Source organism: Microbacterium alcoholitolerans (assembly GCF_050408615.1).
GTDB lineage: Bacteria > Actinomycetota > Actinomycetes > Actinomycetales > Microbacteriaceae > Microbacterium.
In genome coordinates this window covers 2,815,044-2,869,889 of record NZ_JBNTKD010000001.1, presented here as the reverse complement: position 1 = coordinate 2,869,889, position 54,846 = coordinate 2,815,044, and the positions used below count along the sequence as shown (strand labels likewise).

The window sequence follows — 54,846 nt, the reverse complement described above, 5'->3', positions numbered from 1 at the left end:
GCGGCATCCCGGTGCACGGTGACCGACGCCGCTGGCGGCTGGGCGAGATCACCGTCCCCTGGGCGACGGTCGCCCCGCTGTCCTGACGCCGTGCCGCGGAGGCGCTCAGGCGCCGGCGTTGCGGGGATCGTCGCCGAGCGGGCGACGCGACAGACGCGTCAGGCGCGGCACGTCCGCGGTGGCGCCGGCATCCGCCGGCACGATGACCTGCTGGGCGGCGGCGACGTCGATGCCGTCCTCGGAGCGCACGAGCAGCTCGCCGACCGGAGCGCGTCTGGACAGGATCGCCAGGGCGATCGGCCCGTCCTCGTAGTGCAGTGCGGAGGAGGTCACGTGCCCGACCTCGCTCTCGCCGGCGAGGACCACGGCGCCGGGTGCGGGAAGGATCACATCGCTGCCGTCGAGCAGCAGCGCGGCAAGACGGCGCGGCGGATGCCCGAGGTTGTGCACCTTGGCGACCGTCTCCTGCCCGCGGTAGCACCCCTTGCTCAGGTGCACCGCGCTGCGGATCCAATCGGACTCGTGCGGGATCGCACGGTCATCGACCTCGTGCGCCCATCGGGGCCGCCATGCCGCGATGCGCAGCGCTTCGGCGGCCAGTGCACCGGCGAACGGCTCGGACAGTGCGCGGGCGTCGTCGACGAGCGCGACGCTCCACGCGTAGTCGGAACCGGGGTGGTGCTCGACATCCGCGTACTGATGCCCGCCCGGCTGCACGTGCTGCCACGGATCACGCCATACGAGAGGTGTGCCGTGCGGCGCAGCCGCCACGATCCGAGCCTCGGCGGAACCGCCGGCGAAGAAGCCGACGAGGGCGATCTCGGGGCGCAGTGTGACGGTGACGCGCGAGCGGAAGACCATGCGCTGCAGCCAGACTGCGAGCTTCTCGGCATCCGCCGCATCGGCGATCAGCCAGACCGACGTGCCGTCCTCGAGAACGCCCGCGGCGTGCTCGACGCGTCCCTGCGGGTCGAGCACGAGCAGTTCGGTGCTCTCACCGGCGCGCAGCCGCGCGACCGACTGCGATGTGATCGAGTCGAGCCAGGTGAGGCGGTCCTCCCCCGTGACCTCGATCACGGTGCGATCCCCCAGCGGCGCGAGCGCGTCACCAGCGGCGAGTCTGCGCTGCTCGATGAGCGGATTGCCGAAGTGCGCGATCGTGTCGCCGTCGCGCACAGCCCCTGCGAGCGAGTCGAACATCGCCATCGTCAGACCTTCGCCAGTCGGGCAGAGGCGTGCGACTTCAGCGTCTGCCCCATCGCCGCGATGTCCCACGCCCACAGCAGGTGGCCGTCGACCAGGCCGTACATGCGGCTGGCCGCCGTGTACTCCTTCGCCCCGGCGGGACGGACGACGGCATCCGTCGCGATGTCGATGCGGGGGCCGGAGATCCGGCCGAGGTACAGCTCGAGCGTTCCGTCGGAGTGGGCGACGGACACCTCGATCGGGAAGCCGTCGTCGGTGCGCAGCGCCTCGACATCGTGGACGGTCCGCTCCTCGCCGGCCTCGGCAGGCGGCAGCAGGGCGGGGCCCGGGTCAGCCGCCGTGCGGGGTCGCGCCAGACGCCAGAACCCCGTCTCGGCGAGCAGCGCGATCGGCTCATCCTCGCCCTCGACACCGCGGAAGGATGCCGTGGCGGCGTAGTTCAGGAACGGTCCGCCGTCATGGCTGAAGCTCACGCGGTGCGAGAACTCGCCCTGGAAGCGCTTCTCACCGGCGGTGTACTCGATGACGCCGGTGCCCTCCCAGACACCCAGCAGCCACGAGAGCGGCGCCAGATCTGCCGGAAGGTCCGTGGGCAGGTCGATCACGACGACAGTCGGCTCAGCGCTGACCGCGGAACAGGTTGACGAGCACGACGCCGGAGACGAAGGCGATCGCGAGGCTCGCAAGGCCCAGCAGGCCGAGGAAGAAGAATTCGAGCGCGACGAGGTCCATGCCCGACAGTCTAGTCCCCGTCAGAGTGCGGTGACCAGCGCCGAGATGCCGAACGCCGCGGACACGAGCCCCATCAGCACGAGCGAGCCCATCAGGCTCGCAGAGACCCGCACGATGAACCCTTGCGGTCTTGCGTAGGAGAGCTGCACGGCGAAGGACAGCAGCACCATCGCCCCGAACGCGATCATCAGCCAGCCGATGCGCACATCCTCCGGCAGCGCGAATCCGAGCACGAGCGCCGCGACCAGCGACACCGCCCATACCGCGATGACGCCGTGGAAGGCGTTGCGCGGAGCGAGTGCGACTTCTGCCATGACGCCCATCGTACTTGTCTCACAGCGAAGCGGGCTGATGGCCGCCACCAACGGTGATCGCCGCCACTAACATTGTCCCGTGGTCCTGCTGCTGGCACTCACCGCGGCTCCCGATGCGGAGCCGGTGCTGCCCGCGCTCGAGCTTCTGCCGCACACCGTCCGCGCTCACCCGCTCGACAGCAGTCATCTGCTCTCGCTGCCGGAGTCCGATGTGATCGTCCTCGATGCGCGCACGGATCTCGTCGCCGCACGCGCCGCCTGTCGCCTGCTGCGCACCACGGGCGTCGAGACACCAGTGCTGCTGGCTGTCACCGAGGGCGGCATGAGCGCCGTCTCAGGGGAATGGGGCTTCACCGACGTGCTGCTCGTCGGTGCCGGGCCCGCAGAGGTCGACGCCCGCATCCGGCTGGCGATGTCGCGTGGCGACGCGCGCGAACCGGCACGCGTGCAGGCATCCGGCATCACGATCGACGAGCAGTCGTACTCGGCGAAGCTGCACGGCCGCCCCCTGGATCTCACCTACAAGGAGTTCCAGCTGCTGCACTTCCTGGCCACGCATCCGTCCCGCGTGTTCACCCGCGAGCAGCTGCTGAGCGATGTGTGGGGATACGACTACTTCGGCGGCACCCGCACCGTCGACGTGCATGTGCGGCGCCTGCGGGCGAAGCTCGGCGACACCGAGCAGATCATCGGCACGGTGCGCAACGTCGGCTACCGCTTCAACCTGCACGAAGAGACGTCGCAGGACGAGGGTTGAGTTCTCCGATTCGTCACCGACGGATGCAAGGATGTACCCCATGATCGAACCCGTACTTGTCGATGCCGGACTCGGAGACGCCGAAGACGATGACTTCGATGCGCATGAGGCGCCGGATGCGATCCTGCCCGACCACCGCTACCACGACCGCGAGCTGAGCTGGCTCGCATTCAACCAGCGTGTGCTCGAGCTCGCCGAAGACGCTTCGCTCCCCGAGCTCGAGCGGGCGAACTTCCTCGCCATCTTCGCCAGCAACCTCGACGAGTTCTTCATGGTGCGCGTCGCGGGCCTCAAGCGTCGCATCCTCACCGGTCTCGCGGTGCCCACGAACGTGGGCCGCTCTCCCAGCGACGTGCTGGGCGACATCTCCGCCGAAGCGCACGCACTGCAGCTGCGCCACGCGGCGGTGTGGAGCGAGCAGGTCCGTCCCGCACTCGCGGATGCCGGCATCGAGATCGCCGACTGGGACGAACTCACAGCTGCCGAGCGCAGCGCGCTGAGCGAGTACTTCCAGGCGCAGGTGTTCCCTGTGCTGATGCCGCTGGCCGTCGACCCGGCGCACCCGTTCCCCTACATCTCGGGGCTCTCGCTGAACCTCGCGATCCGCATCCGCAACGCCCGCACGGGCCGGCAGGAATTCGCGCGACTGAAGGTGCCGCCGATGCTGCCCAGGTTCATCGCGGTTCCGGGCGGCGGTGAGATCGTGCGCTTCATCCGCCTCGAGGAGCTCATCGCCAACCACCTGATCGACCTCTTCCCCGGCATGGAGGTGCTCGATCACCATGCGTTCCGCCTGACCCGCAACGAGGATGTGGAGATCGAGGAGGACGAGAGCGAGAACCTGATCCAGGCGCTGGAGGCCGAGCTGCTCAGGCGACGCTTCGGCCCGCCGATCCGCCTGGAGATCACCGACGACATGGACGACGTGACCCTCGAGCTGCTCATCAAGGAGCTCGACATCACCGACCAGGAGGTGTACCGCCTGCCGGGACCGCTCGACCTGCGCGGCCTGTTCGACCTGTCGCGGGTCGACCGCCCGGATCTGCGCTATCCCCCGCACGTGCCCACCACCGCCGTGGCGTTCCAGCCCGGCGACAGCAACGAGCGTCCGGACGTCTTCCGAGCCATCAGCAAGGCCGACGTGCTGGTGCATCACCCGTACGAGTCGTTCGCGACGAGCGTCCAGGCCTTCCTGGAGCAGGCCGCGCGCGACCCCCAGGTGCTCGCCATCAAGCAGACGCTCTACCGCACGTCCGGCGACAGCCCCGTGGTGCAGGCGCTCATCGACGCCGCCGAGGCCGGCAAATCGGTGCTCGCGCTCGTCGAGGTGAAGGCGCGCTTCGATGAAGCCGCCAACATCGTCTGGGCCCGCAAGCTCGAGAAGGCCGGGGTGCATGTCGTCTACGGCCTGGTCGGCCTGAAGACGCACTGCAAGCTCGCCCTGGTGATCCGCGAGGAGGACGGCGTGCTGCGCCACTACTCGCACGTCGGCACCGGCAACTACAACCCGAAGACCAGCCGGATCTACGAGGACTTCGGCCTGTTCACCGCCGACCCTCAGGTCGGCAAGGACCTCACCCGCCTGTTCAACGAGCTGTCCGGGTACGCCATCGAGAAGAAGTTCAAGCGTCTGCTGGTCGCCCCACTGCACCTGCGCAAGGGACTGCTGCGCCACATCAACAACGAGCGCAAGAACGCCGAGCAGGGAAAGCCCGCGCGCATCCGCATCAAGGTCAACTCGATGGTCGACGAGCAGATCGTCGACGCGCTGTACCGCGCCAGCGTCGCGGGGGTCATCGTCGAGGTGTGGGTGCGCGGCATCTGCAGCCTCCGGGTGGATCTGCCCGGCGTCAGCGACAACATCACCGTGCGCAGCATCCTGGGTCGCTACCTCGAGCATTCGCGGCTGTTCATGTTCGACAACGACGGCGACCCGATCGTCTACATCGGCAGCGCCGACATGATGCACCGCAACCTCGATCGCAGGGTCGAGGCACTGGTGCGCCTCACCGAACCCGCCCACCTCCAGGAGCTGCACGACCTGTTCGACCTGGCGATGGATCCGCACACCAGCTCATGGCATCTCGGGGCCGGCGGCGTATGGACCCGCTCGGCCGGCACGGAGGACGCTCCGCTGGTCGACCTGCAGGATCGGACGATGGCGAGCGTGCAGGGACGGCGTCGGCGCAAGCGAACGGTCCGATGAGCGACACCGCCGTCTACGCCGCGGGGGCCGTGGTGTGGCGATTGATCGACGGCAAGCTGCGCGTGCTGCTGATCCACCGGACCAAATACCGCGACGTGACTCTGCCGAAGGGCAAGGTCGATCCTGGCGAGATGCTCGCCGAGACGGCGGTCCGCGAGGTGCGCGAGGAGACGGGCATCCGGGTCGCGCTCGGCGTGCCGGTCGGCGTCAGCAAGTACTGGATGCGCCCCAAACGGCAGAAGGTCGTGCACTACTGGGCCGCCGAGGCCACCGATGACGCCATCCGCGCGTCGTCGTTCGTACCCAATCACGAGATCGCCGCGATCGAGTGGGTGAGCGTGAAGAAGGCCCGGGGGCGCCTGAGCTACCCGGTCGACGTCGAGATCCTCGAGAACTTCGCCCGGCTCGTCGACGACGGCGTGCTGCACACGTTCCCGCTGATCGCGCTTCGTCACGCCAAGGCCGTCTCCCGTTCCGACTGGGACGGGGCGGATGCTGAGCGCCCGCTCACCGAGAAGGGCCTGCGCCACGCGAAGGCGATCGTGGCGCCGCTGCGCGCCTTCGGAGTCCGCCGCATCGTCACCAGCGATGCCGAGCGGTGCCGGCAGACGGTCGCGCCGCTCGAGAAGAAGCTCGGCCGGGTCGCGCGTGTGACCGCGAAGATCAGTCAGGATGCCTGGGAGGACGGCACCGCCGACGTCCGCTTCGTGGTCGGCAAGCGCGTCCGCTCCCGCAAGCCCGCCGTGCTGTGCAGCCACGGACCGGTGCTCCCGGGCATCCTCTCGGAGATGGCGCTCGCCACCGGCACCATGCACGGCTCGTACGTCAGCAGCGCGAGCGCGCTGAACGTCGCCGCCTTCTCGGTCGTTCACCTCTCTGTCACCAACCCCGGCTCCGGGATCATCTCGATCGAGACGCACGAGCCCAAGCTCTGACGGCGTCTTCCGTCCGCCCGCATCCGTTCACCTTCCGTTCACCAAAGTGGGAGATTGTCGTTAACCGTCGCTCGTAGCGTCACTGTGTGCCCTGCACCGGGCATCCAACAGTCCCCGATCGAACGGATCCACAGTGAAGATCTCCCGCATCGCTCGTATCAGCGCCATCGGCGCGGTCGCCGCCCTAGCACTCGCAGGCTGCGCCGCCAATGAGGCTCCGGCCGCCGAGGGAACCGATCAGCCCGGCGACGCGTCCACGCTGGAAGGCACCCTGAACGCGACCGGCGCATCGTCGCAGGGCGCCGCACAAGAAGCGTGGGTCGCCGCCTTCCAGACCGCCAACACGGGCGTCACCATCAACTACGAGCCCACCGGCTCCGGCACCGGACGCGAGAACTTCCTCGCCGGCGCCAGCGACTTCATCGGCTCGGACCGGGCCTTCAAGCTCGACGAGTTCACCGCCGGCGGCTTCCAGATGTGCGCATCGGATGCCATCGTCGAGGTTCCGCTGTACATCTCGCCCGTCGCGGTCGCGTTCAACCTCGAGGGCATCGACTCGCTGAACCTCGACGCGAAGACGATCGCCGGCATCTTCGCCGGCACGATCACGAACTGGAACGACGCGGCCATCGCCGAGCAGAACGAGGGCGTCGCGCTGCCCGACCTCGTGATCTCGCCGGTCCACCGCTCGGACGACTCGGGCACCACCGAGACGTTCACCACGTACCTCTCGGCCACTGCCGCCGACGTCTGGACTCACGAGCCCGATGGCGAGTGGCCGATCCAGAGCGGTGAGGCCGCCCAGGGCACCTCCGGTGTCGTCCAGGCGATCAAGGCCGGAAACGGGGCGATCGGCTACGCCGACGCGTCGCAGACCTCGGACCTCGGCCAGGTGCACGTGGGCGTCGGCGACGAGTACGTCGCCTACTCGGCCGACGCCGCCGCAGCGCTCGTCGAGAGCTCGCCGCTGGAAGAAGGTCGCGGCGCCGGTGACCTGGTCTTCGAGGTCGACCCGGCAGCAGCGCCGGCCGGCTCGTACCCGATCGCCCTGGTGAGCTACCTCATCGCGTGCGAGCAGTACGAGGACGCGAACACGGCAGCGCTCGTGAAGTCGTACTTCGAGTACATGGCCGGCGAAGAGGGCCAGCAGGCCGCTGCGGACAACGCGGGCAGCGCCCCGATCTCGGCGGGTCTGCGCGACAAGGTCCTCGCTGCGATCGACACGATCAAGGTCGACTGATACACACGATGATCAACGGCTGATCCGATGCCCTCGCGTCCATCCGGACGCGAGGGCATCGGAGAGTCCGCGCGAAGCCCGAAACGCGCATCATCCCGAAACCCGATTCCATCCCGAAGAGCAGGAGATCATGAGCACGACGACCGGCCAGGCGCACCACGCGCCGCCTGCGCCCATCAAGGCCAAGCAGCGCCTGGGTGACCGCGTCTTCTCCGGCACCGCCCTCGGCGCCGGCATCATCATCCTCGTCGTGCTCGCGGCCGTCGCCGCGTTCCTGATCATCCAGAGCCTGCCGGCCTTCGCGCCGGACACGACGGACAACCACATCCTCGAAGGCGAATCGTTCTGGAGCTACGTCGGTCCGCTCGCATTCGGCACGGTCTGGGTGTCGTTCATCGCGCTGCTGATCGCCGCGCCGATCTCGATCGGCATCGCCCTGTTCATCTCGCACTACGCACCGCGCAGACTCGCCGGGCTGCTCGGCTACATCATCGATCTGCTCGCGGCCGTGCCGTCGGTTGTCTTCGGCCTGTGGGGTGGTCTGGTGCTCGCCCCGATGCTGCAGCCGATCTACGCCTGGCTGAACGAGTACGCGAGCTGGGTGCCGTTCTTCGGCGGCCAGGTGTCAGCCACGGGCAAGACGATCATGACGGCCGCCCTCGTGCTCGCCGTGATGGTCATCCCGATCATGACCGCCATCTGCCGGGAAGTGTTCCTGCAGACGCCGAAGCTGCACGAAGAGGCCGCTCTGGCCCTCGGCGCCACGCGCTGGGAGATGGTGCGCATGGCCGTGCTGCCCTTCGCCCGAGGTGGAATGGTCTCCGCCACGATGCTCGCGCTCGGCCGAGCGCTCGGCGAGACGATGGCCGTGACGATGGTGCTCTCCCCCGCCGCGGTGTACAGCTTCCTGGTGCTGACAGCGACGAACCCGACGCCCATCCCGGCGAACATCGCACTCGCCTTCCCCGAAGCGCACGACACCGGCGTGAACACCCTGATCGCCACGGGCCTGGTGCTGTTCATCGTGACGTTCGCGGTCAACGCGGTGGCACGCTGGATCGTCTCGCGCCGCGCCGAGTTCTCTGGAGCGAACTGACATGACCACGCTCACCGAAGCCCCCACCACCGCTCCCGCCTCCACCGCCCTCACCGCGGGAAGACTGGCCCGCTGGGCGCCGTGGGCTCTGCTCGGGGCATCCCTCGCGGTCTCCTTCGCCGTCTTCGGCGTCGCATCGTTCGGCGAGGACCTCGCCGACTTCAACGTCGCCGGCGCCGTCATCATCGGCGTCCTGCTGTACATGGTGCTGATCACCGTGGTGTCCTCCATCGCAGAGAGCCGCCGCAAGGCCGTCGACCGGCTGATGACCGCACTGGTCGCCACCGCGTTCACGATCGCGCTGCTGCCCTTGATCTCTCTGCTGTGGACCGTCATCGTCAACGGCATCGCACGCTTCGACGCCGAGTTCTTCACGTTCTCGATGCGCAACGTGGTGGGCGACGGCGGCGGAATCGTGCACGCCATCTGGGGCACCGTGCTGATCACCATGATGGCCGCGCTGATCGCCGTCCCGGTCGGGCTCATGACCTCCATCTACCTCGTCGAGTACGGTCGCGGGCGGATCGCCAAGGGCATCACCTTCTTCGTGGACGTGATGACGGGCATCCCGTCGATCGTCGCGGGTCTGTTCATCTACTCGGTGTTCGCGATGTTCGTCCGCCCCGGCATCTCGATGGGCTTCATGGGCTCGCTCGCGCTGGCTGTGCTGATGGTCCCCGTCGTGGTGCGCGGCAGCGAGGAGCTGCTGCGGATCGTCCCCAACGAGCTCCGCGAGGCGGCCTATGCCCTCGGCGTCCCGAAGTGGCTGACGATCCTCAAGGTCGTGCTTCCGACCTCGATCGCCGGAATCACGACCTCGGTCATGCTCGCGATCGCACGCGTCATCGGCGAGACCGCACCGCTGCTGCTGACAGCAGGGTTCACCGCCAGCCTGAACACCAATCTGTTCAGCGGCCAGATGATGACTCTGCCCGTGTTCGCCTACAACTCCTACATGAATCAGGGCACCAACGCGGACGCATCCATCGCGCGCGCGTGGGCCGCCGCGCTCACCCTGATCCTCATCGTCATGCTGCTGAACCTGCTCGCGCGCCTGATCGCCAAGTGGTTCGCACCGAAGACCGCCGGCCGCTGAGCCGCATCCGACCCGAAGGAACCCGACATGTCCAAGAGCATCGAAGTCAACGACCTCAACGTCTACTACAGTGACTTCCTCGCCGTCGAAGGCGTCTCACTCGAGATCCAGCCGCGCAGCGTCACCGCATTCATCGGCCCGTCCGGCTGCGGCAAGTCCACCTTCCTGCGCACACTGAACCGCATGCACGAGGTCATCCCCGGTGCGCGTGTCGAGGGTGAAGTGCTGCTGGACGGCAAGGACCTCTATGCGCCGGGCGTCGACCCGGTGCTCGTGCGCCGCCAGGTCGGCATGGTGTTCCAGCGCCCCAACCCGTTCCCCACGATGTCCATCAAGGAGAACGTGCTCGCGGGCGTGAAGCTGAACAACGGCAAGATGTCGAAGAGTGACCAGGATGCCCTGGTCGAGAGCTCGCTGCGCGGCGCCAACCTCTGGAACGAGGTCAAGGACCGCCTCGACAAGCCGGGTTCGGGCCTGTCCGGCGGGCAGCAGCAGCGTCTGTGCATCGCCCGTGCGATCGCCGTGGAGCCCGAGGTGATCCTGATGGATGAGCCCTGCTCGGCCCTGGACCCGATATCGACGTATGCGATCGAGGAGCTGATCGGCGAGCTGAAGAACGACTACACGGTCGTCATCGTCACGCACAACATGCAGCAGGCGAGCCGCGTTTCCGACAAGACCGCGTTCTTCAACATCGCGGGCACCGGCAAGCCAGGCAAGCTCATCGAATTCGACGAGACCTCGACGATCTTCACCACCCCGAGCGTGCAGGCCACCGAGGACTACGTCTCCGGCCGCTTCGGCTGAGCCCCATCCGGCGCCCCGGCGCGCCGCGTGGCCGTCTCGTGCCGCCGCCGTCTCGTGCCGCCGCCGTCTCGTGCCGGATTACTGACGTCCCTCGCCCCGCACGGCGTGTCGCCTGTCCGACGCGCCGCAAGAGCAGCAGCTCATCAGTGATCCGGCACGGCGACATGTCCTGCACAATTCGGGATCGAGCCGAGTTGTCCACCGTCACCGGCATCGTACGCTTCCACGGGCGCTCAGTGTCGGATGCTCGGTCGGATGACATTCCTGCTCGCCTCGACAGCACTCGCCCAGATCGGTCCGATCGCCCGTGCGGGCGATCTGCGTGCGCGCGGTGTGACGCGTCGCGAGATCGCCCGTGCGGCGGAGGTCGGTGAGATCCGCAGGGTGCGTCGCGGCGTGTACGCCTCGATTCATGCCGACGATTCGTGGGTCCACGCCGCTGAGCACGGCGGCGTCCCGTGCTGCGTCACCGCAGGTCGGATGCTGGGACTGTGGATCCTCGAAGACGTCGACGATCCGCATCTCTGGTTCGGGCACGCCGGCAATCCGCGACCCTGTGAACGCCCGGAGTGCGAACAGCGCCTGCACTGGGATGACGGTGAGAGCGCACTCGGTGAGCTGCCGCCGGTTCGAAACGTGCTCCTTCAGATCGCGATGTGCGCCGAGGAGGAGACCTTCTTCTGCGCGCTGGAATCCGCGCTGCGCACGTCCAAGCTGCGATTCGGTGACGTGCACTGGCTGGCAGCGCGCGTGCCAGGCCCGCTGCGATGGCTCCTCGGCTTCGCGCGCAGCGACGCCGACAGCGGCCTGGAGTCGCTGATCCGGCTCCGACTGCACAAGCTGGGGATCCACGTGCGCACGCAGGTGTTGATCGACGGCGTCGGGGAGGTCGACATGGTCATCGGCAAGTTCCTGATCATCGAAGCGGACGGCAAGCAGAACCACGACGACCAGGAAGTCGATCCATCGAGGCCGCAGATGTCCAAGCGTCACAAGGATCTGGTGCGAGAGGCACGGGCCGCCGCTCTCGGGTACGAGACGCTGCGCTTCGACTACGCGATGATCGTGCACGACTGGCCCACGGTGGTGGCTGCGATCCTGCGGAGGTCGGCCGTGCACCGATCCTTCGTGCCGGATCACTGACGTGCGCAGGCGCTCACGGCGTGGCGCCGCCCCGACACGCGGCGCTGACGACTCTTGGTCAGTAATCCGGCACACGACCGGCTCCGCACACGACCCGAGCACATGACCCGAGGCAGGAGAAGGCCCCGGCCAGCCGAAACGGACCGGGGCCGGGGTGGATGTCACATACCGGGCATCTCGTCGGTGATCTGGTCGGCGGGCGGAGCCTCGACCGTCACGGCCTCGCCCCACTTGCTGAACTCCATCGTCACCGCGCTGCCGGCGACGTCCATGACCATGCGGCGCGGCAGGTCGTCGGAGCCGACGAAGATCACGTAATCGAGGGTGTCGCCGATGCCGGCGTCGGCCGGGATCTCGGTGCCCTGCTCTGCGAAGAGCGTCTCGGTGTCGAGCGTCAGGGTGTACTTGGTCGTCTCGACGCCGTCGATCGTCTCGGCGCCCTCCTCGGACTTGAAGTCCTTCAGCGCGGCCTTGAACGTCTCGAGCTGCTTGCCCAGGTTCGCCTGCTCGAGCGACGAGTTCAGCTGCTCGGCGATCGGGTTGCCGTCCTCACTCGAGGGCTGGAAGAACTTGTTGCCGGTCAGCTCTCCCATGTTCAGGTACATCTCGCCGTCGACGAGACGCAGCTCCATGCCCCCGGTCATCGCCATCGACATGCGGACCTTGGAGGGGTCCTCGTCCATGACCATGTCGCCGGTCGACTCCATCTTCTGCCCGGCTGCCTCGACGGTCTGCACGAAGTGCGCGGAGCCGGCCTCGAACTGCGCGTCGTTGATGCGCTGCGCGAAGTCGTCTGCCGTCATGACGCCCGAGGTCTCGGGCACAGTCTCGGTCTGGCTCTGCGAGCCGCTGCCCTTCGGCTCGGTCGTGCTGTTCTCGGTTCCCCCCGCGCCGCAGGCCGTGAGGCCCATGCCCGCGACGAGAGCGATGGTCGTGGTCGCGATGGCGCGTCTCCAGAATGTGCTCATGACTCGATCCTATGAGCCGGCCATGCCCGCTCCCGACCACGCGGATGGGGAGAAATGCCCACTCAGCGTGGCGAGAGCAGGAAGGTGTTCAACTCGGCGGTGAAGTCGGGGTCGGATGCCAGTGGCGCGCCGTCCACGGCCGTGATCGCCACGGCGAGCCGGATGCTCGAGACCAGCCACGCGGCATCCGCCTTCACCAGGTCGGTCGCCGAGAGCGTCGCGTATCCCGTGCGCAGGCCGCGAGACTCCAGGTGCTCGAAGACGCTCAGCTGGGTCGTGCCGTGCAGGATTCCAGCGGATGGCGCAGTCGTCAGGAATTCGTCACCCGACCGGATGATCAAAGACGCGGTCGGCGCCTCGAGCACATAGCCGTCACGCGTGATGAACACCGCGTCATCCGCGCCGCGCCGGCGAGCCTCGCGGAGGGCCGCCATGTTCACCGCGTACGACAGCGTCTTGGCACCGAGCAGCAGCCACGGCGCCCGCTCCCCCGCACCGAGATCGTACCCGCGGTCGAGGGTCACCACGCGCACGCCGTCATGCCGCACAGCCGAGTAGTCCGGGGCGGTGGATGCGGTCGCCCAGGCAGTCGGGGTCGGACCGTGTTCGACCCCACGGCTGAGAATCAGCTTGATGACCGACTCGCCCTGCGGGGCATGCGCAGCCGCGGCAGCCACCGCCTGCCGCCACTGCTCGAGATTCGGCGCCGGAAGGTCGCACAGCCGCGCGGAATGGGCCAGCCGCTGCACGTGCGCCTCCACCTCGTTCGGATGACCGTCGATGACGCCGATCGACTCGAAGACGCCATCGCCGCGCTGCGTGCTGAGCTCGCCGACGCTGAGCGCAGGAGCGGTGACATCGATCGGCGTGAACGACTCCGAGAAGTCGTCGCGGGCATCCGCCGCATCAGCGGGAGCGATCATCAGGGCGAAGCGCTGGGGCATGTCCACAGCATAGAGCGGCCGGGAATACCTCCGGCGGTGACGCGTTACACTTGAATGGCCGGGCCGCATAACCCCGGGCTCCAATATTTGCCGCTCCGAGCGGCCCTCCGCCGAGAGGCGTTCTTGCGGTCCGGCTTTTTTCATGCCCGAGAGATTTCTCGTGCCCTGAGATCGGGGGTCACACGAGGTTGCCGCGGCGCCACGCTCCGGCGGCGGCGGTCAGATCCTCCGCGTACGTCGTCAGGCGCAGTGCGCGCCGCGTGAGCTCGCTGGCCCGGTCGGTCTCGCTGCGCTCGTAGTCATCGGCCAGGTGCGTGGCACCGGATGCCTGCACCCGGCAGTACGCTGCGGCGCGCTCCAGCGCGATGGCGAAATCACCGCGGAACACGCCGCGCAGGATCGCATCCACCAACTGCACGAGTTCGTCCGGGTTCGCAGGCGCCGGGGCGCCTGCGACCACGGCATCCGCCGATCGAAGCTCGACGCGACCGCGCTCGTAGAGCAGTGCGGTCAGCGCGGCATCCGACCGTATCGCGACCTGCAGCAGATACAGCCGCCACAGCGCCCCCGGCAGCGATCGTGCCGGTGCGTGCGACCACAGCTCGGCGATCTCGTCGATGCCGTGCTCGGCGGCGAAGCCGATCAGTCGCTCGGTCACCGCGCCCGACTCGTCGGTGCGGGCGCGCTCGAGCAGAGCGGATGCCGTCGCGTGCGCCACCCTGGACTGCTCGGCGGGGTCCGCACGGGCGACCAGGTTGTCGAAGGCGGACGGGGGCCGGCGGACGGGGCGGTGGAACTGCTCGGGCATCCCTCCAGGCTACGCCGCACCGGCGCCACCGGGGTCACGCCGTGGGAATCACCAGAATCGGGTCGCTCGTGGGCGCACCCGACGGGGATCCGCCGGCCTGCTCGACCGTCACGGCGATCGCGTCGCCAGGGCGCATCGGCTCCGCGAGCAGGGCAGTGGCCTCGCCGTCCGCGGGGTCGAAGACACCGGCGGCGATGGGCACTTCGCCGCGCACCAGCCACAGCTCATAGGTCTCGCCCTGGCCCGGGTCGTCGAGGCCGGTGGTCACGAGAACGGCCTTTCCGAGCTCATCCGACCAGTGCGCGGTGACCGTGCCGCCGGATGCCAGTTCGACGCTCTGCTGGCGCGCGTCGCCCGCGTCCTGGATCTGCTCCAGCGCGACGACGGACTGCGGGCGCTGCAGCTGCGAGACGACCACGGCCGTCCCGATCCCGGCTCCCACCAGCAGCACCAGGCATGCGGCGAGCGCGAACAGCATCCGACTCCACCGGCGGCCACCGGCGGCTGCGTCTGCAGCGACAGCGCCACCACTCGGTGAGCCGACCGCGTCGGTCGTCTGCAGGGCAGCATCCTGCGCCGATGGCACGCCCTGCGACGCAGCAGCGATCTGCGCCAGCAGCGCATCGCGCAGGCCGGCGGGCGGCGCGACCGGCGGCACGGAATCGGCGAGCGCCGCTGCCGTCTGCTCGTCGGCGTCCACGAGGTGCTGCCACTCGGGGTGGGCGACCAGAGCCGCCTGGAACCTCTGTTCGTCAGCATCCGACAGCGCGTGCAGGGCGTGCCCGGCAGCGAGTTCGGAGAACTCCTGCTCGTTCATGTCGACACCCCCAGTTCGCCACGCAGCCGTGACATCCCATCCCTCATTCTCGTCTTGACCGTCCCCAGCGGGACGCCGATCAGTGCGGAGATCTCGCTCTGACTGTAACCGCCGTAGTACGCGAGGATCAGCGCTTCCTGCTGAGCCTCCGGCAGCCCTGCCAGCGCGGTGACGACCCGTTCCCCGTCGAGTCGCGATTCGACTGTCTCCGACACCACATCCCGCGCGGCTGCGCTGTCCCGGATCCCCACCCGCACGTCGCGGTCACTGCTGGACTGCGTCGCCCGCACTCGGTCGACGGCCCGGCGGTGTGCGATCGTCAGGATCCACGACCTGCCATGCCCTTTGTTCGGAGCGAACCGCTGAGCGGATTGCCAGACCTCGAGGAAGACCTCCTGAAGCACCTCTTCGCTCAGCGAGCGGTTGGTGACCACTCTCAGGATCAGCGCGAAGACCCGCGACGACAGCAGGTCGTACAGTTCGGCGAACGCCGTCTGGTCACCGTCCGCGACGCGCAGGAGCAGCGCGGTGGCGCGGTCGCCGGCGGGACCGTCCTCCCGCACATACTCACCGTCGATGACCATCTCGACAAGCATGCCGCATTCCTTCCCGTCGCCCCCGGACGCCACTCCGTCACCCGAAGGTGAACGAATACGCGCGGACTCCCGGTGTGAGTTCGAGCGTCAGGGTGCCGTCGTGGGCGGCGTCCTCGACGAGCGGGTGCGAGCGCGGCGTGCCGTCCACTCGGATCGTCGTGCTCGTGCCGTCATCGAGACGGGCGACGATCTCGCCGGATCCGGCGAGCACGACCCGCACCTCGGATGCCCGATAGGACAGTCGGATGCCGGCGCTCTCGTCACCCGCCGGGGTGACGTACTGTGTCTCGACCTTCCATCGGCCATCCAGCGCGAACGAGCCTTCCGGCATCGGCTCGGGGAACTCGAATTCCTCGCGGCCCGCTCCGTAGTCGCCCGCTCCCCCGTAGTTGACCTCCTTCGACCAGCCGAGGAACGTCTCGCGCGTCGTCGAGCCTGCCTCCGGCGTCGTGTCGGTCACCTCGGTGGCGTCAGGCAGCGACACGCCGGGATCGGCGTCCTGCAGCAGCTCTCGGATCATCTTCTCGGTCGCCGCGTAATTGCCCTCGCCGAAACTGATGTGCCGGACCGTGCCGTTCGCATCGATCAGGTAGTGCGCGGGCCAGTACCGGTTCCGATACGCCGTCCAGGTGGAGAGGCTGTTGTCGAGGGCCACCGGGTACTCGATGCCGAAGTCCTCGGCTCCCGCGCGGACGTTGCCGACCTCCTTCTCGAAGGAGTACTCCGGCGAGTGGATGCCGATGACGCACAGCCCCGCATCGCGATACGTGTCGTCCCAAGCGACGACGTGCGGAATGGAGCGCTGGCAGTTGATGCACGAGTACGCCCAGAAGTCGATCAGCACGACCTCGCCGCGCAGCTCGTCCAGATCGACGGCCGCACCGCCGGGAGTGTTCAGCCACGCCTCGATGCCGCGGATGGCCGGGGCGGTTCCGCATTCCTCCAGCACGGTGGCCCCGTTCGTGCAGTTGCCCAGCTCACGGTTCTCGTCCGTGACGAGTCCGCCCAGATCGAGCGCGTCTCCCTGACGCTCCGCGAGATCCTGCTGAAGGCCGGCGGTGTAGTCCGGCAGCAGTCGCTGCAGCATCTGCGGAACGTTGAACACCAGTCCGACGGCGAGCGCGATCATCGCGACGCCAGCGGTGATGCGCAGCGCGCGTTCCCTCGTGCGGAAGGCGCGGATGCGCTCGACGAGGCCTCGCCCGGCGAGGGCGAAGAAGAGCAGCGGCACAGCGACCCCGATGGCGAACGACACGGTGAGCAGCACGGTGTCGATGCCGATCCGACCGGTGGATCCCGCGACGATGATCGCCGCCAGGACCGGGCCGGCGCACGGCACGAAGACGGCGCCGAGCGCGAGCCCGACGCCGAAGCCTCCACCGCGGTTGGCCACCTCTTTGCGCGGGATCCACTGGAACGGCTTCTCGAGGAGCTGCTCCAGGCGAGGGATGATGAGCGCGATGCCGAGCAGCACGAGCACCGCGATGCCGACCCAGCGGATCACGTCCTGCGGCAGGTTGAGCAGCCCGAGGATCAGCGACCCGACGAGGGTGACCAGGCTGAAGCTGAGCATGAGTCCCGCGATCACCAGGTAGGGGCGGCTGCGACGAGCCGGAGTGACCTCGTCGTCGTATCTCGCGGACTGCGCTCCACCCGTCAAGAAGATGACGGGGAGCACCGGCAGGATGCACGGTGAGATGCCTGTGATGAGACCGCCGAGCAGCCCGATGATGATCAGATCCATGATCCGCCTTCCGTCCCTCGTTCTTCGGATCTGGCCCCGGATCGGATTGGGGGTCGGCGGCTCTGGAACTTTCTTGCGCTCCGATCCCATCCGATTCCGAGGCGCCTCCGAACAACCTCCAACGCCGCGGGATCACCGCGGCACCGAATCCCCGGAGGTTGAAATGCTCAGCACCAAGAAGAAGTTCACCGCAGCTGTCTCGCTCGGCTTCGCCGGCGTACTCGTTCTGGCCGGATGTTCGATGGGCGGCGGTGAGACCCAGGAGCCGTCGAGCGAGCCGAAGCCCGTCGAGAGCTCGGAGGCGGCCCCCGAGATGATGGATCCGGCCGCGAACCTCGTCGGTCCCGGATGCGAGGCCTATGCCGAGCAGGTGCCGGACGGCGACGGCTCGATCCAGGGCATGTCGCAGGACCCCGTCGCCGTCGCAGCATCCAACAACCCGCTGCTCACGACGCTCGTGTCCGCCGTCAGCGGCCAGCTGAACCCCGATGTGAACCTCGTCGACACGCTCAACGGCGATGAGTTCACCGTGTTCGCCCCCGTCGACGACGCCTTCGCGAAGATCGACCCCGCAACCATCGAGGCGCTGAAGACGGACGCCGACACGCTGAGCTCGATCCTCACGTACCACGTGGTCCCCGGTCAGATCGCTCCCGCCGACATCGAAGGCATGCACACCACGGTGCAGGGCGCTGACGTCGAGGTGACCGGCTCTGGCGAGGAGTGGATGGTCAACGATGCGAACGTCATCTGCGGTGGCGTGCAGACCGCCAACGCGACGGTCTACCTGATCGACTCGGTGCTGATGCCCCCGGCCGAGTGAGTGACCGGCCGTGCGGCGTGGGGACGCCGCACGGGCCAGTGAACGGGGCGAGCGGGAGGGGAGCCTCGTTTCCCGGGGAGCGTGCCCGTCGATTCGTCGGCGGGCACGTTCTCGTGCTGAGGATCAGAAGTGCCCCCGGGGAATTCCGACATCCCGACCCACGGATTAAAAGTCCGTTGCTCTGCCTCTGAGCTACGGGGGCAGATGCCGGCGCGTGTGTCGCCGGCACCGCGTCCGAGTCTAAACCACAGCCTCCAGCGCTTGACTCGGATGCACGGCCGACTCGCGCCACGACGTGGGAGGATCGAGTGCATGAGTGCTCTCGACGACGTACTGACCCGCATCGAGGACTGGCCGGCAGAGAACGCCGCGGCCGCCGTGATCGCCGCCGACGGCAGGGTGCTCGCCTCGCACGGCGATCTCGAGCAGCCGTATCGGCTCGCTTCGGTGACGAAGCCGCTGACAGCCTACGCCGCGCTCATCGCCGTCGAGGAGGGCGTCTTCGACCTCGATGATCCGGCAGGGCCCGAGGGTTCGACGGTGCGGCACCTGCTCGCCCACACGTCCGGGCTGGACTTCTCCGAAGACAAGGTGCGCGCCGCGCCCGGCACGCGGCGGATCTACTCGAACCGCGGGTTCGATGTGCTCGCCGACACCCTCGCCGCCCGTGCCGAGATCCCGTTCGGAACCTACCTCTCCGAGGCGGTGTTCGCGCCGCTCGGCATGACGGACTCCCGGCTGGACGGCTCGGCGGGTGCCGGTGCAGTGGCATCCGTCGGCGATCTCTCCCGCTTCGCTGCGGAACTGCAGCGACCGACGCTGCTCGCCGCACAGACGCTCACCGAGGCGACGACGGTCGCGTTCCCCGGTCTGGACGGGGTGCTTCCGGGCTACGGCACGCAGCGTCCGAACGACTGGGGGCTCGGCTTCGAGCTGCGCGACGGCAAGAGCCCGCACTGGACGGGCAGCGCCAACTCCCCGGCGACCTTCGGGCATTTCGGGCAGTCAGGGACGTTCCTGTGGGTGGACCCACAGGCCGGCGTCGCCTGCGTCGCGGTCGCCGACCGCGACTTCGGGCCGTGGGCCGTCGAGGCCTGGCCACCGTTCTCGGATGCTGTGCTCGCGGCCCTGCACGGCTGAGCAGACCGCGCGTCAGGACGGCCGGGAGCCAGATGTCGGTTCTCAGGGCTCAAAACCGACATTCGGCTCCCCGCCACGCGCTCGGTGCCTCCGCACCGCATCGCGGTTGGAGCAGCGCACCGAGCAGTAGCGCTGGCGACCGTTGCGCGTCACATCCACGAACACCTTCGCGCAGGGTGAGGCAGCGCAACGTCCGAGCCGGTGCATCCCCCGCTCGGTCAGATGAAGTGCAGTGCCGACACTGAAGACCGCCTCGAGCACCTCCGGAAGCGAACGGCCTGCGTCGCGGTAGTGCAGATGCCACCCCTCCCCGTCGTGATCCGTCAACTGCGGGTAGGCGGCCGCTGCCGCCATCTGCGCGTTCAGCGCAGCGGCCCGCGCGGCGTCGTCGGCGGCATCCACGACCGCCAGCCAGCCATCAAGGACGGCACGGGTGCGGGCATGGTCGTCGGATGCCGAGTCGAACGTCATGGTCATGCCGAAATCGCGGGTGCGCTGCTCGATGCCATCACGGTCTTGCGGCCAGTCATTGGCGAGGGAAGCCGCCAGCAGAACAGCGTACTCGCCGTAAGGGTTGAGATGCATAAGGCCATTACATCATCGTGGAGGCATGACCGCATCACACACCTTGCCCATCAGGATCCCGAACCGCGTGCCGCTGCACGAGCACGGCTGGGTCACCGAGTCCTCGCATCGCACGTCCGCGGGCGTCGTCGTGTACGTCCACTGCGCGGCCTGCGGCACCCGGCGGGTCGACCTTCACGACAGCACGAGCCTGCCTCCGGTGCCCCAGAGCACGGAAGTCGCAGGACGCTCGAACAGGCGACGCGCTCGCCCGGCAGGCTCCGGCGGGTGATGCCGACCGCTGCTTCCTCAGCGCGGCACGTCGATGACGCGCTCGGTGCCGCTGCGCGCCAGCGCCACGGCGCCGCCCGACGCCGCGGCGACCTCGGCGGCGAGTGCAGGCAGCGCCGAGGCCGGTGCCCATACCTCGAACGTCGCATCCGCCGCGTACGAAGCGTCCCCCAGCACCGCGCCATGATCGGCCACCCAGGCGCGCAGCAGGTTGCCGAAGCGGCCGGCCTCGGCGTGCGAGACGGCGACGGTCGCCTGCGCCAGTGGCATCCGATCCACCAGCGCCGCTCGGTCGAGGGCATCCGACACTGCCGACGAGTACGCGCGCACGAGCCCGCCGGCGCCGAGCTTGATGCCGCCGAAGTAGCGGGTGACGACCGCCACGACGTCGGTGAGGTTCCTGCGCCGCAGCACCTCGAGCATCGGCATCCCCGCGGTGCCGGAAGGCTCGCCGTCATCCGATGAGCGAGCGCGGTCGCCGTGCAGCCCGGTCACCTGGGCACTGCAGTTGTGCCTGGCATCCCAGAACCGCTTCTTGATCTCGGCGATGACCTCGTCGGCGTGCTCCGGCGAGGTGACCGGCGCCACGTGCGTGATGAACCGCGACTTCCTGATCACCAGCTCGTCGTCGACGGGCACCGCGATGCTCGCAGGCAGCGACAGCGAGCGATCGGACACCGCTCCAGGCTATGGCTTCAGTTGCGCTTCAGCATCCAGCCGACAGACTGTGAGGATGCGGATACTGCTGGTCGATGACGAGGTGCGGCTCGCCGACGGCATCCGACGCGGGCTCGAGGCGGAGGGCATGGTCGTCGAGGTGGCGCACGACGGCCTCGCGGGCCTGGACCTGGCACGCGACGGCGACTACGACGCGATCGTGCTGGATGTGATGATGCCCGGCATGAGCGGCTACCGCGTGTGCCAGGCGCTGCGCGCCGAGGGCGATTGGACGCCGGTGCTGTTCCTCACCGCGAAGGACGGCGAATGGGACGAGGTCGAGGGTCTCGACACCGGCGGTGACGACTGGCTCACCAAGCCGTTCTCGTACCCTGTGCTCGTGGCGCGGCTGCGCGCCCTGGTGCGCCGCGGCGCCCGCGAGCGCCCCGCCGTGCTCGAGGCAGGAGACCTGCGCCTCGATCCGGCGGCGCGACGCGTGTTCCGCGGCGACGAGGAGATATCGCTGACCGCACGCGAGATCACCGTGCTCGACTTCCTGCTGCGCCGCCGCGGCGAGGTGGTCACCAAGCCCGAGATCATCGCGAACGTGTGGGGTGCCGATTTCGAAGGCGACGCCAACATCGTCGAGGTCTACATCGGGCATCTGCGCTCGAAGATCGACCGCCCGTTCGGTCGCGAGGCGATTCAGACGGTGCGCGGCGCCGGCTACCGGCTCTCCGGCACGGGCGGATGATGATGGCATCCCCGCTGCGATCGATCCGCGCCCGGCTCACGCTGGGCGCGCTGGTCGTCGTGACGATCGCACTCATTCTCGGCGCGATCGTCGCCGTCCAGCTCGTGAGGGTGTCGCTCACCGACGCGGTCGCAGGGGCGCTGCAGCAGGATCTCGACACGATATCCGCGCAGCTCGATGACGACGACCTGAACCTGGACGCCATCGACGACGATCTGCTGGTGCGCGTGCACGGGGGTGGCGACGCGGATGATGACGACGACGACGTCCGTGAAGGCGTCAATGATTCGGATGCCAGGGCACTGCCGGCCGTTCCGGAGGACACGACGGCCCACATCGACATCGACGGCGAAGCGCATCTGGCGGCGAGCACCGACAGCGACCGCGGCACCGTGACCGTCGCGCGCTCGCTGGCCGGAGTTGACGAGGCCGTCGGCGCGACGGGCGTCGTTCTCGCGATCGCCGTTCCGCTCGTGCTCGCCCTCGTCGGCATCGTGCTCTGGGTCGTCTCCAGCCGTGCCCTCGCTCCCGTCGAGCGGTTGCGCAGGCAGGTCGACGCGATCGACGCCACGGGCCTCGATCGACGCGTGGATGCCGAGCGCGAAGACGAGCTCGGCGCGCTCGCGCGGACGATGAATCGGATGCTGGATCGCATCGAGCAGTCCCAGACGACCCAGCGGCGCTTCGTCAGCGACGCCTCGCACGAGCTGCGCTCTCCCCTGGCCACCATCCGGCAGCACGCTGAGCTCGCGCACGCCCACCCGGAGGCGAGTTCGCTCGACGGGCTCAGCAGGGTGGTGCTCGACGAGGGCGCGCGGATGCAGGATCTCGTGGAGGGGCTGCTGGTGCTCGCGCGGCTGGACGAGGGTCGTGCTGGCGCCATGGCTCCCACGGACCTCGATGACCTGGCCCTGGCTGAGGCGCAGCGCCTGCGCGGGATGGGTGTGCAGACGGACGGCCGCGGCATCGGCCCCGGACGGGTTCTCGGCAGCGAGCAGCTGCTGTCGCGCGCGCTGCGCAATCTCGTGGACAACGCGGCGCGCCATGCGCGCAGCCTGGTGACGATCAGGGTGTTCGAGCGCCAAGGCCGGGTGCTCCTGCAGGTCGAGGACGACGGCCCGGGCATCCCCGCCGAGCAGCGCGAGCACGTCTTCGATCGCTTCGCCCGGCTCGATGAGGCGCGAGCGCGCGATGCCGGCGGCAGCGGTCTCGGTCTGGCGATCGCCCGCGAGATCGCGCTGGCCCATGGCGGCACGCTCGTGGTCGGCGAAGGCGCCGCCGGCGGTGCGATGTTCACTCTGACGCTGCCGGCGACGAGCGCGCAGTGATCGCATCCTGAAGAGGCGTTCAGGACTCTTCAGGAGGGCTTCACCGCCCTCGTCGCAGAGTGGAAGCATGAACACCGACGAGAACACCCAGCCCCTGCCAGAAGACACCGCGGCGAGCGCTCCTATCGACGCGAAGTCCCCCCGACCGCGACACCGACGCAATCTGCTGATCGGCCTCGGTGCCGCAGTCGCGCTGGTCGCGATGGGCGGCGGCGCCTATGCCATCGCCTCGGCCGCCGACGATGACGACGATCGCGCCGCCAGCAGCGCGGTCTCGGGTGCGGTTGCCGGCTCGACGGATGACGACAGCACGTCCGACGATGACCGACCCGAGGACGATGACCGACGCGGCGACGACGATCGCGCCGTGGCGACCACGGGCTCCGCATTCGCCGCCTCGGACGCGTCGGCCATGCGCGATGCCGCCGAGCAGGCGATCGCACATGTCGATGGCACCGGCGTGACCTCCATCGAGGTCGAGCGCGGCGGCTACGACATCGACGTGCTCCTCGCCGACGGCACCGAGTACGACGTCTTCGTCGGCGTGGACGGCACGATCCGAGAGCACCGCGATGACGACGACGACAGCAGCGATCCCGCGCTCGATCTGACGAAGCTCGGCGACATCATCGCCGCCGCCCAGTCCGCGGCGACCGCCGAGGCCGGCGATGCCGGTGTCGTCGACTCCGTCTCGACGGATGACGACTCGTCGAAGGCTTACGAGGTCGAGCTCCGTCTGAACGACCGCCGTGACGTCGAGATCGAGCTGAACGCCGACCTGACCGTGGTCACGATCGACATCGACGACTGAGCGTCCACCGTCGTCACGCCGACGCGGTCAGCTCGACGAGTCTGCGGAGCGTATTGAGGTTCCGCGCCGTGCCGGCCGTGCCGAGCGCGCGATCGAGAGCGCTCTTGGTGAGCTTCGTCGACGCCACCCCTCCGTCGCCGTAATCGATCCAGAGATCGCACCCGATCAGCTCGACCCGCTCCCCCGGAAGCAGCCGCGGGGTCAGCTGCTCGATCGCCGTCGGCACGGCCTCACTCTCGAGGAACATCACGTGCACCATCTTGTCCAGCGGTGCGTCCGGGAACGGATTCGCATCCAGCGCCGCGACGAGCTCATCGTGCGTGCGCAGGATGACCGGGGTGTCGACGTCGAACCGCTCGGCGATCAGCCCGCGGACCTCGGCGCACACGGCCTCACGGTCCTCGCCCGGTTCGCAGATGATGTTGCCGCTGGCGATGTACGTCGACACCGAGCGCAACGCCGTGCGCTCGCTGAGCAGCTCGCGCAGCTCCGCCATCGGCACCCGGTTCGCGCCGGACACGTTGACCGCCCGAAGCAGCAGCGCGCAGCGCCGGCTCATCCCCTGACTGACGTCGCGCCGGCTCACGCCGAGTCGCCGTCCGTGGCATCCGCGCTCACGGCGAGCACCGCGCCGGCGTGTGCGAGCTCGGCCAGTGCCGCCTCGCTGGATTCGACGCCGACGCCGGCCGTCAGGTCGGTGAGCACGCGCACATGGACGCCGTGTTCGATGGCATCCAGTGCCGAAGCCCGCACGCAGTGGTCCGTCGCGATGCCGACGATGTCGGCATCCGTCACCCCGTGCGCCGCCAGCACCTCGGCGACACTCGCGCCGTCCTCGGCGACGCCCTCGAACATCGAGTAGGCGGGGACGCCCTGCCCCTTCCGGACGTGGTGGGTGACGGCATCCGTCACCAGCAGCGGGTCGTAGTCCGCGCCCGCCGTGTCCGCTACGCAGTGCGCCGGCCACGAGTCGACGTAGTCGGGCGCGTCGGCGAAGTGCCCGCCGTTGTCGCCCTCCGCGTCGTGCCAGTCCCGCGACGCGATGATGACGGCGTAGTCATCGGCGCGCGATGCCAGCAGGTCGGAGACGGCGGATGCCACGGCATCCCCGCCCTCGACGGCGAGCGCGCCGCCCTCGGTGAAATCGTTCTGCACGTCGACGATCAGCAATGCCCTGGTCATGCTTCGAGGGTACGCCGAGACCGCGCGCATTTGACTTGCCCGCCCGGCTTGCTACGTTGGAGAGGCGGGCCGGATACGCTCGCTGCGCTGCCGCCGTTCGCGAGCGCCCGCCCGTTCGGGGCATCAGATGCCCCACTTGCAGGCGCGCCACGACTGCGCCTCGTCGTGAGCAGCGCCGTGTTCCTTCCGGCTTCCGCACGGACGGCTGCGCCGTTCGCGCATGCGCGAATCACCTCGCTGGGCGAGGGGTGATGCCGCGCGCGTGCTCACCGACGATAGGAACTGTATGCCGGCCTGCGCAACACCTGCCCTCGCCTCTGACCCCACGCTCATCTCCGGCCCGCTCAAGGCCACTCTCCCCTCCCGTTAGCACTCTCTCGTCCCCGTGCTCCGGCCTCACTGCCGGCCCCTTCGACAAGAGAGAAAAACGTGGAAAACCTGCAATCGCTTTCCGGACCGATCGTGGTCCTGCTCATGCTGCTGTTCTTCGGCGGCAGCCTGTACATGTCGCTGCGCATCCGCAAGCGCACCGAGAACGCCGACGGCTACATGACCGGCGGCGGCAAGATCGGGTTCGGCATCTCGGCGGCATCCATGACCGCCACCTGGATCTGGGCGTCATCGATGTACGCCTCCGCCACCTCCGGCTACACCTACGGCATCTCCGGCCCGATCCACTACGGGCTGTGGGGCGCGCTGATGATCCTGCTCATCTACCCCTTCGGCAAGCGGATCCGCAAGGTCGCGCCGAAGGCGCACACCATCGCCGAGGTGATGTTCGCCCGGCACGGTCGATCCAGCCAGCTGATGCTCGCCGGATCCAACGTGCTCGGCAGCATCATCAGCCTCACCTCGAACCTCATCGCCGGTGGCGCGCTGATCTCGATGCTCTCTCCGTTCACGTTCAGCCAGGGCATCCTCGCCATCGGCGCGGGCGTGCTGCTGTACACGCTGTGGTCCGGCTTCCGCGCCTCGGTGCTCACCGACTTCGCGCAGGTGTGCGCGATGCTCGGTGCGGTGATCGTGATCATCCCCGTGGTGTTCTTCGCCGCGGGCGGCCCGAGCCTGTTCGAGACCGGTGCGTCGAACCTCACCCCGCAGCAGGGCGACTTCTTCTCATCAGACGCGTTCTTCAACCAGGGCGCGCCGTACATCGCCGCCGTGCTGGCCTACGCGATCGGAAACCAGACCATCGCGCAGCGCCTGTTCGCCGTGCGAGAGGACCTGATCAAGAAGACGTTCATCACCGCCACCTTCGGGTACGGCGCGACGATCATCGGCATCGGGATGCTGGGAGTCATCGCCCTCTATGCGGGGATCACCCCGACCGGCGGCGATGTGAACAACCTGATCCCGCAGATGGCCGCGACGTACCTGTCGCCGCTGCTGCTGTGCGTGTTCTTCGTCATGATCATCGGCTCGCTGTCGTCGACGGCGGATGCCGATCTGACCGCCCTGTCCTCGATCGTGATGGCCGACATCTACGGTCAGAACATCGCCGGCAAGAAGAACGCGAACCCGCGCACGATGGTGCTGATCGGCCGCATCACGATGGTCGTCGCAATGGTCGCGGGCCTGTTCTTCGCAGGATCGCAGTTCAACATCCTCGATCTGCTGGTGTTCGTCGGCGCCCTGTGGGGTGCGCTGGTGTTCCCAGTGATCGCGAGCTTCTACTGGAACCGTGTCACCAACCTCGCCTTCTCGGTGTCGGTTGTCGTCGCGCTGGCTGCGTTCCTGCCGGTGCGCTTCGAGTGGATCGACCTGAGCGGACCGGTCGGGATCGTTTCGGATGTGCTGTCGACGATCGGCATCGGCGTGGTGCTGGGATTGATGGCGTTCGGCTTCTTCGGCAAGCGCGTGGCGCTCATCGTGGGAGCGGTGGCGACCCTGGCATCCGCTCCGTTCGCGATCGGCTTCCTGCACACCTACCCGGTGCTGTCGGGCTCGCTCATCGCCTACGCGGTGTCGACGATCGTCTGCGTCGCCCTCACACTGCCCAGCAAGAAGGCCGACTTCGACTTCGATGTGATCAAGCAGCGCACCGGCGACTTCGACTCGGTCGACACCGGCGAGCTGAACGCCGAGCTGGTGCAGCTCACCGAAGCCGAGAAGCCGCTGTCCGCTGAGAACGAGAGGAACTGACATGGAGATGTCGACCATCGCACTGACCGCCTACGTGCTCGTGTGGCCGGTGATCGTCGCGGGTACGCTCACGGTCATCGTCCGCGCGTTCGTCAAGGAGGCGAAGAAGGCCAAGGCCGAGGGGCGCTCGATCATCTGATCGCGGCCTCCCGCAGAGACGGAGAAGGGGCCGGGATGCTGTGCATCCCGGCCCCTGTTCGAGCCACCTGTCAGGATCGAACTGACGGCCTTCCCATTACGAGTGGGATGCTCTACCACTGAGCTAAGGTGGCGTGCGCGGTGAACCGCGGCACGATCATCGATCCTACTATGCCGAAGCCGCTGCCGCGAAACCGAGGCCTCACCCGAGGTCGGATGCGGTGCCGGTCTCCGGATCGGATGCTGTCTCGGATGCCGGCTGCGCGCCGACCGCGCGCAGGCAGAACCTCGTGATCGCGGCGATGACGGCAGCCGGATCGTCGTCCTCCAGTGTGAGCGGGACGAGCGGGCCGATGAGGGCCACGCTGATCGCGCCGACGATTCCAGCGGCGGTTATCCGGGGATCCTGCGGGGCGAACTCGCCGTCGCGCACACCGTCCACCACGATCTCGGCGAGTATGTCCACGTACCCTTGCCGATACGCCTGGCGCTCCACTTCGATCTCGCGGCTGACCGGCTCGGCGAGCAGAGCCCACGCCAGCCGACCCGCGCGCAGCGCGCGGGTGGCGAAGGTGTCGATCATCGCGATCAGCCGGCCGGTGGCATCCGAGGATCGGGTTCCGGCGATCGCTCGATCGACGGCTGCCATCTCGACCCCGGCGCAGCGACGGAACACCTCCGCAAGCAGTTCGTCGAGATTCGCGGCATAGGCCGACATCGCCGCGGTGCTCATACCGGCGCGGCCGGCCACCGCCTTCGCCGAGGCGGCCCCGAACCCGGAATCGCGGACGATCGCCATCGCGGCCTGCACGAGGTCCTCGCGGCGCCCGGTGCCCCTTCTCTGTGTCATGCGTGTCTCCTCATCGAGCTCGTCTGACTCATTGCATGTGCGCCTGAGGGTGCACCGCAGTCTGCGACGCACCGCTCACGTACTCACTCGCAGCGCAGCCCGTCCTCCGGCACGGTGCCGTCGATGAGGAAGCCCTCCACCGCGTCGTCCACGCAGGAGTTGCCCTTGTTGTATCCGGTGTGGCCCTCGCCGACGCGGGTGACGAGCACGCCGTTCTCGAGCTGCTCGGCGAGCGACTCCGACCAGGCGTACGGGGTGGCCGGATCGTTCGTCGTGCCGATGACGACGATCGGACCGGAGCCGGACGCCGCGATCTCATCGCGCGTGCCGACCGGCGGATAAGGCCAGGTCTCGCAGGGATCCGGTCCGTCCCAGTACGGGGCGAACGTCGGAGCCACGTCCTCGACGATCTTCATCGACGCTTCCTCGGCGGCGGGGTCGTCCTCCACCGGGTAGTCCATGCAGTTGTACGCGCGGAACGCCTCAGCCGAGTTGTCGATGTACTCGCCGTCGGGCCCGCGACTGTTGTAGCTGTCGGCCAGCGCGAACATCACCGATGGATCGCCCTGCAGCACGGCGGTGATCCCCTGGGTGAGGTACGGCCAGCTGTCCGCGCTGTACAGCGCGGTGATCGTGCCGGTGACCGCTGTGTCGACGGTCAGCATCCGACCGTCGCCGTTCGGAACGGGCGAGCGCGCGATGCTCGCCAACAGCGCCTGGAAGTCCGTGAGCGCTTCGTCGAGCGATCCGCTGAACGGGCATTCGGCGGTGCCGAGGCAGTCCTCCAGATACGCGCGCAGGGCGGACTCGAACCCGCCTGCCTGCGTCGCGCCGACCTCCAGGCCGGGCACCGACGGGTCGATGGCGCCGTCGAGCACGAGGCGCTGCGCGCGCTCGGGGTACAGCCTGGCGTAGGTGGCGCCGAGGAAGGTGCCGTAGGAGTAGCCGAGGTAGTTCAGCACCTCATCCCCCAGCACGGCGCGGATCAGATCCATGTCGCGTGCGGAGTTGACGGTGGTGATGAAGGGCAGGATGCCACCGCTGTTCGCCTCGCACGCCTCGGAGTACTCCTGGTTGCGCGCGTTGAGCGCGTCCTCCCACTCTGCGCTGCCGCGTTCGCCCTCTACGACGCCGTAGTTGTACTCGTCCATCGCAGCGCCGTCGAGACACTCGACCGCAGTGGAGCGTCCGACGCCGCGCGGGTCGAAGCCGATCACGTCGAAGCGCTCGATGATGTCTGCGCCCACGGCGTAGTCGAGTGAGTCGGCGACGAAGTCGTAGCCGCTGCCGCCGGGACCGCCCGGGTTGATCAGCAGCGAGCCCTGGAACTCGCCGGTCGCCTGATGGCGCACGAGCGCCAGCGAGATCTCGCCGTCGCCGGGGTTGTCCCAGTCGAGCGGGGCCGTGACCTCGGTGCAGTCGAAGCGCACGCCGCAGGGCTGCCAGTCGACCTCCTGCGAGTAGTACGGCAGCAGCTCGGGAGCGACACCCGCAGTGTCCGGCGTGCGGGTCGTCGAGGTCCGCTCTTCGGGTATCTGCGAGTACAGGCATCCGGACAGTGCGACGGATGCCACCGCGAGGCCGGCGACCATGCTGATCAGCCGGCGCAGGCGCGGTGCTCGCCAGCGGGGTTCGGTTCGGTGGTTCACGGTGTCCTTCCGCTGGAGATGGTCACGAGCAGGCTCTCGATGGCGAGCAGCGGAGCGACGTTGCGCTCGAGCGACTCGCGGGTGTCGGCGATGGCGTCGAGCACGAGGATCGTGCGCTGCACGGGCCACGCGTCGGCGAGAGCGGCGAGCTCATCCCGCAGCTCGGTGTTGATGAGGTGGTCACCGCGGCCGTACTGCAGCATGACGACGTCGCGGTACATCGACTGCAGATCCGTGAGCACCCGATCGATGCCGTCGCGCAGACTCCGCGTCGCCCGCTTCTTCTGGTCGTCTTCGAGCGCCGAGACCTGGGAGCGCACGGCGGGCGGCACGGCCTGCCCCTCTGCGATGCCGACGGTGCGCAGCAGGGCTGCGCGCTCGGCCGCATCGCGCTCCGCAGTCAGAGCCTTCGCGTCGTCCGTGGCGGCTTGGATGATGAGGCCAGCGACCTCGACTGCGGTGCCGACCCCGCGAACCCCCAGCACGGCGCGCAGGCTCTGCTCGCGGCGGCTGCGGGCCTGCTCGTCGACGGCGAGGCGCTGCGCCATGCCGATGTGACGCTGTGCGTGCCTGGCGGCCTGCTCGGCGGTGGCCTCGTCGACGCCGCTGCGCAGCGAGATGAGTCTCGCGACATCGGCCACGTCGGGTTCGCGCAGTCGCAGGGCGCGCACCCGGGAGCGGATCGTGGGCAGCAGGTCTGCCTCGCTCGGCGCGCACAGCAGCCAGACCGTCTTCTCGGGCGGCTCTTCGAGGGCTTTGAGGAGCACGTTGGAGGTGCGCTCGACCATGCGATCGGCGTCCTCGACGACGATCACGCGGTAGCGGCCGGCCGAGGGGGCGAAATACGAGCGCTCCACGAGCGCGCGCGCCTCTTTGATCGTGATGATGACCTTGTCGGTGCGCAGCGCCGTGACATCCGGATGCGTGCCGGCGAGCACCTGGCGCATGGTCGCCTCGTCATCCGGGCCGTCGGCGATCAGGGCCGCAGCGAACGCGTACGCCAGAGTCGAGCGACCTGATCCCGGAGGACCGGTGATCAGCCAGGCGTGCGACATCGACGCCGGGTCGGCGGAGGCCTGGCGCAGCGTCTGCACCGCGGCTTCCTGACCCCAGACATCCGACCACGGGAACGGGGCGGCCTGGACGGAGGTCATGGCATCAACCCTATCCGCGGCATCCGACAAGCACCTGCGAGGTGACGGCCGCTCGCGCCGGCGCTGTGCGCTGTGAGCGTCGCCGGGTGAACGGTCATCGCACGGGTCAGACAAGCAGGGATACGCGCGCGCGGATCAGCACGGCGATGTCTTCGGGGTCCGTCGAGGCGTCGACGACGAGGAAGCGCTGGGGCTCGGCCATGGCGAGAGCGAGGAACGCCTCGCGCACGCGCGCGTGGAACTCCTCCTTCTCGGCCTCGAGCCTGTCGAAGGGCTTGTCGTCGGCATCCAGCCGATGTCTGGCTGTCACGGGATCGATGTCGAGCAGCACCGTCAGATGCGGAAGGGCCCCGCCTGTCGCCCACAGCGACAGATCGCGCACCTCGTCGGCATCCAGCACCCGCCCCGCACCCTGGTAGGCGACGGAGGAGTCGAGGTAGCGATCCTGGATGACGACCTCGCCGCGCTCGAGCGCCGGCCGGACGACCGTCGCGACGTGATGCGCGCGGTCAGCGGCGTACAGGAGCGCCTCTGCACGCGGAGCGATGTCGCCGCGGTGGTGCAGCACGATGTCGCGGATGAGCACGCCCACGTCCGACCCGCCCGGCTCGCGGGTGCGCAGCACTGTGCGGCCACGGTCGCTGATCCACTCCGCCAGCAGCGCGGCCTGGGTCGACTTGCCTGACCCGTCACCGCCTTCGAACGTGATCCAGAGACCGTCGGGTCGGGTCACGAACTCGCCTTCGCCTTGGCGGCCGCGTTCGCGGCACGGGTAGCCGCTGCCTTCTTCGCAGCGGCGGAGCGTGCCGCGGCCTTCTCGGCGTCGGTCACTTCGTCTCGCTGCGCTCGCTCAGTGCGCCGTTTGGCGGATGCTTTCGCCGGTGCCTTTTTCGCGGGCGCCTTCTTCGCGGGCGCCTTCTTGCCGCGCTTGGTGGCCGGTCCCTTGGCGCGCTTGTCGGCGAGCATCTGCACGGCGATCTCGAAGGTGATCTCGTCGGGTGTCTGGCCGCGCGGGATGGTCACGTTCGTCTCGCCGTCAGTCACGTACGGACCGAAGCGGCCGTCGCGCACGCGGATCGGCTTTCCGCTGACCGGGTCGGCGTCGAACTCCTTCAGGGCGCTGGAGGCCTTGCGTGCGCCGTACTTCGGCTGGGCGTACAGCTCGAGCGCCTGCTCGAGCGTGATGTCGAAGATCTGATCCTCGCTCTCCAGCGAGCGCGAGTCGGTGCCCTTCTTCAGGTACGGGCCGAACCTGCCGTTCTGGGCGGTGATCTCCTCACCGGATTCCGGATCGGCCCCCACGATGCGGGGCAGGCTGAGCAGCTTCAGCGCGGTGGCGAGGTCGATGGTCTCGACCGACATCGAGCGCAGCAGCGACGCCGTGCGGGGCTTCGGCGCGGCATCCTTCTTCGCGGACTTCTTCTTGGGCTTGTCGACGACCTCGCCGGTGGCGGTGTCGACGGAGTCGTCCTCGGAGACCGGGTCGTTCTCCTGCACGTACGGACCGAACCGGCCGTCCTTGACGACGACGATCTTGCGGTTCTCGGGGTTCTCGCCCAGCACGCGGTCGCCGGCGACGGGGGCGTCGACGAGTTCCTGGGCCTTCTCGGCGGTGAGCTCGTCCGGCGCCAGATCCTCCGGCACGTTGACGATTCGAGGTTTGGCTTCCGGGTTCGCCGGGTCGGCGACCTCGAGGTAGGGGCCGTACTTGCCGAATCGCAGCGTGGCGGTATCGGTGATGCGCGTGGAGTTCAGTGCGCGCGCGTCGATCTCACCGAGGTTGTCGACCACCTGACGAAGTCCCACCTGCGACTCCGAGCCGTAGTAGAACGAACGCAGCCACTCCACCCGGTTCTGCTCGCCGCGGGCGATCGCGTCGAGGTCGTCCTCGAGGGCAGCAGTGAAGTCGTAGTCGATCAGGTCGGCGAAGTGCTGCTCGAGCAGGCGCACCACGCTGAAGGCGAGCCACGTCGGCACCAGAGCCTGGCCGCGCTTGGTGGCGTAGCCGCGGTCGATGACCGTGCCGATGGTGCTGGCGAAGGTCGACGGGCGGCCGATGCCGTGCTCTTCGAGCGCCTTCACCAGCGACGCCTCGGTGTAGCGGGGCTTCGGAGTGGTGCGGTGCCCCTTGGCGACGGCATCCGACATCCCCACCTCGTCGCCGACGGCGACGGCGGGCAGCGACTGGTCGTCGGCCTTGTCCTGCGAGTTGCGCTTCTCGTCGCGCCCCTCTTCGTACGCCTCGAGGAATCCTCGGAACGTGTAGACGGTGCCGGATGCGGTGAACTCGGCCTTCTGGCCGGCAGCATCCGCTTCGAGGGTCACGGTGGTGGTCTCGTACTTGGCATCCGACATCTGGCTGGCGACGGTGCGCTTCCAGATCAGGTCGTAGAGCCGCTGCTCATCGCGGTCGAGCCCCGAGGCCACCGCCGACGGCGTGCGGAACGTGTCGCCCGACGGCCGGATGGCCTCGTGCGCCTCCTGCGCGTTCTTGCTCTTGGACTTGTAGACGCGCGGCTTCAGCGGCACGGCGGAGTCGCCGTACAGCGCGACCGCCTGGCTGCGGGCCGCCTGGATCGCCTGCGTGCTCAGCGCGACCGAGTCGGTGCGCATATAGGTGATGTAGCCCTTCTCGTACAGGCGCTGGGCCACGCCCATGGCGTGCTTGGCGCTCATCGAGAGCTTGCGACCGGCCTCCTGCTGCATGGTGGAGGTGGTGAACGGTGCGTACGGGCTGCGGGTGCCGGGCTTCGCCTCGACCTTGCTGACGGTGGCGGAGCCGGCGGCGTCGACCGCGGCGGCGAGCGCCTCTGCCTGCTGCTCGGTGAGCACGACGACGGCCTTCTTGAGCTTTCCGGTGTCGTCGAAGTCGGTGCCGCGGGCCAGCTGGCCGCCGTCGACGCGCACGAGGCGCGTGCTGAACGACTGCCCGGTTGCTGATGCGTTCGCCTCGACGTCCCAGTACTCGGCCGACACGAAGGCCATGCGCTCGCGTTCGCGCTCGACGATCATTCGGGTGGCGGCGGACTGCACGCGCCCGGCGGAAAGACCGGACTTGACCTTGTACCAGAGCACCGGCGACACATCCCAGCCGTACAGACGGTCGAGGATTCGACGGGTCTCCTGTGCGTCGACCAGTGCGAGATCGAGTTCGCGGGTGTTGCCGACCGCCGACTGGATGGCGTCCTTGGTGATCTCGTGGAAGACCATGCGCTTGACGGGCACCTTGGGCTTGAGCGTCTCGAGCAGGTGCCAGGCGATGGCCTCGCCCTCGCGATCCTCATCTGTGGCGAGCAGGACTTCGTCGGCGCTCTTCAGTGCACGGCGCAGCTCGGCGACCGTCTTCGTCTTGCGATCGGAGACGACGTAGTAGGGGTCGAAGTCGTTCTCGACATCGATCGAGTACTTCCCGTATGCCTTCTTGTCGTCGGCGGGGATGTCCTTCTTGTCGGCGAGGTCGCGGATGTGGCCGACCGAGCTCAGCACCTCGTAGCCGTCGCCGAGGTACCCCTGGATCGATCGCATCTTCGTCGGCGACTCGACGATGACGAGCTTCTTGCCTTCAGCCACGGGTGCGTCCTTTCTTCGAAGCACACCATACACACCGCTTTCCCGGTGTGAGCCGAGAGTACCGAGGACGGGGATCGTCGGAAAGCAGCGATGGGATGTGAGGGGGTTCACCGTCATGATTGCTCCGGCGGACCCGCTCGGGCCCGGGATGCGGCGACGAGACCAGCGTACGCGGATTTGACCTCCACTGTCGCCGCGAGTCCGTCGATCCGGCAGTGCGAGAGCGTCGCATCGGATGCCGCGGCGACCCGCGCTGCGAGAGCGCAGGGGTCGGTCTCGGTGGCGACCGCACCCGAGACGGCATCGGCCGCGGCGAGGGCTGCGGCGTCGGCCGCTCCCGCGGTGCGCTGCGCGGTGACCGCTGCGCCGCCGACGACCGCGAGCCCGAGTGACAGCGTCGCCGCGACCGTCAGCACACCGGCTGCGAGTGCTGTTCCGGCCATGGCGGCCTCCTCTCTGTTGGGTTCAGGTCTGTCTGGGGGCTGCTCGGCCGACGCCGTTCACAGCCCACCGGCGAGCGCGCAGCTCGAGGCGCTCAGCGGCACCGAGATCACCCGGCCGATGCGCATCTCGATCGATGCCGTGACGCACACGAGGTCGCCGTCCGTGCGCGAGGCGGAGCGCGCGCCGTCGACGGACGCCGACACGACGCCGGCCGCGCGGTCCGCGCTCTCACCGCGGCCCAGCAGTCTCGCCGCATCGGCAGCGGCATCCTGGAGAGACACCTGCGTCGCGGCGGCGCTCAGCGCACCGACGCCGAGCAGCAGTGCCAGCAGCACCGCCGGCAGCGCGACGGCGAGCTCAGCCGCGACGGATCCGCGCTCCTCACGGGCCGCACGGCTGAACCCGCCGCCGCAGTGCCATCGGGGCAGCCGCATCACGACACCGTGAGTGCCCGCCGCACGAGATCGGTCAGGATGCCGCGCACCTCATCTGAGCGCATGATCACAACGAGCAGCCCGGCGAAGGCGACAGCCGCCGCTGTGGAGCCAAACGGGCATAGAATCCCGATATGGCTAAGAAGGCACTGCGAGCGGCGATCTACGTGCGTCAGAGCGTACGCGAGGACCAAGGCATCTCCCAGCAGATCGCAGAGTGCAAGCGCCGGGTTAAGGGCGAGGGCTGGAAGCTCGTTGAGACGTACAACGACAACGCCACGTCTGCAACCAAGGAGCGCGGCGAGGGCACCGAGTGGGCGCGGATGCTTGTCGACATCGACGCGGGCAAGCTCGATGTGATCGTGTCCGTTACAGCCGCTCGGCTTCTTCGTCGCATGGTCGATGTGTACGAACTCACCAAGCCGAAGCGGGATGTGCGGATCGTCACCCTTCGCGATGGCATCGACACGTCTACTCTCGGCGGTCGGATGATGCTCACCATGCTTGTTCTGTTCGCGGAAGCTGAGATCGAGGAGAAGGAAGCACGCGCCATCCCCTACCGTGCCGCACGGCGTGAGGCAGGGCATCCCGCGCCCGGTCTGGTGCCGTACGGGTACAGGTGGATTCCGAAGCTTGAGCGGGATGAGAAGGGCACTCGGTACGCCGTCGTACCGGCAGAGGCTGAGGTCATCCGCTACATGTCGCGGGAGCTTCTAGGCGGTGCCAAGCTCGGTGAGATCGTCCGCGCTCTCAACGATCAGGGCAAGGTCACCCGTAAGGGCGCTAGGTGGACGGCGAGCACTGTTCGGCGGCTTCTCATCTCGCCGTTCCAAGCCGGGATGCTTCCGCCGCCGATGCCTGAGGACACACGCCCGGATGCCAAGCGTCCCCGGATGCCGTACAACCCTGAGGCGTTCACTTGGTCTGAGTGTGTCCCCGGCGCATGGGAACCGATCTTGAGTGAGGATGCCGTGATCGTTGCGCGCGGGATTCTGCTCGATGAGAGCCGCCGAACGCACGACGGCAACACCAAGGCGAAGCACCTTCTTAGCGGTGTCGGGCGTTGTGGGAAGTGCCACGGCCCCATGCGTGCGACCCTCACCAAGACCACGAATCCCGTGCGCGGCTACAGGTGTACAGCGGGCTGTTTCCAGCGACCGGCGAGCATCATCGAGGGCTTCATAGCCGAAGCTGTGATTAAGGTTCTGAGCGCCCCCGGATTGCTCAAGTGGGTAGACGACGACGGGCAGGATATCGACGCTCTGAGGGCCGCTAGAGAGGCGCTGAAGGCGCGTAGAGCAGAGGCCGAAGGGCTGTACCGTACGGGCAAGCTCAGCGGCTCTACGTTCTCGCTCATGGTGGATGAGATCGACGCCGAAGCGGAGCGGATCGACCATGAGCTAGCCGAAGCTATCCGGGTGAATCCGCTTGCCGAGTTCGTCAGCGTCGATGACGTGCGCGGGCTGTGGGAGAGCTTGAGCACCGGACGGAAGCGGGCCATCCTCTCGGCTCTCGTCTACTCCGCCGATGTCCTGCCTGTGGGTAAGGGCGTGAGGGTCAAGACGGTAGAAGAGGCAGAGGGAACCATCGTGCTCAAGTGGCGTCGAGCAGAGCACCGCGTTAGCTGGGACACCGGCGAGACTACCCATATCGGGAAGGTGCCTACAGAGGCTCAGGCGGCGATCTCAGCCGCTCTCAACTGAGCCGGGATGTGCCACAGCTCGGGCACTCCCAGCGCTCGCCGCGTGGCGTTGCGCGGGCATCCATCGGCACTAGGCACCGCTCACAGTTAGGCGCGGCCCCGTCGAAATCATCCCCGTCTGACATGGGGATGTCGGGATCGATGGGCGGCAGGATCATGGATGACACGGTACCCGTTGGGCCTCCGTGCAATCGATGAATTGTGCATAGCCTGTGGATAACTACACCAATGTAGTTCCTGTTACCGGATCGTTATGCTTGGGTTGTGATCCGCGTGATTCCGCACCACGGGAACCGCTGGGAACCGCTGGGAACCGCTGGGAACCGTCTAGCGGATCGGACATCTCCGACATTTCGCCCTTGAGTCATCCCGTCAGCACCCGACCCCCAACACAAGGTGCTTATTCACACATAGAATCGTAGACAGCGAGAAACCCCCTCACTTTCACGGGTTCGGGGGCTTCTCGTCAACATAGGTGTCACTGCCTCTACAGTGACTGGCGACCTCTGCCTAAGCGGCGGGGCCAAGAGCCGTCCGTAGCTACCAACTGCGGGCGGCTCTTTACAGTCTACGTCACCTATTAGGTTAGGTGAGCGCCAATCTTGAAGTTACGTGTGAACTTTCGCGACAACTTTCATGAGTCTGCTTACGCAAGTTCTTACGTTCCTACTTGAGCGTGCGCGCTGTCTCGCTAGTGACCATGGCCCTGATAGTGCTCGCGTAGAATTTTCCGCCCTTGGCTGTCGGCACTCCCTCATCATTCAGGGTGCGGGCAATCGCGTTCATGCTGATCCCCTGCCGGTGCATGTCCAGCACCCGCCTGTAGGTCGGCAAGAACCCCGGATCGACCACGCGGCCAAAGACAGCACCCTGACGCTTCTTTTCTGCCATGCCTTCTTTGGTGCGCACAGAGATGATGTCCCGTTCACGCTCTGCCAAGGCGGCATCGAGGTACGTCCGGAACTTGCCGTCTGCCGTTGTGTCGAGCTTGTCACCCGAGAGGATGATTCCCCATCCCCGCTTCTTGGATCGCGCCATGAGAGAGGCGACATCCCCAACGTTGCGTGAGAGGCGATCCATGCGGACGGCCATGAGCACATCGGCCTTGTGCTTGTCGAGGAGGTCGAGGGCTTCAGCGAGCTTGTCGCGGCCCTCAAGACTCTTTCCGCTCTTACCTTCCTCGCGTACTACTTCGAACTCGTAGCCGCGCCGCATAGCTTCAAGGGCAAGTGCTTGTTCCTGAGCTTCGAGCGACACGCCGTTCTCCACCTGGTCATCGGTGGACACCCGGCAGTAGAGGAGAGCTTTCGTCATGACCCTAGTGTACATAAAGGGAACCCCTTATGTACAGCGATGCCCTCTCCGCGACCTGGATGAAGAGGACGGAACGGAGAGGGCATCGTGTTCCCAGCGCCTAGGGCATACCGGCGCGCTGGGGAGATTCCTCCCGGAAGGAGTCCAATCGAACCGGAAGGAGGTCAAAGTCAGCGGTGCCGCTGTCGTTCGTTGTGCTCGCTAACTAGCCGGTCGATGCGCTCGCGTTCGGTGCCGTGCTGTCGCTCGATGAGTTCGGCTTCCTGCTCGGGTGTCCATTCGGCGGGGCGGTACTGCCGTTCGGCCTCTAGTGCGGCATCGCGCACCGGATCGCTACGGCGTGCATCGTTGATGATGGCTCGGGTTCGTTCGTTGTTGTCAGTCATCGTCATCTTCTTCCCAAGAAATCCAAGATCGGATGTGTTTCAAAACTTGCTCGTAGCTTGCGCGCATGTCGCGTGTGGCCCAATATCTCTGATCGATCATCGAGAAGGCTTCACTCAGTAGGGCTTCTAAGCGGATAAGGTCGGCTCTCTGTCGTGGCGTCGCCATCAGTACGCCCTACTTGTCTGAAAACTCTTGTTCTGCTCGGGGAAGTCCGCTTTGATCTTGCGGAATGCGGCGTCACGGTCCACGGGATTGGAAATCTTCTGCGCTTCTTCGGTGGCACGCATCCACTGCCTGTAGCGTGCCCCGTGCTTGTCGTCCTGCCCGATCTCCATACCCTCAGGTACCGGACCCTCAGCAAAGCGCTGTACGCCCCACTTGGCTTCCTGCTCGTCGGCAGACATGTCCAGCCAAGAGACGCCAAACCTGTTCTTGGTGAACGCGTATTGTTCTTCGCTCACGGTGAACTCGTGACCACGTAGCCCTACGAAGCCATCGAAGTCACCAAGCGCGACGCTCAGACCCGATGCCAGGATGTGAAAAGTTCTAGGGAATGCTGTCTTACTCATCGTGTCTTCCTCTTCTGCGCCCTGAGCGCTTCTAGTAGGTCTGCAAGCTCTTCGTGCTTGGCGAGCGCTTCGAACACTTCGCGGGGATAACTCTGTGAGAGCTTCTGAATCACGCGCACCAGGGGTCCAGTTGTCTGGGCTAGTCGGGCCGTGGCGGTGTCGTCAATCGCCAACTTGGTCAGCCTGTCGAGCACGGCAAGTTCTGCGCTGATAGCTCGGGCACGTACGGCAGGGGAGCTAGTAGCGTCTGCCAGCTTGCGAGTAGTGCGGGCTGAATCCGAGAGGTCGGCTAGACGCCCGATGACTTCACTTGGATCGTTGCCGTCGTCCTCAGCGATCTGAGCTAGGAGGTTCTGGCGGGAGATTTTGTATCTGCTGATTGCGCTTTCGCTCACGCCATATCTTCGAGCGATTTCAGCACCACTGACACCCTGGCTAATTAGCTCGATGATGCGCGCACTTTGCTCGTGGCGCTCAATGCTTGATGGTGTTGCCATGCTCTACTTCCCAATGATTTAGCGGAATCACGCTTCGACGTGTGGCGGGGATTGTTACCAACGTGATTCCATCCCCGAGGGCGGACCTGGATGAATTGTGACCCTCTGCTTAGTACTATCGCTCAAAGCCACAACCACTTCATGCGAGAGATGCGTTAGACCGTGGGAGCTTTTCAACTTTCTTGGACTCTGCCAATTCGAGCATCGCTCGGAGTAAAGGCGAAGGCATCCAAGCTCGTTGCTCGTCCAACTCGCTCAACATTTCATCGACTGTCACAGGTCGAGCACCAATCCATCCAAGAATGCATCCACGTCGAAATCTTCTTCTTGATCCATCGCCGCGCCGTCGCGGGCCGAAGGCGTAGCGACGACAGGCGCGGGCGAGGGAGATTCTTCGACCGAGCTTTCTTTTCTTCTCTTATGGTTCCTATTGTGGTTCTCTGCTTTCCACTCAGTGGTTCCCTGGTTGACACTGAGTGGTTCTCCGCTTTCCCCTGTCCCCTCTCCAGTGGTCTCCTGCTTTCCCCTGCCATAGTCGCGATCTCTGACGTTCTGGAGGACATCCGATACGAGAGGGGAGCGGTACAGGCGGTACTCAGTTACAGGTGAGCCGCCGCCAGGGTTACGATGCTCGCCCGTCTTGACGATGGCCCCGAGATCCCGCAAGTAAGCGAGAACCTTCCGGACGGTCGGCTTACTCACTCCCGATTCATCTGCGAGCGTTCCGACGCTTGGACGAACGCGCAATCCGGTTTCGAACTTGCCATGTCGAGAAAGCATCATGCTCACGGCGACAAAGGCGGAGCGCTTTATCTTCGCCTTCGTCAACGCGGCATCCGGGAAGAGTTGCACAAACTCTTGAAACTCGAACGGCTTCAGCGTTCCCGGATCGACAGGCTTCTTTTGGGTTGGCTTGTATCCCATTTTCTTGTTTCCACTTCTTCATCCTCCCTGTCGGGGGAGGTTGAGCCGGACCGGCGCGGAAGAAATGGAAGAAACGCTAACCGGTCCGGCTCACCTAGGGTGACGCGGGCTTCCGACAAATCCGCATATAGGCTTATACGCCTGAGATTTACTATCGTCCAAACTCACAAGCACTTATTTTTCGGCTTGGGCTTCGCGTGCCTTCCCCTCTCGGTATGCTCGCGCGTGCTCCGTCGCGGCACTCCTGCACTCGTCGCATCTGCACCTGTAATTGGTATAGGTGGACAAAGTGCCGTGCTTCAGCGGCTTGGGCGCGGGGGGAAGGTCGCGCACGGGTTCCACTACCGGAAGGGGTTCCGGCTGGATGGTCTCGGCGGGCGTCAGCGGCTCATCGCTGAGGAAGACCACAAGCCGCTCCCGACTGATGCTCAGCGTTCGCTCTATCTCGGCATAGGTGGCACCCTGGGCGCGTAGCCGTCGAGCATCGTCGCGGACGGCCTCAGGCTCATCCTTGGCTCTCTGGTAGTCCTTGATGGTTCGGCGTCCTGGGCGATCTGAATCGCTATCCCGGTGTCAACCAAGAATCCGACCTTGGCGGCGGCGAGGAGGTCGGCGTACTTCTCTCTTAGGTGTGCGTTCTCTGCCTCTCGCCGGGTCGACCAACTCGATGAGCTTGAGCCGCGCCTTTCGCTAGCCTGGCCGTATGACCGACGTCGTGATAGTTGCGCTGATCGGCGTCGCCGGGACGCTGGCCGGTGGTGTGATCGGGCCGCTGGCGAAAGACCGCCTGGACCGCCGAGCGAAGCGGCGCGATGAGACGCACAAGGAGATCGGAGATATTCTCGCGAAGGTCGATGCGCTCCTGATGAAGATGAGCAGACTCAGCCGCGACGCGCCGAAGCGCGAGTGGCACACGGCCTATGGTGAAGCGGTCGCTCAGCTTTCTCGGCTCTCGTACCTGCTCGGGAAAGGCGAAGGTGAGATCGCTGACGCCCTCGGGTTTGCGGCGATGCATGCCTACGCTGACGACACGAGACCGAGGGAGGCAGACGCCAACCACCTCCTAGTGACGGCGACGACAGCGCAAGTTGCGGCCTGGTACCGCGGTGAGCGACCGCCGAGAGGTATCACGCAGCAAGCGATCGACCTCCGGAGCTTGACGTACGACGGCGTCGTCTCGGGCAAGGTGCGCCCAAACGGCGAAGAGGTCGACCCGTCAGAGCTGGACGAAGCCGAGCTGCAGCGACGCTCCGAGATCGAGGAGCAGGGTGGCCTCGAAGTGATCGCGCGTCGCCAGCGGAGGCGGCGCTTCTGGCGCATGGGGCGCTAGTCGGGGATATACGCCTAGTTCGCGCCACGGTGGCCATCGTCGTGATGGCATACTCGGCGGTCGCCGCGCCGGTCTCGTCGGTGAACAGGTGCGCGGCGCGACGTCTGGTCAGCTCGGGCAGGGATTGTTCGTTCATTCTCTTCCTTCTCTCTTTCTGGGGCGTCTGGTGCCCCCGTGGCTGGTTCGGCTCAGATCGGCAGCGGTGTGGAGGCGAGCACACTGAGCATCAGCGGCGCGACGCCCAGCAGCAGGAATGCGGGAAGGGTGCACGCGCCCAGCGGCAGCAGCAGCTTGGATGAGAGGGCCGCAGCCCTCACGCGTCCCTGCACTCGCGCATCGTGACGCTGCTGGGCCGCCGAAGCGCGCAGCAGCTCCCCGGCGGGGACGCCCGCCGCACGGGACAGCTCGAGTACGGCATCCGTCCTGCTGCGGTCGGCGGCGAGATCGGCAGGGCTCAGTTCGACCAGTCGCAGGGCCCGCGGAATGCCGACTCCACCGGCCAGAGCCACGGCGACGAGTTCGGCGTGCATCCCCGGGGTACCGGGCGCCGGCTGCGCGGTGCGCACCATGCGTGCGGTCCACCAGCGCGCTGCCAGCATCAGAACGATGCCCAGTCCGACGCACGCGGCGCCGAACGGATTCGTGAACAGCACGCCGATCGTGTCGAACCCGAGGGCGAGGCCGAGCAGCAGCCCCGCGAACGGCAGCCAGAGCAGCAGCCGGGCGGTGCCGGTCGGCTCGGCCAGCGCGATGCGCACATCATCGGCCGCTGAAGCGGCGTCCTGCAGCGATTCGGCCAGCGCCCGCAGCACCTCGGCCAACGGTGCGCCGACGATCGTCGCGACCTCCCACGCTGCGGCGACATCAGACCACGCGCCGCCCTCCGCGTCGATCGCACCGACGAGCTCGGCTCCCGCCGCGCACCGTTCGACGACGCGCCCCGCGACCGGATCGCCACTGTCGGCGAGATGCTGCCACGCGGTCATCGGCCGGGCACCGGCCTGCAGCAGCACGGCCAGGGTGCGCACCGCGACCCCTGCGCCGCCCGCGCTGACGGAGCGCGCACCACCGGCATCCGATCCGCCGCGACGCAGCAGCGAGATCACCACGGGGTCACCTCCTCGATGCCGAGCCGGTCTCCGGCGAGCGCGAAGCGGCCGGCCTGCGCGATGTGCCGGCGACCGTCGGCGTCGCGCTGCAGATGCAGCACTATCGTGAACGCGCTGACCACCTGTCTGGCGAGGGCGGTGGCGTCCATTCCGGCGAGCGCGCCGAGCGCCTCCATGCGCGCGGGGACGTCGACGAGCCCGCTGGCGTGCAGGGTGCCTGCCCCACCGTCGTGACCGGTGTTGAGCGCGGTGAGCAGCTCGCGCACCTCTTCTCCTCTGCACTCGCCCACCACCAGCCGGTCCGGTCGCATCCGCAGCGATTCGCGCACCAGCATCGCGAGGCCGATGCGCCCTGCGCCTTCGAGGTTCGCCTGCCGTGCCTCGAGCGAGATGTGGTGCGGATGGCGGGGGCGCAGCTCGGCCACGTCCTCGATGGTGACGATCCGCTCGGCGTGTCCGACATGCGAAAGCAGCGCGGTGAGCAGCGTCGTCTTGCCTGTGCCGGTGCCGCCGGTGATGAGGATGTTCGCGCGTTCCGCGACGAGCCCGCCCAGCCAGGCGCGCTGCTCTGCAGAGAACGTGCCGGAGGCGGCGAGCGCGTCGAGATCGGCGCCGAGCACGCGCGGCACGCGTATCGACAGGGCGGTGCCGGATGTCGACACCGGCGCGAGCACCGCATGCACTCGGATGCCCGAATCGAGCCGCACGTCCACGCACGGCGACTGATCGTCGAGGTGTCGGCCACCTGCGGCGACCAGGGCGACGGCGAGCTCGCGCACCTCGCGCTCCGATGCACGCCACTGCGGAACGTGCTCGGCGCCGTCGCCGCGGTCGACGAACAGCCCACTGGCACCGTTGACGAAGATGTCGGTGACCTGTTCGTCCTGCAGGTGCTCAGCCAGCGCGCCGAAGGCCGGATCGACTGACATGGACGCGGCCATCTGCACGGCGCCGGGCCCGGCGGGGCGGGCGGAGCCGCCACGAGGACGGAGCACGAAGGGATCAGCCATGCCCCGACGCTAAGCGGGCTCGCAGACGCACGAATGCCTCGATCCCAGCGGTTGTGCACAACCCGCTCGAAGCCGGTTCTGTGCAGAACGAGCGCGGTCGAGTCCAGCACGGCGACACAGCCCGCGAGCGCTCAGCACCCTGCCCTGCGCCCGGTGCCGGCGCCCTGCGCCGGGAATGCGCAAGGCGGCACCTCACGGGGGGAATGAGGTGCCGCCCAGGCGCAAGCCCGCATCGGGGGGAATCGGGCGCGCTGAAGCCGGATATCGAATCGGCTGACGCCAGTGTATGCATCTGCAAGGGCGAGCGCCAAGCGACACGCAGTACTGACTTTCGACAGTATGCTTCCACGACCGCGCCGAGTAGATTCGCCGTGTCACGGTCGTGCCCCGACACGATCCCCAGCCCGCGCAAAGGAGCGAGTGCCATGAGCAGTCAGATCGATCACCTCCTCGACGAGTCCCGGAAGTTCCCGCCGTCCGAAGAATTCGTCGCCCAGTCCATCGACGACCCGACACTGTATGAACGCGCCGCGACAGACCGCGAGGCGTTCTGGGGCGAGCAGGCCCGCGAGAACCTGCATTGGCACAAGCCGTTCACCAAGGTTCTCGACTGGTCGAACCCGCCGTTCGCGAAGTGGTTCGACGACGGCGAGCTCAATGTCGCGTACAACTGCCTCGATCGGCACGTCGAAGCAGGCAACGGCGACCGCGTCGCGATCCTGTGGGAGGGCGAACCCGGCGACGAGCGACGCATCACCTACGCCGAGCTGACGGAAGAGGTCAAGCGCGCGGCCAATGTGCTCTCCGACCTCGGCATCGGGCACGGCGACCGCGTCGCGATCTACCTGCCGATGATCCCCGAAGCGGTCGTCTCGATGTTGGCAGTCGCTCGACTCGGAGCGATCCACTCCGTCGTCTTCGGCGGGTTCAGCGCCGACAGCCTGCGCTCGCGCATCGACGATGCCGGTGCGAAGGTCGTCATCACCGCCGACGGCGGATACCGCAAGGGCAAGGTCTCGGCCCTCAAGCCGGCCGTCGACCAGGCGCTCAGCGATCGCGGCGAGGGCGAGCAGCAGACCGTCGAGCACGTGCTCGTCGTCAAGCGCGGCGGCAATGAGGTCGACTGGCACGATGACCGCGACGTCTGGTGGCACGATGTCGTCCCGGCGGCATCCGCCGAGCACGAGGCACAGGCATTCCCGTCGGAGAACCCGCTGTTCATCCTCTACACCTCGGGAACCACGGGCAAGCCGAAGGGCATCCTGCACACTTCCGGCGGATACCTGACCCAGGCCGCGTACACGCACAAGTACGTCTTCGACCTGCACCCCGAGACCGATGTGTTCTGGTGCACCGCCGACATCGGCTGGGTCACCGGGCACAGCTACGTCACCTACGGCCCGCTGGCGAACGGCGCCACCCAGGTGCTCTTCGAGGGCACTCCCGACTCGCCGCACCCCGGCCGCTGGTGGGAGATCATCCAGAAGTACGGCGTGACCATCTTCTACACGGCGCCGACCGCGATCCGCTCCTTCATGAAGCTCGGCCGTCAGATCCCCCAGGAGTTCGATCTGTCGAGCCTTCGACTGCTGGGCTCGGTGGGCGAGCCCATCAACCCCGAGGCGTGGATGTGGTACCGCGAGGTCATCGGCGCCGAGAAGACGCCGATCGTCGACACCTGGTGGCAGACCGAGACCGGCGCCATCATGGTGTCGGCGCTGCCCGGCATCACCGCCACCAAGCCCGGCTCTGCGCAGGTGCCGATCCCCGGCATCTCCATCGACGTGACCGACGACGACGGCAACGAGGTCGGCAACGGCAACGGCGGACTGCTGGTGATCACCGAGCCGTGGCCGAGCATGCTGCGCGGCATCTGGGGTGACCCGGAGCGGTTCAAGGAGACCTACTGGGAGAAGTTCCAGGACCAGGGCTATTACTTCGCCGGGGATGGCGCCCGCCTCGATGCGGACGGCGACCTGTGGCTGCTCGGCCGCGTCGACGATGTCATGAACGTCTCCGGTCACCGCCTGTCGACCACCGAGATCGAGTCTTCGCTGGTCGCGCACGAGGCGACCGCCGAGGCGGCCGTGGTGGGCGCGGCCGATGAGACGACCGGTCAGGCAGTCGTCGCGTTCGTGATCATCAAGCAGAGCTATCTCGAGGCGCACTCGCCCGAAGGTCTGACCGCGCTGCTGCGCGGGTGGGTCGGCGAGCAGATCGGACCGATCGCCCGCCCCCGCGACGTCTACATCGTTCCGGAGCTCCCGAAGACCCGCTCGGGCAAGATCATGCGCCGCTTGCTGCGCGACGTGGCCGAGGGCCGCGAGGTGGGCGATGTGACGACCCTCGCCGACACGATGGTGATGAGCACGATCTCGAGCCAGGTGAAGTAGTCCTCCCCACCTTCGCCGACACCCCCGTTATTCGCCGAGACCCCAAGTATTCGCCGAGACCCCAAGTATTCGCCGAGACCCCTGACTGCAGACGTCTGCAGCCAGGGGTCTCGGCGGTAGATGGGGGTGTCGGCGGGCCGATCAGACGAGGGTGAAGGTGACCTCGACCTCGACGGGAGTGTCCAGCGGCAGCACCGCGACCCCGACAGCGGCGCGCGCGTGCAGACCCGCGTCGCCGAAGATCTCGCCGAGCACCTCGCTGGCTCCGTTGATGACGCCGGGCTGGCCGGTGAACGCGGGATCGGATGCCACGAAGCCGCCCACCCGCAGCACGCCGCCGATCCGGTCGACGCCGCCGGCCGCGGCCGCTGCTGCAGCGAGAGCGTTCAGGGCACAGGTGCGCGCGTAGACCTTGGCATCCTCAGCATCCACCTCGGCGCCGACCTTGCCTGTCGCCGGCAGCGCGCCGTCGACGAACGGCAGCTGTCCGGAGGTGTACACGAGGCCGCCGTGCACGGCGGCCGGAACGTACGCCGCGACAGGCGCTGCGACGGCGGGAAGCTCGATGCCCAGCTCCTCCAGGCGGGCCGCGATGCTCACTGCTCGCCCTCGAACTGACGCGATGCCTCTGCGGCAGCCGCGAGGCCCGCGTTGGCCGTGGCGTCCTGCGTGATCGGGCGCTTGAAGTAGGCGACCAGCCCGCCTTCGGGCCCTTGGATCACCTGCACGAGCTCCCAGCCCTGCTTGCCCCAGTTGTTGAGGATCGCGGCCGTGTTGTGGATCAACAGCGGCGTGGTCAGATACTCCCACGTGGTCATGGCACTCCTGTGCGTCGGCGACTTCCGGCGATGACGCCGGTGTCGAGGCTTCTCTTCAGGGAACTCCCCTACCATCAAGCGTATGCCTCAAACGAAACGCACGCTGAAGGGTGTGCTCGGTGGACTGCTCGGCCTGGTCGGGCTGAGTGTCGTCGCCGGTGTGCTGGTCACCGCCACCGTCACCCCCGCCATCGCCGTCGCCGGTGTCACCGGCTCTCAGGCGCTGACGCTGTTCGACAACCTGCCGAGCTATCTGAAGCCGACGGCCCCGATGGCGCCGACGACGATCTACGGCAACGATGGGAACGGCAAGCCCTTCAAGCTGGCGACCTTCTACGAGCAGAACCGCACGCCGGTCACGCTGCCGCAGATCTCGCCGACCCTCGTCGACGCTGTGCTCTCCAGTGAGGACAAGAACTTCTACTCGCACGGCGGCGTCAATCTGCTGTCGACGGTGAAGGCCGCGGTGGAGAACTTCACCGGCACGTCGTCGCGCGGCGCGTCGACGATCACGCAGCAGTACGTCAAGAACGCGCTGATCCAGCAGTGTGAGCAGGGCGTTCCGCCCAACGATCCCGACTACGAAGAGAAGATGCGGGAGTGCTACGAAGATGCTGCCGAGGCGAAGGGCGCCGCCGGCATCGAGCGCAAGCTGCAGGAGATGCGCTACGCGATCCAGATCGAGAAGGAGTACTCGAAGAACGAGATCCTGCTCGGCTACCTCAACGTGTCGAACTTCGGTGGAACGACCTACGGCATCGAAGCCGCTGCGAACCGCTACTTCGGCACCACTGCTGCGAAGGTCAACCTGGTGCAGGCGGCGACACTTGCCGGTCTGGTGCAGGAGCCGAATCTGCTTCGCATCGACCGACCGGACGGCACGTGGACCGACAAGGATGGCGTCGCTCGCAACACTGCAGAAGACGGCTACGCCACCACCAAGGATCGCCGTGACTACGTGCTCGGGCAGATGTTCGAGAACGGTCAGATCACGCGTGCACAGTACGACGAGGCTATCGCGACGCCGGTGACCCCGAACCTGCAGACCACGACCCAGGGCTGTGCGGCCGCGAAGGACAACGCATACTTCTGCCAGTACGTGAAAGCGGTCATCGAGAACGATGAGGCCTTCGGCGCCACGCCGGCGGAGCGCATGGAGAACATGCGCCGCGGCGGTCTGAAGATCTACACGTCGCTCGATCTGCGCGTGCAGAATCCTGCGGTGGAGGCGATGCACGCGCGCGTCCCCGCCAGCATGGAGGGGATCCTCGTCGGCGGCGCCGGTGTCTCGATCGAAGCGTCCACCGGACGCATCCTCGCGATCGCGCAGAACACCGCCTTCAGCGAGTCATCGGATGCGAGCCTTGCCAACGGGCAGTCGTCGCAGGTGTTCGCCGCGGACAGCGCCCACAACGGCTCCACCGGCGGCTTCGAGACCGGTTCGACCTGGAAGCTGTTCACCCTGCTGCAGTGGCTGGAAGACGGCCATTCGGTCAACGAGGTGCTCGACGGACGTGCCGGGCTCCGCGGCGACTTCCCGCAGTGCGGTGGGACGTACACGCTCACTAAGCCGATCGAGAACTTCGGCAACGGCGGGGGTTCGGTCAGCAGCGTGCGCCGGTTCACGGCGGTGTCGCTGAACACGGGCTTCCTCGCAATGGCGAAGCAGCTCGATCTGTGCGACATCAACAAGATGGCCAAGCGCCTCGGTGTGCACTACGGCGACATGGGCGACGTCACGAAGGACGGCGAAGCCCCGAATGACCCGTTCGGTACGGTTCTGGGCTCGAAGTCGGCCGCACCGATCCAGATGGCCGGCGCCTACGCGACGGTCGCCAACAAGGGCAAGTTCTGCGAGCCCCGTGTGATCGACAAGATCGTCGGCCAGGACGGCAAGGAGATCGACCCGCCGAAGACCAGCTGCACCCAGGTGATCACTCCTGAGGTGGCCGCAACGGCCGCTTACGCGCTGCGCGGCGTGATGGAAGGTGGCACCGGCGCCGGGGCGAACCCGTACGACGGCGTCCAGGTGATCGGCAAGACCGGTACCGCAGAGAAGTCGCACACCATGCTCGTCGAGTCGAGCACGAAGGTGACGACGGCGGTGTGGGTCGGAAACGTCACCGGGCGTGAGGACCTGAGGTTCTTCTCGGCGCACGGCACCCGCCTCAATGACATCCGCTATCCGCTCGCTCGCGACCTGCAGCGTGCCGCCAACGCAGCCTACGGCGGCGACCGGTTCCCGGATCCGGATCCGAACCTCACGCGCCGAGTGCTGAAGGAGCTGCCCGACGTCGTCGGCAAGACGGTCGATGAAGCGCAGAAGATCCTCAAGGACGCCGGCTTCTCGGCACAGGTCGGCGATCCCGTCGACAGCACGCTGCCGAAGGACACGGTCGCCGAGCAGGATCCGGGCGCCGGCCGCGTGGCCGGTGGCACCACGATCACGCTGCGTCCCAGCAGCGGCAAGTCGCCCGCGAAACCGGGAGACGGAGGCACTGTGCCCGATGCCACCGGCGCGAAGTTCGCTGCGGCAAAGGTGGTGCTCGAGTCGAGGGGCTACAAGGTCGAGAACGACGGATGCCGCGGCGGCTCCGACGTCAGCGAGCAGGATCCACCGGCAGGCACCACGGCGCCTGCCGGGACCACTGTCACACTGTCGTGCGAGGACTGACGAGAGTGACTCGCTCCGCAGCACACCCGGCCCTCATCGCGCTCGGCGCGGTGGGGGCCGTCGGTGTCGGCGCCGCCGTCTGGGGCATCGGTATCGAGAGGTATCTGTTCACCGTGCGCGAGGCCACGGCACCGGCGCTCGCGCCGGGAAGCGCGCCGATCCGGGTGCTGCACGTCTCGGACGCGCACATGGCTCCGTGGCAGCGCCGCAAGCAGGACTGGCTCGCATCGCTGGTCGCGTTCCAACCCGACCTCGTGGTGAACACCGGAGACAATCTGGGCCACAAGGACGGCCTCACGGGCATCCGACGCGCCTTCGCCCCCTTCGCGGGCATCCCCGGGGTGTTCGTGCACGGCTCCAACGACGTTCAGGCGCCGTCTCCGCGCAACCCGCTGAAGTATTTCACCGGACCGTCGAAGACGCACACAGAACCGGAGATGCTCGATACGGATGCGATGGACGGGTTCTTCACGGATGAGCTGGGCTGGCGCGGGCTGAACAATGCCGCTGCCCGACTGGAGGTCGCCGGCAACAGCATCGACTTCTTCGGCGTGAACGACGCGCATCGTGAGTGGGACGAGCTGGATGCCCTGCCGGACGCCCTGGAGGCGTTGGGTCATGCCCGCACAGGATCGTCGCGCATCGGTGTGACGCACGCGCCGTATCAGCGCGTGCTGAACCAGTTCGTCGGCCTGGGAGCGGATGCCGTCTTCGGCGGACACACGCATGGCGGCCAGGTGTGCCTGCCCGGGTACGGCACTCTGGTCGCGAATTGCGACATCCCGCTGAAGCAGGCCAAGGGGCTGAGCACCTGGTCGCACGACGGCCGCACGGTGCCGCTGAACGTCAGCGCCGGCTGCGGGCACTCGATCTATGCCCCGGTGCGCTTCGCCTGCCGGCCCGAGGCTACGCTGGTTACGCTGACCGCGCGCTCGATCTGAAGGCGTGCTCGGTCTGACACGGGCACGCCCGGCGGACGGCGCCGATTCGGCACCTGCCCGCGGGGCATGTAGACTTGAACGGTTGCAATCACGGGGTGTGGCGCAGCTTGGTAGCGCGCTTCGTTCGGGACGAAGAGGCCGCAGGTTCAAATCCTGTCACCCCGACTCAATGCCGCGAGACCCCGCCCTCCGGGCGGGGTCTCGCGGCATTCCGTCTGGGACGCCAGAGGGGCCCCGCGGCGCAGGAGGCTCCGCGCGCCGCCTTCGTCCCAACGGTCATCCGCCCTGCCAACGCGCGGCGCGTGGAGGGCGCCGTGGGGACTCACCCCGCCGCGACGCGTGCACCAGGTGAGGCGCGCCAGCGCCGAGCCGCCCCAACCACCCGCGATGCGGCGAAGCCGCGAGCCCGCATCCACTCACTCCCAGCCGACTCTCCTAAACTGGACCCATCATGACTTCCCCTCGCCTGGTCGCTTTCGACCTCGATGACACGCTTGCGCCCTCCAAGGGGCAGATCGACGACCGCATCGCCGGCCTGCTGCACGAACTGCTGCGCCGGGTCGACGTGGCCATCATCTCGGGCGGCAATGAGGAGCAGTTCCGCACCCAGGTGATCGCCCGGTTGACCGACGTCGATGCCGCGGCTCACCAGCGCCTGCACCTGCTGCCCACGTGCGGCACCCGCTATCTGCGCCACGACGGCGTCGAATACTCGCCGGTGTACGCCCACGATCTCTCCGACGACGAGAAGACGGCGGCTCTGACCGCGCTGCGCGAAGAGGCCGAGCGCCTCGGGCTGTGGGAGCGCGAGACCTGGGGCGAGATCCTCGAGGATCGCGGATCTCAGATCACCTTCTCGGCGCTCGGCCAGCAGGCTCCTCGCGACGCGAAGCACGCATGGGATCCGACCGGCGAACGTCGCGCGGCGCTGCGGGACGCGGTGGCACCGCGCCTTCCCGGCCTCGAGGTGCGCTCCGGCGGGTCGACCTCGATCGACATCACCCGGGCGGGCATCGACAAGGCATTCGGCATGCAGAAGCTCACCGAGCACACGGGCATCCCGCTCGCCGACATGCTGTTCTACGGAGACCGCCTCGATGAGGGCGGCAACGACTATCCGGTGCTGGCCATCGGCGTGCCCTCGGTGGCGGTGGAGGGCTGGGAGGACACCGCCGACAAACTCGACGCGCTGCTGCTCACCCTGCCTGTCCCGGCTGTGCGCTGACAGCATCCGACAGCGCGCCTGCGCGACAGCATCCGGCAAGCGCCTGCGCGGCCATCGAAATCAGGCGATCCGCCGGCAACAGGACGAAATCTGAGGAATCGTCCTGCTTTCGGCGGATCGCCTGTTCTCGTGCGCCAGCGGATGCCCCCGCGCGGCTGTCAGCCGGCGACGACCTCCGCGGCGACTTCGGCGACGCTCCCGCGGACGGGAACCAGGCGCGACAGCTGCGTGACGTGCTTCGGCTCGAGTTCGGCGAGCGACGAGACGCCCAGCAGGCGCATGGTGCGCTCGATCTCGGTGCGCAGGATCTCGATGGTGCGGTCCACGCCCTGACGGCCGCCGGCCATCAGTCCGTAGAGATACGCGCGTCCGATGAGCGTGAAGTCGGCGCCGAGCGCGACGGATGCCACGATGTCGGCGCCGTTCATGATGCCCGTGTCGACCATGACGGTGAAGTCGTCGCCGACGGCCTTGCGCACATCCGGCAGCAGGCGGAACGGGATCGGCGCGCGGTCGAGCTGGCGTCCGCCGTGGTTCGAGAGCACGATTCCGTCGACTCCGGCGTCCTTCAAGCGCACCGAGTCCTCGACGTTCTGCACGCCCTTGATGACGATCTTGCCCGGCCACAGGTCACGGATGACGGCGAGGTCGTCGTAGCTGATGGTCGGGTCCATCGCGGCATCCAGCAGCTCGCCGACCGTGCCGCCGGTGGTGCTGAGCGAAGCGAACTCCAGCTTCGGCGTGGTCAGGAAGTCGTACCACCACCACGGGCGCGGAATCGCGTTGACGATCGTGCCGAGTGTCAGCTGCGGCGGAATGCTGAAGCCGTTGCGCTTGTCGCGCAGGCGCGCGCCGGCGACTGGGGTGTCGACGGTGAACTGCAGGGTATCGAAGCCGGCGGCTGCGGCGCGGCGGGTGAGCTCGTACGAGATCTCGCGGTCTCGCATGACGTACAGCTGGAACCAATTCCGCCCGTGCGGATTGGCCGCCTTGACGCCCTCGATCGAGGTGGTGCCCAGCGTCGACAGGGTGAACGGGATGCCCGCGGCGGCTGCCGCACCGGCTCCCGCCTCCTCACCCTCGGTCTGCATGAGGCGCGTGAACCCGGTCGGTGCGATTCCGAACGGCAGCGCCGACGGCCCGCCGAGGATGTCGACGGTCGTGTCGACGTGGGGCGCGGGCTTGAGAATGCCGGGGTGGAACTCGACGTCCTCGAATGCCTGACGGGCACGCTGCAGCGACAGCTCGCCCTCGGCTGCGCCGTCGGTGTAGTCGAACGCGGCCTTCGGGGTGCGGCGCTTGGCGATCGTGCGCAGATCGTAGATCGTCAGCGCGGCGTCGAGGCGGCGCTTGCGGCCGTTGAACTCGGGTTTCTTGAACTGCATCAGCTCGAGCAGCTCGATGGGGTTCGGCACCTGGCGCTTGACCATGAGTGCTCCTTTCAGGGGTGGAATTTCAGTCTCTGTCGGTGAGCACGGCGCGCTCGTCCGGGACGAGACCGGCCGCCGTGTAGTAGCCGGTGATGTGATCGTGCAGGAGGCCGCGGGCAGCATCCGCCTGCCCGCCCTCGATCGCGGCGACGATGTCACGGTGCTCGGTGCGCAGGTGCGCCGCCATGCTCGTCCAGTCCTCGATCCATGCCGAGCCCTCGAGGACGTACGACTCGATCGAGGTGCGAAGACCCGCCATCATCGCGGTGATCACGGTGTTGCCGGAAGCCTCGGCCAGCGCGTAGTGCAGCTGAGCGTCGAGGGCGAGGAACTCGGGCGCCGTCAGATGCTCGTCGTCCATCGCATCCAGCGCTCCATGGACGTCGGCGAGATCGCGCTCGGAGTCGGCGGCGAGCGCAGCGGCCACCGCGTCCTCCAGCACAAGACGGGTCTGCACCACATCGCCCAGCGGGAAGCCCTGTGCGGCGACCTGCAGGCGCAGCAGCGTGGCCATGGCACCGCTTGGCGTGGCGATCACGATGGCGCCGGCCTGTGGCCCCGAGCCGGTGGCGGTGCGGATCAGGCCCATCACCTCGAGCACGCGCAGCGCCTCGCGGACGCTGGAGCGGCCCACGCCGAGCTCGGCGGCGAGATCGCGCTCGGATGGCAGGCGGTCGCCCGGGCCGAGCACGTTGCTGAGCAGATCGCTCTCGATGCGCTCGAGCACGGTGCGCCAGGCGCGCTGGCTCGTCGCGGTCGAGCTCGCTGCAGTCTGCGGCATCCGTCCTCCTGTGGTCTGACCACAGATTAGCCGCTGTGGTCTGACCACGCAACTGGCTCAGCGCGGATCAGCCGAGGACGCCGCCGGACTCCTCCAGATAGCAGTTGCCGCACAGCGACTCGTACGTCACCGCGGCGCCGTCGATCGCGACCTGGTCGCCATCGAAGACGAAGCGGCCATCGATCACCCGGCCGTTGAACACGGCCTTGCGACCGCACCGGCAGATCGTCTTCAGCTCCTCCAGCGAGTGCGCGATAGCCAGCAGCCGCGCCGACCCGGGGAAAGCGTGGGTGCGGAAGTCGTTGCGGATGCCATAGGCCATCACCGGGATGCCGTCGAGCACCGCGATCCGGAACAGGTCGTCGATCTGCTCCGCCGACAGGAACTGCGCTTCGTCGATCA

At 67.6% G+C, this 54,846-nt stretch carries 56 protein-coding genes and 3 tRNA genes (2 of these 59 running past the window's edge); 24 read left to right on the top strand and 35 right to left on the bottom strand.

Annotated elements, in window-relative coordinates; translation table 11 throughout:
* Window positions 1-86, top strand: partial view of a class I SAM-dependent methyltransferase gene (locus ACQUSX_RS13910; RefSeq protein ID WP_428907496.1) — the final stretch only. 742 nt of this gene lie to the left of the window's left edge; only the last 86 of its 828 coding nucleotides appear in the window; its start codon lies beyond the left edge, outside the window; its stop codon occupies window positions 84-86.
* A gap of 19 nt (window positions 87-105) precedes the next feature.
* Here the strand turns inward: ACQUSX_RS13910 and ygfZ are convergent, their stop codons facing one another.
* The 3 genes from ygfZ to ACQUSX_RS13895 form a co-directional block, all read right to left on the bottom strand.
* The gene (ygfZ, locus tag ACQUSX_RS13905; protein ID WP_428907495.1) at window positions 106-1,206 is read right to left on the bottom strand and encodes a CAF17-like 4Fe-4S cluster assembly/insertion protein YgfZ; all 1,101 of its coding nucleotides are present in this window, start codon (window positions 1,204-1,206) and stop codon (window positions 106-108) included.
* A 2-nt stretch (window positions 1,207-1,208) separates the two neighbouring features.
* Window positions 1,209-1,811 (bottom strand): heme-binding beta-barrel domain-containing protein, encoded by a 603-nt coding sequence (locus ACQUSX_RS13900; RefSeq protein ID WP_428907494.1) that lies wholly within the window; start codon window positions 1,809-1,811, stop codon window positions 1,209-1,211.
* Between the two features lie 147 nt (window positions 1,812-1,958).
* On the bottom strand, window positions 1,959-2,252 hold the full coding sequence (locus ACQUSX_RS13895) for a hypothetical protein (RefSeq protein ID WP_428907493.1): 294 nt from the start codon (window positions 2,250-2,252) through the stop codon (window positions 1,959-1,961).
* Window positions 2,253-2,331: 79 nt separating this feature from the next.
* On the opposite strand from ACQUSX_RS13895, the gene ACQUSX_RS13890 reads away from it, so the two are divergent.
* The 8 genes from ACQUSX_RS13890 (at window position 2,332) to ACQUSX_RS13855 (ending at window position 11,532) form a co-directional block, all read left to right on the top strand.
* Window positions 2,332-3,009, top strand: coding sequence for a winged helix-turn-helix transcriptional regulator (locus ACQUSX_RS13890; RefSeq protein WP_428907492.1), 678 nt, complete (start codon window positions 2,332-2,334; stop codon window positions 3,007-3,009).
* On the top strand, window positions 2,897-5,215 hold the full coding sequence (locus ACQUSX_RS13885; protein WP_428907491.1) for an RNA degradosome polyphosphate kinase: 2,319 nt from the start codon (window positions 2,897-2,899) through the stop codon (window positions 5,213-5,215). Before ACQUSX_RS13890 ends, ACQUSX_RS13885 begins: the two co-directional genes overlap by 113 nt.
* A complete protein-coding gene (locus tag ACQUSX_RS13880) occupies window positions 5,212-6,150 on the top strand; it encodes an NUDIX hydrolase (protein ID WP_428907490.1) in 939 nt (312 codons plus the stop codon). Before ACQUSX_RS13885 ends, ACQUSX_RS13880 begins: the two co-directional genes overlap by 4 nt.
* Window positions 6,151-6,283: 133 nt before the next feature.
* On the top strand, window positions 6,284-7,390 hold the full coding sequence (locus ACQUSX_RS13875) for a phosphate ABC transporter substrate-binding protein PstS (RefSeq protein WP_428907489.1): 1,107 nt from the start codon (window positions 6,284-6,286) through the stop codon (window positions 7,388-7,390).
* Window positions 7,391-7,520: 130 nt separating this feature from the next.
* Entirely contained in the window at window positions 7,521-8,486 is a 966-nt protein-coding gene (pstC, locus tag ACQUSX_RS13870; protein WP_428907488.1) for a phosphate ABC transporter permease subunit PstC, read from the top strand.
* Between the two features lies 1 nt (window position 8,487).
* Window positions 8,488-9,582, top strand: a complete 1,095-nt coding sequence (gene pstA / locus ACQUSX_RS13865; RefSeq protein ID WP_428907487.1) for a phosphate ABC transporter permease PstA — start codon at window positions 8,488-8,490, stop codon at window positions 9,580-9,582.
* Between the two features lie 27 nt (window positions 9,583-9,609).
* Entirely contained in the window at window positions 9,610-10,389 is a 780-nt protein-coding gene (gene pstB, locus ACQUSX_RS13860) for a phosphate ABC transporter ATP-binding protein PstB (protein WP_428907486.1), read from the top strand.
* A gap of 255 nt (window positions 10,390-10,644) precedes the next feature.
* Window positions 10,645-11,532 (top strand): type IV toxin-antitoxin system AbiEi family antitoxin domain-containing protein, encoded by an 888-nt coding sequence (locus ACQUSX_RS13855; protein ID WP_428907485.1) that lies wholly within the window; start codon window positions 10,645-10,647, stop codon window positions 11,530-11,532.
* 161 nt (window positions 11,533-11,693) lie between these two features.
* Here the strand turns inward: ACQUSX_RS13855 and ACQUSX_RS13850 are convergent, their stop codons facing one another.
* From ACQUSX_RS13850 to ACQUSX_RS13825, 6 genes are all read right to left on the bottom strand, one after another.
* Window positions 11,694-12,500, bottom strand: a complete 807-nt coding sequence (locus tag ACQUSX_RS13850) for an SCO4651 family lipoprotein (RefSeq protein WP_428907484.1) — start codon at window positions 12,498-12,500, stop codon at window positions 11,694-11,696.
* A gap of 62 nt (window positions 12,501-12,562) precedes the next feature.
* A complete protein-coding gene (locus ACQUSX_RS13845; protein ID WP_428907483.1) occupies window positions 12,563-13,444 on the bottom strand; it encodes an aminotransferase class IV in 882 nt (293 codons plus the stop codon).
* A 178-nt stretch (window positions 13,445-13,622) separates the two neighbouring features.
* Entirely contained in the window at window positions 13,623-14,252 is a 630-nt protein-coding gene (locus ACQUSX_RS13840; protein ID WP_428907482.1) for a DNA-directed RNA polymerase subunit beta, read from the bottom strand.
* A gap of 34 nt (window positions 14,253-14,286) precedes the next feature.
* Window positions 14,287-15,069 carry an anti-sigma factor gene (locus ACQUSX_RS13835; protein ID WP_428907481.1) on the bottom strand — a complete coding sequence of 261 codons (783 nt, stop codon included), beginning with the start codon at window positions 15,067-15,069 and terminating at the stop codon, window positions 14,287-14,289.
* Entirely contained in the window at window positions 15,066-15,665 is a 600-nt protein-coding gene (sigK, locus tag ACQUSX_RS13830) for an ECF RNA polymerase sigma factor SigK (RefSeq protein WP_428907480.1), read from the bottom strand. Before sigK ends, ACQUSX_RS13835 begins: the two co-directional genes overlap by 4 nt.
* A 37-nt stretch (window positions 15,666-15,702) precedes the next feature.
* A complete protein-coding gene (locus ACQUSX_RS13825; RefSeq protein ID WP_428907479.1) occupies window positions 15,703-17,409 on the bottom strand; it encodes a cytochrome c biogenesis protein CcdA in 1,707 nt (568 codons plus the stop codon).
* A 163-nt stretch (window positions 17,410-17,572) separates the two neighbouring features.
* On the opposite strand from ACQUSX_RS13825, the gene ACQUSX_RS13820 reads away from it, so the two are divergent.
* Window positions 17,573-18,232: a fasciclin domain-containing protein gene (locus ACQUSX_RS13820; protein ID WP_428907478.1), complete on the top strand. Its 660-nt coding sequence runs from the start codon at window positions 17,573-17,575 to the stop codon at window positions 18,230-18,232.
* 130 nt (window positions 18,233-18,362) lie between these two features.
* Here ACQUSX_RS13820 and ACQUSX_RS13815 read toward each other — a convergent pair.
* Window positions 18,363-18,434: transfer RNA gene (locus ACQUSX_RS13815), tRNA-Lys, on the bottom strand.
* Between the two features lie 110 nt (window positions 18,435-18,544).
* Between ACQUSX_RS13815 and ACQUSX_RS13810 the strand changes: the two genes are divergently transcribed.
* Window positions 18,545-19,372: a serine hydrolase domain-containing protein gene (locus ACQUSX_RS13810; RefSeq protein ID WP_428907477.1), complete on the top strand. Its 828-nt coding sequence runs from the start codon at window positions 18,545-18,547 to the stop codon at window positions 19,370-19,372.
* 42 nt (window positions 19,373-19,414) lie between these two features.
* On the opposite strand, the gene ACQUSX_RS13805 is transcribed toward ACQUSX_RS13810, so the two are convergent.
* Window positions 19,415-19,957, bottom strand: a complete 543-nt coding sequence (locus ACQUSX_RS13805) for a CGNR zinc finger domain-containing protein (protein ID WP_428907476.1) — start codon at window positions 19,955-19,957, stop codon at window positions 19,415-19,417.
* Between the two features lie 25 nt (window positions 19,958-19,982).
* Between ACQUSX_RS13805 and ACQUSX_RS13800 the strand changes: the two genes are divergently transcribed.
* Complete coding sequence (locus ACQUSX_RS13800; protein ID WP_428907475.1) at window positions 19,983-20,228, top strand: hypothetical protein; 246 nt, start codon at window positions 19,983-19,985, stop codon at window positions 20,226-20,228.
* Window positions 20,229-20,245: 17 nt separating this feature from the next.
* Here ACQUSX_RS13800 and ACQUSX_RS13795 read toward each other — a convergent pair whose 3' ends face one another.
* Window positions 20,246-20,905: an IMPACT family protein gene (locus ACQUSX_RS13795; protein WP_428907474.1), complete on the bottom strand. Its 660-nt coding sequence runs from the start codon at window positions 20,903-20,905 to the stop codon at window positions 20,246-20,248.
* A 55-nt stretch (window positions 20,906-20,960) separates the two neighbouring features.
* Here ACQUSX_RS13795 and ACQUSX_RS13790 point away from each other — a divergent pair, with 55 nt between their 5' ends.
* The 3 genes from ACQUSX_RS13790 to ACQUSX_RS13780 all read left to right on the top strand — a co-directional run bounded on the left by ACQUSX_RS13790 (window position 20,961) and on the right by ACQUSX_RS13780 (window position 23,777).
* Window positions 20,961-21,638 (top strand): response regulator transcription factor, encoded by a 678-nt coding sequence (locus tag ACQUSX_RS13790; RefSeq protein ID WP_428907473.1) that lies wholly within the window; start codon window positions 20,961-20,963, stop codon window positions 21,636-21,638.
* A gap of 2 nt (window positions 21,639-21,640) precedes the next feature.
* Window positions 21,641-22,966, top strand: coding sequence for a sensor histidine kinase (locus ACQUSX_RS13785; RefSeq protein WP_428907472.1), 1,326 nt, complete (start codon window positions 21,641-21,643; stop codon window positions 22,964-22,966).
* A 67-nt stretch (window positions 22,967-23,033) separates the two neighbouring features.
* On the top strand, window positions 23,034-23,777 hold the full coding sequence (locus ACQUSX_RS13780; RefSeq protein ID WP_428907471.1) for a PepSY domain-containing protein: 744 nt from the start codon (window positions 23,034-23,036) through the stop codon (window positions 23,775-23,777).
* A 13-nt stretch (window positions 23,778-23,790) separates the two neighbouring features.
* Here the strand turns inward: ACQUSX_RS13780 and ACQUSX_RS13775 are convergent, their stop codons facing one another.
* Together ACQUSX_RS13775 and ACQUSX_RS13770 are read right to left on the bottom strand one after the other, a co-directional pair.
* Window positions 23,791-24,363: a DUF1697 domain-containing protein gene (locus ACQUSX_RS13775; RefSeq protein ID WP_428907470.1), complete on the bottom strand. Its 573-nt coding sequence runs from the start codon at window positions 24,361-24,363 to the stop codon at window positions 23,791-23,793.
* Window positions 24,360-24,959, bottom strand: coding sequence for an isochorismatase family protein (locus ACQUSX_RS13770; RefSeq protein ID WP_428907469.1), 600 nt, complete (start codon window positions 24,957-24,959; stop codon window positions 24,360-24,362). Before ACQUSX_RS13770 ends, ACQUSX_RS13775 begins: the two co-directional genes overlap by 4 nt.
* 474 nt (window positions 24,960-25,433) lie before the next feature.
* On the opposite strand from ACQUSX_RS13770, the gene ACQUSX_RS13765 reads away from it, so the two are divergent.
* Window positions 25,434-27,101: a sodium:solute symporter family protein gene (locus ACQUSX_RS13765; RefSeq protein ID WP_428907646.1), complete on the top strand. Its 1,668-nt coding sequence runs from the start codon at window positions 25,434-25,436 to the stop codon at window positions 27,099-27,101.
* A gap of 1 nt (window position 27,102) precedes the next feature.
* Entirely contained in the window at window positions 27,103-27,240 is a 138-nt protein-coding gene (locus ACQUSX_RS13760) for a putative transporter small subunit (protein ID WP_428907468.1), read from the top strand.
* Between the two features lie 61 nt (window positions 27,241-27,301).
* On the opposite strand, the gene ACQUSX_RS13755 is transcribed toward ACQUSX_RS13760, so the two are convergent.
* The 9 genes from ACQUSX_RS13755 to ACQUSX_RS13715 form a co-directional block, all read right to left on the bottom strand.
* A tRNA-Thr gene (locus ACQUSX_RS13755) sits at window positions 27,302-27,373 on the bottom strand.
* A 68-nt stretch (window positions 27,374-27,441) separates the two neighbouring features.
* Complete coding sequence (locus ACQUSX_RS13750) at window positions 27,442-28,089, bottom strand: TetR/AcrR family transcriptional regulator (protein ID WP_428907467.1); 648 nt, start codon at window positions 28,087-28,089, stop codon at window positions 27,442-27,444.
* Between the two features lie 83 nt (window positions 28,090-28,172).
* Window positions 28,173-29,681, bottom strand: coding sequence for an alpha/beta hydrolase (locus tag ACQUSX_RS13745; protein WP_428907645.1), 1,509 nt, complete (start codon window positions 29,679-29,681; stop codon window positions 28,173-28,175).
* A 53-nt stretch (window positions 29,682-29,734) separates the two neighbouring features.
* A complete protein-coding gene (locus tag ACQUSX_RS13740; RefSeq protein ID WP_428907466.1) occupies window positions 29,735-30,892 on the bottom strand; it encodes a DNA polymerase III subunit delta' in 1,158 nt (385 codons plus the stop codon).
* A 106-nt stretch (window positions 30,893-30,998) separates the two neighbouring features.
* On the bottom strand, window positions 30,999-31,625 hold the full coding sequence (tmk, locus tag ACQUSX_RS13735) for a dTMP kinase (RefSeq protein ID WP_428907465.1): 627 nt from the start codon (window positions 31,623-31,625) through the stop codon (window positions 30,999-31,001).
* Window positions 31,622-34,462: a type I DNA topoisomerase gene (gene topA, locus ACQUSX_RS13730; RefSeq protein ID WP_428907464.1), complete on the bottom strand. Its 2,841-nt coding sequence runs from the start codon at window positions 34,460-34,462 to the stop codon at window positions 31,622-31,624. The genes tmk and topA overlap by 4 nt, the downstream gene beginning before the upstream one ends.
* A 113-nt stretch (window positions 34,463-34,575) precedes the next feature.
* On the bottom strand, window positions 34,576-34,905 hold the full coding sequence (locus ACQUSX_RS13725; RefSeq protein WP_428907463.1) for an Rv3654c family TadE-like protein: 330 nt from the start codon (window positions 34,903-34,905) through the stop codon (window positions 34,576-34,578).
* 57 nt (window positions 34,906-34,962) lie between these two features.
* On the bottom strand, window positions 34,963-35,340 hold the full coding sequence (locus ACQUSX_RS13720) for a TadE family type IV pilus minor pilin (RefSeq protein WP_428907462.1): 378 nt from the start codon (window positions 35,338-35,340) through the stop codon (window positions 34,963-34,965).
* Complete coding sequence (locus tag ACQUSX_RS13715) at window positions 35,340-35,549, bottom strand: DUF4244 domain-containing protein (RefSeq protein ID WP_428907644.1); 210 nt, start codon at window positions 35,547-35,549, stop codon at window positions 35,340-35,342. Before ACQUSX_RS13715 ends, ACQUSX_RS13720 begins: the two co-directional genes overlap by 1 nt.
* Between ACQUSX_RS13715 and ACQUSX_RS13710 the strand changes: the two genes are divergently transcribed.
* A complete protein-coding gene (locus ACQUSX_RS13710; RefSeq protein WP_428907461.1) occupies window positions 35,475-37,043 on the top strand; it encodes a recombinase family protein in 1,569 nt (522 codons plus the stop codon). The two genes, ACQUSX_RS13715 and ACQUSX_RS13710, sit on opposite strands and share 75 nt — an antisense overlap.
* Before the next feature lie 665 nt (window positions 37,044-37,708).
* Here the strand turns inward: ACQUSX_RS13710 and ACQUSX_RS13705 are convergent.
* The 5 genes from ACQUSX_RS13705 to ACQUSX_RS13685 all read right to left on the bottom strand — a co-directional run bounded on the left by ACQUSX_RS13705 (window position 37,709) and on the right by ACQUSX_RS13685 (window position 40,733).
* A complete protein-coding gene (locus ACQUSX_RS13705) occupies window positions 37,709-38,356 on the bottom strand; it encodes a recombinase family protein (protein WP_428907460.1) in 648 nt (215 codons plus the stop codon).
* Window positions 38,357-38,526: 170 nt separating this feature from the next.
* Window positions 38,527-38,742 carry a hypothetical protein gene (locus ACQUSX_RS13700; protein WP_428907459.1) on the bottom strand — a complete coding sequence of 72 codons (216 nt, stop codon included), beginning with the start codon at window positions 38,740-38,742 and terminating at the stop codon, window positions 38,527-38,529.
* Window positions 38,743-38,907: 165 nt separating this feature from the next.
* Window positions 38,908-39,312 carry a hypothetical protein gene (locus ACQUSX_RS13695; RefSeq protein ID WP_428907458.1) on the bottom strand — a complete coding sequence of 135 codons (405 nt, stop codon included), beginning with the start codon at window positions 39,310-39,312 and terminating at the stop codon, window positions 38,908-38,910.
* Window positions 39,309-39,809: a hypothetical protein gene (locus ACQUSX_RS13690; protein ID WP_428907457.1), complete on the bottom strand. Its 501-nt coding sequence runs from the start codon at window positions 39,807-39,809 to the stop codon at window positions 39,309-39,311. Before ACQUSX_RS13690 ends, ACQUSX_RS13695 begins: the two co-directional genes overlap by 4 nt.
* Before the next feature lie 273 nt (window positions 39,810-40,082).
* Window positions 40,083-40,733, bottom strand: a complete 651-nt coding sequence (locus ACQUSX_RS13685) for a hypothetical protein (RefSeq protein WP_428907456.1) — start codon at window positions 40,731-40,733, stop codon at window positions 40,083-40,085.
* Between the two features lie 703 nt (window positions 40,734-41,436).
* On the opposite strand from ACQUSX_RS13685, the gene ACQUSX_RS13680 reads away from it, so the two are divergent.
* Window positions 41,437-42,063: a hypothetical protein gene (locus ACQUSX_RS13680; RefSeq protein ID WP_428907455.1), complete on the top strand. Its 627-nt coding sequence runs from the start codon at window positions 41,437-41,439 to the stop codon at window positions 42,061-42,063.
* Window positions 42,064-42,251: 188 nt separating this feature from the next.
* Here ACQUSX_RS13680 and ACQUSX_RS13675 read toward each other — a convergent pair whose 3' ends face one another.
* Window positions 42,252-43,172, bottom strand: coding sequence for a type II secretion system F family protein (locus ACQUSX_RS13675; protein WP_428907454.1), 921 nt, complete (start codon window positions 43,170-43,172; stop codon window positions 42,252-42,254).
* Complete coding sequence (locus ACQUSX_RS13670) at window positions 43,166-44,182, bottom strand: TadA family conjugal transfer-associated ATPase (RefSeq protein ID WP_428907453.1); 1,017 nt, start codon at window positions 44,180-44,182, stop codon at window positions 43,166-43,168. Before ACQUSX_RS13670 ends, ACQUSX_RS13675 begins: the two co-directional genes overlap by 7 nt.
* Window positions 44,183-44,607: 425 nt before the next feature.
* On the opposite strand from ACQUSX_RS13670, the gene acs reads away from it, so the two are divergent.
* Window positions 44,608-46,575 (top strand): acetate--CoA ligase, encoded by a 1,968-nt coding sequence (acs, locus tag ACQUSX_RS13665; RefSeq protein WP_428907452.1) that lies wholly within the window; start codon window positions 44,608-44,610, stop codon window positions 46,573-46,575.
* A 141-nt stretch (window positions 46,576-46,716) separates the two neighbouring features.
* Here acs and ACQUSX_RS13660 read toward each other — a convergent pair whose 3' ends face one another.
* Complete coding sequence (locus ACQUSX_RS13660; RefSeq protein WP_428907451.1) at window positions 46,717-47,175, bottom strand: RidA family protein; 459 nt, start codon at window positions 47,173-47,175, stop codon at window positions 46,717-46,719.
* The gene (gene sp36, locus ACQUSX_RS13655) at window positions 47,172-47,393 is read right to left on the bottom strand and encodes a Sp36 family protein (RefSeq protein WP_428907450.1); all 222 of its coding nucleotides are present in this window, start codon (window positions 47,391-47,393) and stop codon (window positions 47,172-47,174) included. The genes ACQUSX_RS13660 and sp36 overlap by 4 nt, the downstream gene beginning before the upstream one ends.
* A gap of 82 nt (window positions 47,394-47,475) precedes the next feature.
* Between sp36 and ACQUSX_RS13650 the strand changes: the two genes are divergently transcribed.
* The 4 genes from ACQUSX_RS13650 (at window position 47,476) to ACQUSX_RS13635 (ending at window position 52,233) form a co-directional block, all read left to right on the top strand.
* Window positions 47,476-50,067: a transglycosylase domain-containing protein gene (locus ACQUSX_RS13650; RefSeq protein WP_428907449.1), complete on the top strand. Its 2,592-nt coding sequence runs from the start codon at window positions 47,476-47,478 to the stop codon at window positions 50,065-50,067.
* A gap of 5 nt (window positions 50,068-50,072) precedes the next feature.
* Window positions 50,073-51,008, top strand: coding sequence for a metallophosphoesterase (locus ACQUSX_RS13645; protein ID WP_428907448.1), 936 nt, complete (start codon window positions 50,073-50,075; stop codon window positions 51,006-51,008).
* Between the two features lie 91 nt (window positions 51,009-51,099).
* Window positions 51,100-51,173: transfer RNA gene (locus ACQUSX_RS13640), tRNA-Pro, on the top strand.
* 286 nt (window positions 51,174-51,459) lie between these two features.
* Window positions 51,460-52,233, top strand: coding sequence for an HAD-IIB family hydrolase (locus ACQUSX_RS13635; protein WP_428907447.1), 774 nt, complete (start codon window positions 51,460-51,462; stop codon window positions 52,231-52,233).
* 158 nt (window positions 52,234-52,391) lie between these two features.
* Here ACQUSX_RS13635 and ACQUSX_RS13630 read toward each other — a convergent pair whose 3' ends face one another.
* The 3 genes from ACQUSX_RS13630 to ACQUSX_RS13620 form a co-directional block, all read right to left on the bottom strand.
* On the bottom strand, window positions 52,392-53,663 hold the full coding sequence (locus tag ACQUSX_RS13630) for an alpha-hydroxy acid oxidase (RefSeq protein WP_428907446.1): 1,272 nt from the start codon (window positions 53,661-53,663) through the stop codon (window positions 52,392-52,394).
* 25 nt (window positions 53,664-53,688) lie between these two features.
* A complete protein-coding gene (locus tag ACQUSX_RS13625) occupies window positions 53,689-54,444 on the bottom strand; it encodes a FadR/GntR family transcriptional regulator (protein WP_428907445.1) in 756 nt (251 codons plus the stop codon).
* 67 nt (window positions 54,445-54,511) lie between these two features.
* A protein-coding gene (locus ACQUSX_RS13620) for a thymidine kinase (RefSeq protein ID WP_428907444.1) crosses the window boundary here: on the bottom strand, window positions 54,512-54,846 show its 3' portion. The gene runs 295 nt beyond the window's last position; 335 of the gene's 630 nt are visible here — the last part of the coding sequence; its start codon lies beyond the right edge, outside the window; the stop codon is at window positions 54,512-54,514.

Bases quoted from the DNA above. Each gene is read 5' to 3' on its own strand.
- ygfZ (WP_428907495.1), bottom strand. From the start codon at position 1,206: ATGGCGATGTTCGACTCGCTCGCAGGGGCTGTGCGCGACGGCGACACG.
- ACQUSX_RS13895 (WP_428907493.1), bottom strand. From the start codon at position 2,252: ATGGCAGAAGTCGCACTCGCTCCGCGCAACGCCTTCCACGGCGTCATC.
- ACQUSX_RS13885 (WP_428907491.1), top strand. From the start codon at position 2,897: ATGTGCGGCGCCTGCGGGCGAAGCTCGGCGACACCGAGCAGATCATCG.
- ACQUSX_RS13880 (WP_428907490.1), top strand. From the start codon at position 5,212: ATGAGCGACACCGCCGTCTACGCCGCGGGGGCCGTGGTGTGGCGATTG.
- pstC (WP_428907488.1), top strand. From the start codon at position 7,521: ATGAGCACGACGACCGGCCAGGCGCACCACGCGCCGCCTGCGCCCATC.
- pstA (WP_428907487.1), top strand. From the start codon at position 8,488: ATGACCACGCTCACCGAAGCCCCCACCACCGCTCCCGCCTCCACCGCC.
- pstB (WP_428907486.1), top strand. From the start codon at position 9,610: ATGTCCAAGAGCATCGAAGTCAACGACCTCAACGTCTACTACAGTGAC.
- ACQUSX_RS13855 (WP_428907485.1), top strand. From the start codon at position 10,645: ATGACATTCCTGCTCGCCTCGACAGCACTCGCCCAGATCGGTCCGATC.
- ACQUSX_RS13850 (WP_428907484.1), bottom strand. From the start codon at position 12,500: ATGAGCACATTCTGGAGACGCGCCATCGCGACCACGACCATCGCTCTC.
- ACQUSX_RS13845 (WP_428907483.1), bottom strand. From the start codon at position 13,444: ATGCCCCAGCGCTTCGCCCTGATGATCGCTCCCGCTGATGCGGCGGAT.
- ACQUSX_RS13840 (WP_428907482.1), bottom strand. From the start codon at position 14,252: ATGCCCGAGCAGTTCCACCGCCCCGTCCGCCGGCCCCCGTCCGCCTTC.
- ACQUSX_RS13835 (WP_428907481.1), bottom strand. From the start codon at position 15,069: ATGAACGAGCAGGAGTTCTCCGAACTCGCTGCCGGGCACGCCCTGCAC.
- sigK (WP_428907480.1), bottom strand. From the start codon at position 15,665: ATGCTTGTCGAGATGGTCATCGACGGTGAGTATGTGCGGGAGGACGGT.
- ACQUSX_RS13825 (WP_428907479.1), bottom strand. From the start codon at position 17,409: ATGGATCTGATCATCATCGGGCTGCTCGGCGGTCTCATCACAGGCATC.
- ACQUSX_RS13820 (WP_428907478.1), top strand. From the start codon at position 17,573: ATGCTCAGCACCAAGAAGAAGTTCACCGCAGCTGTCTCGCTCGGCTTC.
- ACQUSX_RS13810 (WP_428907477.1), top strand. From the start codon at position 18,545: ATGAGTGCTCTCGACGACGTACTGACCCGCATCGAGGACTGGCCGGCA.
- ACQUSX_RS13805 (WP_428907476.1), bottom strand. From the start codon at position 19,957: ATGCATCTCAACCCTTACGGCGAGTACGCTGTTCTGCTGGCGGCTTCC.
- ACQUSX_RS13800 (WP_428907475.1), top strand. From the start codon at position 19,983: ATGACCGCATCACACACCTTGCCCATCAGGATCCCGAACCGCGTGCCG.
- ACQUSX_RS13790 (WP_428907473.1), top strand. From the start codon at position 20,961: ATGCGGATACTGCTGGTCGATGACGAGGTGCGGCTCGCCGACGGCATC.
- ACQUSX_RS13785 (WP_428907472.1), top strand. From the start codon at position 21,641: ATGGCATCCCCGCTGCGATCGATCCGCGCCCGGCTCACGCTGGGCGCG.
- ACQUSX_RS13780 (WP_428907471.1), top strand. From the start codon at position 23,034: ATGAACACCGACGAGAACACCCAGCCCCTGCCAGAAGACACCGCGGCG.
- ACQUSX_RS13770 (WP_428907469.1), bottom strand. From the start codon at position 24,959: ATGACCAGGGCATTGCTGATCGTCGACGTGCAGAACGATTTCACCGAG.
- ACQUSX_RS13765 (WP_428907646.1), top strand. From the start codon at position 25,434: ATGCTGCTGTTCTTCGGCGGCAGCCTGTACATGTCGCTGCGCATCCGC.
- ACQUSX_RS13760 (WP_428907468.1), top strand. From the start codon at position 27,103: ATGGAGATGTCGACCATCGCACTGACCGCCTACGTGCTCGTGTGGCCG.
- ACQUSX_RS13750 (WP_428907467.1), bottom strand. From the start codon at position 28,089: ATGACACAGAGAAGGGGCACCGGGCGCCGCGAGGACCTCGTGCAGGCC.
- ACQUSX_RS13745 (WP_428907645.1), bottom strand. From the start codon at position 29,681: ATGGTCGCCGGCCTCGCGGTGGCATCCGTCGCACTGTCCGGATGCCTG.
- ACQUSX_RS13740 (WP_428907466.1), bottom strand. From the start codon at position 30,892: ATGACCTCCGTCCAGGCCGCCCCGTTCCCGTGGTCGGATGTCTGGGGT.
- ACQUSX_RS13725 (WP_428907463.1), bottom strand. From the start codon at position 34,905: ATGGCCGGAACAGCACTCGCAGCCGGTGTGCTGACGGTCGCGGCGACG.
- ACQUSX_RS13720 (WP_428907462.1), bottom strand. From the start codon at position 35,340: ATGCGGCTGCCCCGATGGCACTGCGGCGGCGGGTTCAGCCGTGCGGCC.
- ACQUSX_RS13710 (WP_428907461.1), top strand. From the start codon at position 35,475: ATGGCTAAGAAGGCACTGCGAGCGGCGATCTACGTGCGTCAGAGCGTA.
- ACQUSX_RS13705 (WP_428907460.1), bottom strand. From the start codon at position 38,356: ATGACGAAAGCTCTCCTCTACTGCCGGGTGTCCACCGATGACCAGGTG.
- ACQUSX_RS13700 (WP_428907459.1), bottom strand. From the start codon at position 38,742: ATGACTGACAACAACGAACGAACCCGAGCCATCATCAACGATGCACGC.
- ACQUSX_RS13695 (WP_428907458.1), bottom strand. From the start codon at position 39,312: ATGAGTAAGACAGCATTCCCTAGAACTTTTCACATCCTGGCATCGGGT.
- ACQUSX_RS13690 (WP_428907457.1), bottom strand. From the start codon at position 39,809: ATGGCAACACCATCAAGCATTGAGCGCCACGAGCAAAGTGCGCGCATC.
- ACQUSX_RS13685 (WP_428907456.1), bottom strand. From the start codon at position 40,733: ATGGGATACAAGCCAACCCAAAAGAAGCCTGTCGATCCGGGAACGCTG.
- ACQUSX_RS13680 (WP_428907455.1), top strand. From the start codon at position 41,437: ATGACCGACGTCGTGATAGTTGCGCTGATCGGCGTCGCCGGGACGCTG.
- ACQUSX_RS13670 (WP_428907453.1), bottom strand. From the start codon at position 44,182: ATGGCTGATCCCTTCGTGCTCCGTCCTCGTGGCGGCTCCGCCCGCCCC.
- acs (WP_428907452.1), top strand. From the start codon at position 44,608: ATGAGCAGTCAGATCGATCACCTCCTCGACGAGTCCCGGAAGTTCCCG.
- sp36 (WP_428907450.1), bottom strand. From the start codon at position 47,393: ATGACCACGTGGGAGTATCTGACCACGCCGCTGTTGATCCACAACACG.
- ACQUSX_RS13650 (WP_428907449.1), top strand. From the start codon at position 47,476: ATGCCTCAAACGAAACGCACGCTGAAGGGTGTGCTCGGTGGACTGCTC.
- ACQUSX_RS13635 (WP_428907447.1), top strand. From the start codon at position 51,460: ATGACTTCCCCTCGCCTGGTCGCTTTCGACCTCGATGACACGCTTGCG.
- ACQUSX_RS13630 (WP_428907446.1), bottom strand. From the start codon at position 53,663: ATGGTCAAGCGCCAGGTGCCGAACCCCATCGAGCTGCTCGAGCTGATG.
- ACQUSX_RS13625 (WP_428907445.1), bottom strand. From the start codon at position 54,444: ATGCCGCAGACTGCAGCGAGCTCGACCGCGACGAGCCAGCGCGCCTGG.